Annotated in this window: 47 protein-coding genes and 2 pseudogenes (2 of these 49 cut by a window edge); 43 read left to right on the top strand and 6 right to left on the bottom strand. The window is 50.6% G+C overall.

Features of this window, described 5'->3' with window-relative positions; translation table 11 throughout:
• The 25 genes from ACTNCH_RS09945 to ACTNCH_RS10065 form a co-directional block, all read left to right on the top strand.
• Positions 1–1,016, top strand: partial view of an ABC transporter ATP-binding protein gene (locus ACTNCH_RS09945; RefSeq protein ID WP_441019313.1) — the 3' portion only. 730 nt of this gene lie to the left of the window's left edge; only the last 1,016 of its 1,746 coding nucleotides appear in the window; its start codon lies off the left edge, out of view; it ends in the stop codon at positions 1,014–1,016.
• Positions 1,013–2,932: an ABC transporter ATP-binding protein gene (locus ACTNCH_RS09950; protein WP_441019314.1), complete on the top strand. Its 1,920-nt coding sequence runs from the start codon at positions 1,013–1,015 to the stop codon at positions 2,930–2,932. The genes ACTNCH_RS09945 and ACTNCH_RS09950 overlap by 4 nt, the downstream gene beginning before the upstream one ends.
• Before the next feature lie 10 nt (positions 2,933–2,942).
• On the top strand, positions 2,943–3,338 hold the full coding sequence (locus ACTNCH_RS09955) for a hypothetical protein (RefSeq protein WP_441019315.1): 396 nt from the start codon (positions 2,943–2,945) through the stop codon (positions 3,336–3,338).
• Between the two features lie 104 nt (positions 3,339–3,442).
• On the top strand, positions 3,443–3,805 hold the full coding sequence (locus ACTNCH_RS09960) for a hypothetical protein (protein ID WP_441019316.1): 363 nt from the start codon (positions 3,443–3,445) through the stop codon (positions 3,803–3,805).
• A 198-nt stretch (positions 3,806–4,003) separates the two neighbouring features.
• A complete protein-coding gene (asnS, locus tag ACTNCH_RS09965; protein WP_441019317.1) occupies positions 4,004–5,395 on the top strand; it encodes an asparagine--tRNA ligase in 1,392 nt (463 codons plus the stop codon).
• Positions 5,396–5,497: 102 nt separating this feature from the next.
• Positions 5,498–6,745 carry a VWA-like domain-containing protein gene (locus tag ACTNCH_RS09970; RefSeq protein ID WP_441019318.1) on the top strand — a complete coding sequence of 416 codons (1,248 nt, stop codon included), beginning with the start codon at positions 5,498–5,500 and terminating at the stop codon, positions 6,743–6,745.
• Positions 6,742–8,214, top strand: coding sequence for an ATP-binding protein (locus ACTNCH_RS09975; RefSeq protein ID WP_441019319.1), 1,473 nt, complete (start codon positions 6,742–6,744; stop codon positions 8,212–8,214). The genes ACTNCH_RS09970 and ACTNCH_RS09975 overlap by 4 nt, the downstream gene beginning before the upstream one ends.
• A 98-nt stretch (positions 8,215–8,312) precedes the next feature.
• Positions 8,313–8,738, top strand: a complete 426-nt coding sequence (locus ACTNCH_RS09980; protein WP_441019320.1) for a metal-sensing transcriptional repressor — start codon at positions 8,313–8,315, stop codon at positions 8,736–8,738.
• Positions 8,739–8,816: 78 nt separating this feature from the next.
• On the top strand, positions 8,817–9,581 hold the full coding sequence (locus ACTNCH_RS09985; RefSeq protein WP_441019321.1) for a hypothetical protein: 765 nt from the start codon (positions 8,817–8,819) through the stop codon (positions 9,579–9,581).
• Positions 9,582–9,846: 265 nt separating this feature from the next.
• Positions 9,847–10,386, top strand: coding sequence for a Uma2 family endonuclease (locus tag ACTNCH_RS09990; protein WP_441019322.1), 540 nt, complete (start codon positions 9,847–9,849; stop codon positions 10,384–10,386).
• A 78-nt stretch (positions 10,387–10,464) separates the two neighbouring features.
• Positions 10,465–11,214, top strand: coding sequence for a MurR/RpiR family transcriptional regulator (locus ACTNCH_RS09995; protein WP_441019323.1), 750 nt, complete (start codon positions 10,465–10,467; stop codon positions 11,212–11,214).
• Positions 11,215–11,357: 143 nt separating this feature from the next.
• Positions 11,358–12,914 (top strand): PTS transporter subunit EIIC, encoded by a 1,557-nt coding sequence (locus tag ACTNCH_RS10000; RefSeq protein ID WP_441019324.1) that lies wholly within the window; start codon positions 11,358–11,360, stop codon positions 12,912–12,914.
• Positions 12,883–14,253, top strand: coding sequence for a family 4 glycosyl hydrolase (locus ACTNCH_RS10005; protein WP_441019325.1), 1,371 nt, complete (start codon positions 12,883–12,885; stop codon positions 14,251–14,253). The genes ACTNCH_RS10000 and ACTNCH_RS10005 overlap by 32 nt, the downstream gene beginning before the upstream one ends.
• 94 nt (positions 14,254–14,347) lie before the next feature.
• Positions 14,348–15,610, top strand: a complete 1,263-nt coding sequence (locus ACTNCH_RS10010; protein WP_441019326.1) for a peptidoglycan-binding protein — start codon at positions 14,348–14,350, stop codon at positions 15,608–15,610.
• Positions 15,611–15,685: 75 nt separating this feature from the next.
• The gene (gene hisA / locus ACTNCH_RS10015; protein WP_441019327.1) at positions 15,686–16,456 is read left to right on the top strand and encodes a phosphoribosylformimino-5-aminoimidazole carboxamide ribotide isomerase; all 771 of its coding nucleotides are present in this window, start codon (positions 15,686–15,688) and stop codon (positions 16,454–16,456) included.
• Positions 16,457–16,529: 73 nt separating this feature from the next.
• Positions 16,530–17,054, top strand: a complete 525-nt coding sequence (gene hpf, locus ACTNCH_RS10020) for a ribosome hibernation-promoting factor, HPF/YfiA family (RefSeq protein WP_441019328.1) — start codon at positions 16,530–16,532, stop codon at positions 17,052–17,054.
• Positions 17,055–17,197: 143 nt separating this feature from the next.
• Complete coding sequence (gene secA / locus ACTNCH_RS10025) at positions 17,198–19,771, top strand: preprotein translocase subunit SecA (RefSeq protein WP_441019329.1); 2,574 nt, start codon at positions 17,198–17,200, stop codon at positions 19,769–19,771.
• 65 nt (positions 19,772–19,836) lie between these two features.
• Positions 19,837–20,034 (top strand): small, acid-soluble spore protein, alpha/beta type, encoded by a 198-nt coding sequence (locus tag ACTNCH_RS10030; RefSeq protein ID WP_441019330.1) that lies wholly within the window; start codon positions 19,837–19,839, stop codon positions 20,032–20,034.
• A gap of 41 nt (positions 20,035–20,075) precedes the next feature.
• Complete coding sequence (locus tag ACTNCH_RS10035; protein WP_441019331.1) at positions 20,076–21,341, top strand: saccharopine dehydrogenase family protein; 1,266 nt, start codon at positions 20,076–20,078, stop codon at positions 21,339–21,341.
• A gap of 83 nt (positions 21,342–21,424) precedes the next feature.
• Positions 21,425–21,868: a GNAT family N-acetyltransferase gene (locus tag ACTNCH_RS10040; protein WP_441019332.1), complete on the top strand. Its 444-nt coding sequence runs from the start codon at positions 21,425–21,427 to the stop codon at positions 21,866–21,868.
• A 12-nt stretch (positions 21,869–21,880) separates the two neighbouring features.
• Entirely contained in the window at positions 21,881–23,926 is a 2,046-nt protein-coding gene (locus ACTNCH_RS10045) for a hypothetical protein (protein WP_441019333.1), read from the top strand.
• A 176-nt stretch (positions 23,927–24,102) separates the two neighbouring features.
• Entirely contained in the window at positions 24,103–24,777 is a 675-nt protein-coding gene (locus tag ACTNCH_RS10050) for a transaldolase family protein (RefSeq protein WP_441019334.1), read from the top strand.
• A gap of 17 nt (positions 24,778–24,794) precedes the next feature.
• Entirely contained in the window at positions 24,795–25,781 is a 987-nt protein-coding gene (add, locus tag ACTNCH_RS10055) for an adenosine deaminase (RefSeq protein ID WP_441019335.1), read from the top strand.
• Positions 25,782–25,874: 93 nt separating this feature from the next.
• Positions 25,875–26,465 (top strand): TetR/AcrR family transcriptional regulator, encoded by a 591-nt coding sequence (locus tag ACTNCH_RS10060; RefSeq protein WP_441019336.1) that lies wholly within the window; start codon positions 25,875–25,877, stop codon positions 26,463–26,465.
• Between the two features lie 219 nt (positions 26,466–26,684).
• Positions 26,685–28,217 carry a sodium/proline symporter gene (locus ACTNCH_RS10065; RefSeq protein WP_441019337.1) on the top strand — a complete coding sequence of 511 codons (1,533 nt, stop codon included), beginning with the start codon at positions 26,685–26,687 and terminating at the stop codon, positions 28,215–28,217.
• 54 nt (positions 28,218–28,271) lie between these two features.
• Here the strand turns inward: ACTNCH_RS10065 and ACTNCH_RS10070 are convergent, their stop codons facing one another.
• Positions 28,272–28,976, bottom strand: a complete 705-nt coding sequence (locus ACTNCH_RS10070; RefSeq protein WP_441019338.1) for a S1 RNA-binding domain-containing protein — start codon at positions 28,974–28,976, stop codon at positions 28,272–28,274.
• Between the two features lie 123 nt (positions 28,977–29,099).
• On the opposite strand from ACTNCH_RS10070, the gene aroD reads away from it, so the two are divergent.
• The 6 genes from aroD (at position 29,100) to ACTNCH_RS10100 (ending at position 41,952) form a co-directional block, all read left to right on the top strand.
• Positions 29,100–29,858: a type I 3-dehydroquinate dehydratase gene (gene aroD / locus ACTNCH_RS10075; RefSeq protein WP_441019339.1), complete on the top strand. Its 759-nt coding sequence runs from the start codon at positions 29,100–29,102 to the stop codon at positions 29,856–29,858.
• Between the two features lie 70 nt (positions 29,859–29,928).
• Entirely contained in the window at positions 29,929–31,659 is a 1,731-nt protein-coding gene (locus ACTNCH_RS10080) for a S8 family peptidase (protein WP_441019340.1), read from the top strand.
• Positions 31,660–31,878: 219 nt separating this feature from the next.
• On the top strand, positions 31,879–39,273 hold the full coding sequence (locus ACTNCH_RS10085; protein ID WP_441019341.1) for a SpaA isopeptide-forming pilin-related protein: 7,395 nt from the start codon (positions 31,879–31,881) through the stop codon (positions 39,271–39,273).
• A gap of 104 nt (positions 39,274–39,377) precedes the next feature.
• A complete protein-coding gene (locus ACTNCH_RS10090) occupies positions 39,378–40,319 on the top strand; it encodes a carbohydrate kinase family protein (RefSeq protein WP_441019342.1) in 942 nt (313 codons plus the stop codon).
• 35 nt (positions 40,320–40,354) lie between these two features.
• The gene (locus ACTNCH_RS10095) at positions 40,355–40,780 is read left to right on the top strand and encodes a VOC family protein (RefSeq protein WP_441019343.1); all 426 of its coding nucleotides are present in this window, start codon (positions 40,355–40,357) and stop codon (positions 40,778–40,780) included.
• A 278-nt stretch (positions 40,781–41,058) separates the two neighbouring features.
• Complete coding sequence (locus ACTNCH_RS10100; protein ID WP_441019344.1) at positions 41,059–41,952, top strand: ribokinase; 894 nt, start codon at positions 41,059–41,061, stop codon at positions 41,950–41,952.
• 91 nt (positions 41,953–42,043) lie between these two features.
• Here the strand turns inward: ACTNCH_RS10100 and asnA are convergent, their stop codons facing one another.
• Positions 42,044–43,054, bottom strand: coding sequence for an aspartate--ammonia ligase (asnA, locus tag ACTNCH_RS10105; protein ID WP_441019345.1), 1,011 nt, complete (start codon positions 43,052–43,054; stop codon positions 42,044–42,046).
• Between the two features lie 250 nt (positions 43,055–43,304).
• On the opposite strand from asnA, the gene ACTNCH_RS10110 reads away from it, so the two are divergent.
• The 5 genes from ACTNCH_RS10110 to gatB all read left to right on the top strand — a co-directional run bounded on the left by ACTNCH_RS10110 (position 43,305) and on the right by gatB (position 48,207).
• Entirely contained in the window at positions 43,305–43,439 is a 135-nt protein-coding gene (locus ACTNCH_RS10110) for a hypothetical protein (protein ID WP_441019346.1), read from the top strand.
• A gap of 185 nt (positions 43,440–43,624) precedes the next feature.
• Positions 43,625–44,956, top strand: coding sequence for an aspartate--tRNA(Asn) ligase (gene aspS, locus ACTNCH_RS10115; protein ID WP_441019347.1), 1,332 nt, complete (start codon positions 43,625–43,627; stop codon positions 44,954–44,956).
• A 30-nt stretch (positions 44,957–44,986) separates the two neighbouring features.
• Positions 44,987–45,280 carry an Asp-tRNA(Asn)/Glu-tRNA(Gln) amidotransferase subunit GatC gene (gatC, locus tag ACTNCH_RS10120; RefSeq protein ID WP_441019348.1) on the top strand — a complete coding sequence of 98 codons (294 nt, stop codon included), beginning with the start codon at positions 44,987–44,989 and terminating at the stop codon, positions 45,278–45,280.
• Positions 45,281–45,292: 12 nt separating this feature from the next.
• Positions 45,293–46,777: an Asp-tRNA(Asn)/Glu-tRNA(Gln) amidotransferase subunit GatA gene (gene gatA, locus ACTNCH_RS10125; protein ID WP_441019349.1), complete on the top strand. Its 1,485-nt coding sequence runs from the start codon at positions 45,293–45,295 to the stop codon at positions 46,775–46,777.
• Positions 46,774–48,207 carry an Asp-tRNA(Asn)/Glu-tRNA(Gln) amidotransferase subunit GatB gene (gatB, locus tag ACTNCH_RS10130; RefSeq protein ID WP_441019350.1) on the top strand — a complete coding sequence of 478 codons (1,434 nt, stop codon included), beginning with the start codon at positions 46,774–46,776 and terminating at the stop codon, positions 48,205–48,207. Before gatA ends, gatB begins: the two co-directional genes overlap by 4 nt.
• A gap of 145 nt (positions 48,208–48,352) precedes the next feature.
• Here the strand turns inward: gatB and ACTNCH_RS10135 are convergent, their stop codons facing one another.
• The gene (locus tag ACTNCH_RS10135; RefSeq protein WP_178039583.1) at positions 48,353–48,553 is read right to left on the bottom strand and encodes a cold shock domain-containing protein; all 201 of its coding nucleotides are present in this window, start codon (positions 48,551–48,553) and stop codon (positions 48,353–48,355) included.
• Positions 48,554–48,740: 187 nt separating this feature from the next.
• Between ACTNCH_RS10135 and ACTNCH_RS10140 the strand changes: the two genes are divergently transcribed.
• Complete coding sequence (locus ACTNCH_RS10140; protein WP_441019351.1) at positions 48,741–49,616, top strand: amidohydrolase family protein; 876 nt, start codon at positions 48,741–48,743, stop codon at positions 49,614–49,616.
• 49 nt (positions 49,617–49,665) lie between these two features.
• Here ACTNCH_RS10140 and ACTNCH_RS10145 read toward each other — a convergent pair whose 3' ends face one another.
• Entirely contained in the window at positions 49,666–50,121 is a 456-nt protein-coding gene (locus ACTNCH_RS10145; protein ID WP_441019352.1) for a hypothetical protein, read from the bottom strand.
• Between the two features lie 91 nt (positions 50,122–50,212).
• Between ACTNCH_RS10145 and truA the strand changes: the two genes are divergently transcribed.
• Positions 50,213–50,956 carry a tRNA pseudouridine(38-40) synthase TruA gene (truA, locus tag ACTNCH_RS10150; RefSeq protein ID WP_441019353.1) on the top strand — a complete coding sequence of 248 codons (744 nt, stop codon included), beginning with the start codon at positions 50,213–50,215 and terminating at the stop codon, positions 50,954–50,956.
• An 8-nt stretch (positions 50,957–50,964) separates the two neighbouring features.
• Here truA and ACTNCH_RS10155 read toward each other — a convergent pair whose 3' ends face one another.
• Positions 50,965–51,675: a phosphatase gene (locus ACTNCH_RS10155; protein ID WP_441019354.1), complete on the bottom strand. Its 711-nt coding sequence runs from the start codon at positions 51,673–51,675 to the stop codon at positions 50,965–50,967.
• A gap of 263 nt (positions 51,676–51,938) precedes the next feature.
• Between ACTNCH_RS10155 and ACTNCH_RS10160 the strand changes: the two genes are divergently transcribed.
• The 3 genes and pseudogenes from ACTNCH_RS10160 to ACTNCH_RS10170 all read left to right on the top strand — a co-directional run.
• Positions 51,939–52,220 (top strand): DUF6110 family protein, encoded by a 282-nt coding sequence (locus ACTNCH_RS10160; RefSeq protein WP_441019355.1) that lies wholly within the window; start codon positions 51,939–51,941, stop codon positions 52,218–52,220.
• A 3-nt stretch (positions 52,221–52,223) separates the two neighbouring features.
• Positions 52,224–54,321: pseudogene (locus ACTNCH_RS10165) on the top strand (heavy metal translocating P-type ATPase).
• A gap of 112 nt (positions 54,322–54,433) precedes the next feature.
• Positions 54,434–54,892 (top strand): annotated as a pseudogene (locus tag ACTNCH_RS10170) (ABC transporter substrate-binding protein); the annotation flags it as partial.
• A gap of 298 nt (positions 54,893–55,190) precedes the next feature.
• Here the strand turns inward: ACTNCH_RS10170 and ACTNCH_RS10175 are convergent.
• On the bottom strand, positions 55,191–55,808 hold the full coding sequence (locus ACTNCH_RS10175; protein ID WP_441019356.1) for a type II toxin-antitoxin system PemK/MazF family toxin: 618 nt from the start codon (positions 55,806–55,808) through the stop codon (positions 55,191–55,193).
• A gap of 898 nt (positions 55,809–56,706) precedes the next feature.
• On the opposite strand from ACTNCH_RS10175, the gene ACTNCH_RS10180 reads away from it, so the two are divergent.
• Both ACTNCH_RS10180 and ACTNCH_RS10185 read left to right on the top strand, forming a co-directional pair.
• Positions 56,707–56,955, top strand: a complete 249-nt coding sequence (locus tag ACTNCH_RS10180) for a helix-turn-helix domain-containing protein (RefSeq protein ID WP_441019357.1) — start codon at positions 56,707–56,709, stop codon at positions 56,953–56,955.
• Between the two features lie 91 nt (positions 56,956–57,046).
• Positions 57,047–57,671 carry the 5' portion of a Druantia anti-phage system protein DruA gene (locus ACTNCH_RS10185; RefSeq protein WP_441019358.1) on the top strand. 2,966 nt of this gene lie beyond the right edge of the window, so 625 of the gene's 3,591 nt are visible here — the first part of the coding sequence; its start codon is at positions 57,047–57,049; its stop codon lies beyond the right edge, outside the window.

Genomic DNA, 57,671 nt, shown 5'->3' on the forward strand with positions numbered 1-57,671 from the left:
TGCAGTTTACGGTTTACGCCTGTATCATCGCGGTGTCCTGGCTGGGCGCCAGAACCATCGTGGCGGGCAATATGACCACCGGTCAGCTGATGAGTCTCTTTACTTATACGATGAATATCATGATGAGCCTGATGTTCATCGCCATGGTAGCCGTTATGCTGACCATGGCCAAATCCTCCGCAGAGCGTATCTGCGAGGTCTTAAATGAAAAGAGCAGCCTGACCAATAAGGAGCAGGCTGTCACAGAGGTTCCCGATGGCTCCATTACCTTTGATAATGTATCCTTCAGCTACCGGAACGACGAGGGGAACCTGAATCTGGATCATATCAATCTGGAAATCAAATCCGGCGAGACTGTAGGGATCCTGGGCGGCACCGGAAGCGCCAAGTCTACGCTGGTACAGCTGATCCCAAGATTGTATGACGTAACAGGAGGAAGCGTCCGGGTAGGCGGTATCGACGTCCGGGATTATGACCTGGATTCCCTCCGGAATCAGGTGTCCATGGTGCTTCAGAAGAACGTGCTGTTTTCCGGCACCATCAAGGAAAACCTGCGCTGGGGCGATAAGGACGCCAGCGATGAGGAGCTGATCCGCGTCTGTAAGCTGGCCTGCGCCGATGAATTTATCCAGCGCTTCCCGGAGCAGTATGACACCTGGATTGAGCAGGGCGGCAGCAATGTGTCCGGCGGACAGAAGCAGCGTCTCTGTATCGCCAGAGCCCTGTTAAAGAAGCCGAGAATCCTGATTCTGGACGATTCCACCAGCGCAGTGGATACCCATACGGACGCCATGATCCGGAAGGCCTTCCGGGAGGAGATTCCCGATACCACCAAGATCATCATTGCCCAGCGTATCTCTTCCGTACAGGATTCGGATAAGATTATCGTGCTGGACGACGGTGCGATCAATGGTGTCGGAACCCATGCGGAATTATTGAAAAATAACGCAATCTACCGGGAAGTATACGAATCCCAGCAGAAGCCCACAGACAGCGAAGGAGGTGACGCAGAATGAGCAACAGCAAAAGACCGGGAGGTCCCGGAGGACCCAGAGGCATGAGAAAAGGCCCCAAGGCGAAAAACCCCATGAAGACGCTGAAGCGGATCTTTGCGATCATCGTAAAGGGCTATCCGATTCAGTGTGTACTGGTTATCATCGGTATCGTAGTCGGAGTACTGGCCAACGTATACGGCAGCTTATTCCTGCAGTCCCTGATCGATGACTATATTACACCCCTGGTGGGAAGCTCCGCGCCGGATTTCACGCCGCTTTTGAAGGCACTGGCCACCATGGCAGTGATTTATCTGGTGGGCGTAGTCTCCAACTACATGTACAACCGCCTGATGATTTACATTTCCGAGGGCAGTCTGAAAAAAGTAAGGGACGGCCTGTTCGACCACATGGAGACCCTGGCGATTCCGTATTTTGACACCCATACCCACGGAGACCTGATGAGTATCTATACCAATGATACAGATACCCTGCGGCAGATGATCAGTCAGAGTATCCCGCAGCTATTGTCCTCTGCCATTACCATCGTCAGCGTCTTCGCGTCTATGATATACCTAAGCCCGATTCTGACCCTGATGATCATTGCGATGGTATTCGTCATGACAAATGTTATCAAGAAAATCGGCGGCCAGTCCGGCCGGTACTTCATGGCGCAGCAGCAGGATCTGGGTAAAGTCAACGGCTACATCGAGGAAATGATGGACGGCCAGAAGGTGGTAAAGGTCTTCTGCCATGAGGAAGAAGCCAAGGCAAAATTCAAGGAGCTGAACGACAAGCTCTTCGACAGCGCCAGCAACGCGAACGTCTATGCTAATGTGCTGATGCCGATAATGGGAAATATTGGAAACATCAATTATGTGCTGACCACCATTGTAGGATCTCTGCTGGCCATCGGCGGGATCGGCGGCCTGACTCTGGGCGGTCTTGCATCCTTCCTGCAGCTGACAAGAAGCTTCAATCAGCCGATTGCGCAGATTGCCCAGCAGTTCAACTCTATCATTATGGCCCTGGCAGGCGCGGAGCGAATCTTCAACCTGATGGATGAACCCTCTGAGCAGGACGGCGGTTATGTAACCCTGGTCAATGCCCGCTATGAGGGTGATAAGCTGGTAGAGGTGCCGGAGCGTACCGGTATCTGGGCCTGGAAGCATCCTCATCATGACGGTACCATCACATACACGGAGCTGAAGGGCGACGTAGTCATGGACGGGGTAGACTTCGGTTATACACCGGAAAAAACCGTACTTCACGACATTAAGCTCTACGCGAAGCCCGGACAGAAGGTGGCCTTTGTAGGCGCTACCGGAGCCGGAAAAACGACCATTACCAACCTGATTAACCGATTTTACGATATTCAGGACGGAAAGATCCGTTACGACGGTATCAACATCAATAAGATTAAGAAGCAGGATCTGCGCCGTTCCCTGGGTATGGTACTTCAGGACAGCCACCTGTTCACCGGCACCGTAGCCGACAATATCCGGTACGGCAAGCTGGACGCCACCGACAGCGAAGTCAAGGGCGCAGCCATGCTGGCAGGAGCAGACAGCTTTATCAGGCATCTGCCCCAGGGCTATGATACCATGCTCACCGGAGACGGCGGCAACCTGTCCCAGGGACAGCGTCAGCTTCTGACGATAGCCCGGGCAGCCATTGCAGATCCGCCCGTTCTGATTCTGGACGAGGCGACCTCCAGTATCGATACCCGTACAGAGGCCATCGTACAGCGGGGTATGGACAGCCTGATGGAAGGCCGTACCGTATTTGTCATTGCCCATCGTCTGTCTACGGTCCAGAATTCTGACGTCATCATGGTGCTGGATCAGGGCCGGATTATCGAGCGGGGCAGCCACGAGGAGCTGATTGCCCAGAAGGGTAAATATTATCAGCTCTATACCGGAGCCTTTGAGTTGTCATAAAGGAGAATGTATGCGAGAGAAATTAAGACGTTTTATGCAGGGACGCTACGGTGCCGACCAGCTGTCCCGGTTTCTGACTGCCATCGGCCTGGTTCTGATTATTCTGAACCTGTTTGTCCACAGCAATGCGATCGTCTATCTGGTAATGGCTCTGCTTGTTTACTGCTATTACCGGATGTTTTCCAGGGATTATAACCGCCGTTACGCGGAAAATCAGAAATTCCTGACCTGGCAGAACAAAATAAAATACAAAGTAAATAACTGGAAAAGAAACCTGGCCGACCGAAAAACCCACCATATCTACAAGTGTCCCAACTGTGGTCAAAAGATCCGTGTTCCCAGGGGCAAAGGAAGAATTGTGGTAACTTGCCCCAAATGCCGGACGGAATTCCAGAAGAGAAGTTAAAGTGGAAAAATAACATTTCCCTGTGTATAAAAACAACAGGAACCGCTCATAATGTGGATAGAAACGGATACCGTCCAGCGACGGCAGAAAGGAGATTCTATATTATGAAGAGGTTCAGAAAATACACAGCAGGACTGTTGTTGCTTGTACTGGTCCTGGGCGTAAGCGCCTGTGGCAATTCCGACAACAACGGAGGCACCGGAAATGGAACAACACCGGGGACAGAGAATACCACGGATAAAAATCCTGGCACCAATGAAACCACAAAGCCCGGCAGCAACAGCACCGGAAATGACGGAAACATTGTGGACGACGCAGTGGACGGAGCCGGAGACGCCATAGAGGACGTGGGCGACGGTATCATGAACGGCGTGGACGATGTGGTGGACGGCACAGAAAATGTGGTGGACGATATGACCGGCACCACCAACCAGACCAACAGCAATACCGGACAGATGGCCCGGTAGAAAATACACTTAAATCAGAATGCCCTGCAGATCGAGATGGATTTGCAGGGCAATTTTATGGGAAAACCCGGTTTGACGGTGAGATTCTTTGAGATTCCCGTCTTGCAGACCAGGCCAAAATGCGCTATACTATAAGCTAAATCGGCGCGCGGGAAAGGCGCCGGAAGCAAGAGAAAGAAAAGGATAGGGATAAAGAACATGAAGTGCATTACTGTAAAAGAATTATATCGCAACACCGAAAGTTATCTGGATAAGGAAATCACCGTAGCGGGCTGGATCCGCAGTAACCGTGGATCCAAGGCCTTCGGCTTCCTGGTTATGGGAGACGGAAGCTGCTTCCAGACACTGCAGATCGTATACCATGATAACATGGAGAATTTTAAAGAGGTTTCCAAGCTGAACGTGGGCGCGGCTGTGATTGTAAAGGGAACTCTGGTTGCTACACCGGAGGCAAAGCAGCCCTTCGAGATTCAGGCAGAAGAGGTTGTGGTAGAGGGCGATTCCGCGCCGGATTATCCGCTGCAGAAGAAGCGCCACTCCTTCGAGTATCTGAGAACCATTCCCCATCTGCGCGCCAGAACCAATACCTTCCAGGCTGTATTCCGGGTTCGCTCCCTGATTGCCTACGCGATTCATCAGTTCTTCCAGGAGAGAGGCTTTGTATATGTACATACGCCGCTGATTACCGGAAGCGACTGCGAGGGCGCAGGCGAGATGTTCCAGGTGACGACATTGGATCTGAACAATGTACCGAAGACCGAAGAGGGACAGATCGATTACAGTCAGGACTTCTTCGGAAAAGAGACGAATCTGACCGTAAGCGGACAGCTGAACGGCGAGACCTACGCTATGGCGTTCCGTGACATCTATACCTTTGGACCGACCTTCCGCGCGGAGAATTCCAATACCACCCGTCATGCGGCTGAGTTCTGGATGATCGAGCCGGAGATGGCCTTTGCGGATTTGGAAGACAATATGGAAGTAGCCGAGGCGATGCTGAAATACGTCATCAGCTACGTGCTGGAGAACGCTCCGGAGGAGATGAATTTCTTCAATCAGTTTGTGGACAAGGGACTTCTGGACAGACTGCACGGCGTGCTGAACTCCGAGTTCGGCCATGTGACCTACACCGAGGCCATTGAGATTCTGGAGAAGAACAACGACAACTTTGATTATAAGGTAAGCTGGGGTTGTGATCTGCAGACCGAGCATGAGCGTTATCTGACCGAGCAGGTCTTCAAGCGCCCGATTTTCGTAACAGATTATCCGAAGGACATCAAGGCCTTCTATATGAAGCTGAACGAGGACGGCAAGACCGTAGCCGCTATGGACTGTCTGGTACCGGGTATCGGTGAGATCATCGGCGGAAGCCAGAGAGAGGACGACCTGAAGAAGCTGACCGATCGTATGCAGGAGCTGGGTCTGAAGGAAGAGGATTACGGTTTCTACCTTGACCTGCGGAAATACGGCTCTGTTCGTCATTCCGGCTTTGGACTGGGCTTCGAGCGCTGCGTGATGTATCTGACCGGTATGGGCAATATCCGTGACGTGATTCCGTTCCCGAGAACCGTAAATAACTGCGAGCTGTAAGATTGCAGTTTACAGAAAATTCCAAATATCTGTATCATTCCCCCAGGGGGCGTGGTACAGATATTTTTTGTGGTCTTTATAAAGCGGGGGCGGCGTGTTAAAATGATAGACAAGAAGAAAGGCGAAAGGAAGCGGAGCGGGGATATGGAAAATCAGGCCGGCCAGTACACAACCGAATACGAAATCCTTGAACTGCTGAAGCTGAAGCTTTATCAGCGGCTTCACGGCCTGGCTCCGGTGCTGGGCGCGGTGAAGTTCCGGATCGAAGAGCCGAAGCAGCCGGAACCTAATGGGGGAGTGGAACAGGAAAGCGCGGACAGGGCCTGCGCGGGCTTTCGGACTGACGGCCACGTCTTTTATCTCTCCCCGTCTCGGCTCAGGTCAGATTTCCTAAAAGACAGCGATTTCCTCTGCCGGGAGCTGCTGCACATGCTCAGCCACTGCCTCCTGGGGCATCCTTTCGAGGCCTGGCGTATAGAGCTGGAGGAGCGAAAGGCCTGGGAGTCTGACTGCGACGAAAAGGCCTGGGCGCTGACGGAAGAGCTTTTGGGAAAAGCTATCCCGGAAAAGCCCCCGGTAGACGACCACAGCCTCTGGGGACAGAAGCCTGACGAGCGGGAAAAGGCCTTCTGGCAGGGGCAGGGGGAGAAGCTGCTTCGAAGCGGCAATCCCAGAGGAAAACGGAAAGCGGGGACGGCGAAGCGGCACCGCACCCGGCAGCTGGTTCCGGCAGCCGGTCAGCGGGGCGATTATCGGAGTATTTTAAGAGGCCTGTCCTCCTACCGGGAAGACAGCCGCCTGAATCTGGACGAGTTTCAGTATTCCTGGTACACTTACGGACTGGAAATATATGGAAATATGCCGCTGATAGAACCGCTGGAATACAGCGAGGAACGGAAAATCGCTGACCTGGTCATTGTTATCGATACCTCCGGTTCCTGTGAAAAAGAACTGGTGCGGGTATTCCTGGAGGAGACCAGGGGAATTCTGGAGCAGGATCGCCTGTTTTTCCGAAGCTTTTGTCTGCACCTGATCCAGTGCGACAATCAGATCCAGCGGGACGACTGCATTCACAGCCGGGAAGAATTCGAAAAATATCTGGAGCACCTGGAGATCCGGGGCGGGGGCGGGACAGATTTCCGTCCGGCCTTTGAACGGATCGAGGAGCTGAGGCAGCGGGGAGAGCTGCGGGATTTACAGGGAATTCTGTATTTTACGGACGGCTGCGGCTGGTATCCGAAGAAGGAGCCGGACTATCAGGTCTGGTTTGTAATGCTGCAGAGGCATTTTGACAGTATCGATATGCCGGACTGGGTGCACAGACTGGTATTGGAGGAGAAAAGGGCATGAATATACAGGAAGCAAAAGAAGAAATCAAAAAGACAGTCCGGGCTTACACAGCCAGAACGGCGGCGGGAACCTTCCGAATTCCGGTGCCGAGACAGCGGCCGGTGCTGCTGATTGGCCCGCCGGGTATCGGCAAGACCGCCATCATGGAGCAGATTGCCGGAGAATGCGGCGTCGGCCTGGTGTCTTACACCATGACCCACCATACCCGTCAGAGCGCCATCGGCCTGCCGGTATTGACAGAAAAGCAGTTTGCGGGAAAAGCGTATACTGTGACTTCTTATACGATGAGTGAAATCATTGCGTCGGTCTACGAGCAGATGGAAAAAACCGGATGCAGGGACGGCATTTTATTTCTGGACGAGATCAACTGTGTGTCAGAGACGTTGATGCCAGCCATGCTGCAGTTCCTCCAGTATAAGACCTTCGGAAGCCATGCGCTGCCCGAGGGCTGGGTCATCGTGGCGGCCGGTAATCCGCCTGCCTACAACCGTTCGGTGCGGGAATTCGATATGGTTATCCTGGATCGGGTGCGCTATATGAAGGTGGAACCGGATTTTCCCATCTGGAAGCATTATGCAGTGGAGCGCGGCCTGCACCCGGCGGTATTGTCCTTCCTGGAGCTGCGTCCGGAACGCTTTTATGTGATGGAGCCTGGCGAGAAGGGCTTTGTAACCGGCCGGGCCTGGGAAGATTTGTCAGAGATACTGCTGACCATGGAGGAATTGGAGCTTGGCGTTGAGGAGGCGCTGTTCGGCCAGTATCTTCAGGACGAGGACACGGCGACGGAATTTACCTTTTATTACCGTCTTTATGAAAAATGGAAGAAGGAGCTGAAGCCGGAAGAAATTCTGGCAGGAGCCGGAGCGGATAACGCAAAGCTTCCGAAGCTGCCCTTTGATGAACGGCTATGTATTGTATGGCTTCTGTTACAGCGCATTTACACCATGGGAAGGGCGTATGAAGAGCAGCAGAAGCTGTCCGACAGTTTGCGCTTCTTTGCGGACGGCCTGGGACAGGGAACCGCAGAGCAGCTGACAGCGCTTGTGGACGAGCGCCTGGACCGTCGGAGAAAGAGCCTGGCGGTGCGAAAAGAAAACGGCCTGCTGGATGCAGGGGAAGAAGAACGGGAGCAGCGGCTTTTCAACGTGATCCGGGACTGCAGGGAGGCAGTCAGGACAGGCGGAGCTACGGACGTATTTTCGGAGAGAAGCGGGCAGGAACAGATCCGGGCAGAGCGGCAGCGGAAAGAGCTGACTGCAGCCATGAAAAATGGCGTGGCCTTCGTCTGTGAAGCCTTCAGGAAAAAGCAGGAGCTGGTGATCCTCCTGACCGGTCTTCGGGAGCAGCCGGTCTGCAGCAGGGTATTGCAAGAGGAGCTGGGGGAGCTTTCCGGGGAGGCGGAAGACTTTCTGAATGCCGGAGGAAAAGAGGAGGAGCTTCGCCGGAAATTGACGGAACAGCAGGCGTAAAAGCCCAAAAAAGTGGGAAAAACATCCCCTCACCCCGGATTGTATTTTGAATATGCGTGTGCTATACTGGACAAAACCCAAGAAAGAGAACGATGATCATGAAGGAACAGATACATACCCATACACATATAGCGCCGGACGGCACCGTCTATGAGCATACGCACACAGATGGGGAACACAGCCATTTGGAACCGCACACACATGAGCACAGCCATGAGCATAGTCATGAGGACGATCACGCCCATGGTCACGGGCATACCCATACCCATCAGAATACCAAGGCTGTGCTGAACCGCCTCTCCAGGGCCATCGGCCACATGGAGTCCATCAAACGCATGGTGGAAGATGGCCGCGACTGCAGCGAAGTACTGGTTCAGCTTTCCGCCGTAAAGGCAGCTATCAATAATACGGCAAAGGTGATCTTAAAAGATCACATCGAGCACTGTATGGTAGACGCGGTGGAGAGCGGCGATCACGAAGCCATCGAGGAGTTGACGGCAGCCATCGACCGGTTTATCAAATAAATAAAAAAATATTCATAAAAACTTAAACGAAGCTACGGAAAAATGCGCTAAGATAACAGAAACAGGAGGCGCAAGAATATGAAGAGAAAAAAGATATTGCTATGCATATTGCTGACCGCAGCCCTGCTGGTCGGCTGCAATGCCAGAAGCGTCACCCCACTGGCCGTCAATATCCCGACCGAGATAAACGGAACAGAATTTACCATTACCACAGAGCAGGCCTACCCGGATGACGACGAATTCTTAGCTGTCAGCGTCGTATACGGCGACCAGACCCTGAAGCTGGATGAAAGTCTGGGGGTAAAAGGTATCTACGAGGTAGTTCAGAAGGACGGTACCTATGTGCTGACAGAAACCGGCACCTTCAATGACTGGCGGGTGGTTTATCTGCTTCGGGCAGATGAGAAGGGAATCACCGAGACAGACGTGATAGATGGTTCCCTGGGTGATATGCCAAAGAATCCCGAGGACGGATTTTCTATTACCTCCAAGATAGACGTGCTGGGCAGCTATGGCGGCACCAGGACTTACACCATTGAAAACGGCCGCTTTACCACAGACAGCACGCTGTATGAATTCCGGGGCACTCCGGACGGATACAGGCCTGTGCTAACCGTAACAGGCAAGATCAGCTGCCGGATCGAAGGCGGCAGTACGGAGCTGAAGCCTGGCGATATCATCACCCCGACGGCATATTCGGAGGACGGAGTATTTTATTTTGAAAGGGAGGACGGCACTCCGGGCAGCTTCCAGGTGGATCTGGACGGGGAAGGAAATTACGCATATACAATTGGCGGCGTAGATGAGAATGAGCTGTTTGAATCGCTGCCCTATGCAGGTTAAAGACAGGTGTGACACCCGGTCGGAAGGAATCCTTCCGCCGGGTGTTTTTGCACGAATTTAAAAGGATTATTTTGGAGTGAAAAAATCATGTGATTCTTCGTACTTTTCACGGCAATCACACCTCTCGCAGAAGCGTGGAGTGAAATCAGGGAGTGAATCACTCCAAATATTCCAGAGATTGTGAGCCCACAAAAGATAGCGACGCCTTTACTTTGGCAGAAAAAATAAATATAATGAAGAAAGGAGAAAAGAAGGAGGTATGATTATGCCGCTTTTGAAAAAGGATTACTATACGATAAAGGACATCGAAGAACTGCCGGAAGGAGAAAGGGCAGAACTGATAGATGGACAAATATACATGTTGGCGACACCCAGTACGAGACACCAGAGATTATCACATTTCTTGCTTAAAAAGATAGATTCCTATATTGAATCGAAAAAGGGAAAGTGCGAGGTGTTTTATGCACCGTTTGGTGTGTTCCTGAAAAATGAAAAATGGGGAGAGGATTTCGTAGAGCCAGATCTTATGGTAATATGCGATCCGAATAAGGTAGATGAAAAAGGCTGTCATGGCGCACCCGATTGGGTGATAGAGATAGTCTCCCCTTCCAGCAAAATGAGGGATTACCTGCAAAAAGCAAACCTGTACATGAACAATGGTGTCCGGGAATACTGGATTGTGGATCCGGTGCGCGAGGTGACCGTAGTTTATAAGCGCGAGGAAGAAGGATTCCCGGTAATATACAAATTCGGTGAGCCGGTAAAGGCAGGGATATACGAGGACCTTGAGATTACGATAGAGTAGGAGAGATTCGACGCCTTTACTTTCACTCAGAGATCAAATATAATGGAGAAAGAAACGGAAGCGTGCAGGGGGATACATGTGGAGAAGTTTATCGGTGAGTATGAAAATTTAACAGACAGTGAAAGAAATGTTTTTACGTATGTATTTCAGAACCAGGAAAAAGTTTCTGTTATGAAGATAAATGATCTGGCTGAAGAGACGGCGGTTTCGAAAACAGTCGTGATTAATATGTGTCAGAAATTGGGATTTGATGGCTTTGGAGATCTGAAATATTATTTAAAAGGCAGGCAGGAAGAACGGAGCCAAAGAACCTATGAGGATATACAATTTCAGTGTCTTGATCAGATAAAGAAGACGATGGCAGTGGTAGATCGGCAGTGTCTGAAAAGGGTGGCGTCTGCTATTATCAAGACAAAAACAGTATATATTGTTGCCAGAGGAACAAGTAAAGCTGCGGCAGATTATCTGGAACATTTACTTTTACTGATAGGAATTAAGTGTATTAATTTACGGGATTACAATCTGAATTCTACAGTTATCAAAAAAATTAATATGAACGAATCTGTAATTTTAATTTCTTTATCAGGCGAAACAAGAAAAATAGTCGAAGTGGCAAGAATTGCAAAAGCCAGATCTGCAACGGTAATTGCCCTGACTGGCTTTTTTTCCAGTACGATTGGACGATTGGCGGATTATACCTTATATTGTTCCGCAGAAAATGCAGATACCAGAGAAAATGATATTAATTCAAGGCTGGGAATGTTTGTCGTGATTGATATGCTGGTAACAATTGTAAAGGAAATGTACGAAGAAAATATATTTAAATGAAAATGGCAGAAATGACATAAGTCAGAAGTTGTGACATTAGTATTGAAAAACAATCTATGTCACAGCTTTTTTATTGTATGGCAGGAAATATCTTTTTATAATTAGTTCATGGTTAACCAAAAAATAAGTATAGGAGAAGAAGAATGTTAAAGAAATATAATCAGGCAATACAGAAATTCGGAAGAACATTGTTATTGCCAATTGGTGTTATGGCGCCAGTAGGTATGGTATTGGGAATTACGGGAGCTCTTGTACAAAGCTATATGATAGCAAGATTTCCATTTTTAGGGACTCCGGTTGTCAACACGATCTTAGTAAGTATCAGAACAATTGCGAGTATTATCTTTGATAATATCCCGTTGCTGTTTGCGATGGGCGTCGCATATGGAATGAGTAAGAAAGACAAGGGAATTGCAACATTTGCCTCTGTTATTGGTTATCTGGTTATGCTGATTGCCATGAATGTGTGGTTGAAGGTAACGGGCAATCTGGCAGATCCGGAAACGATGAGTCAGGTAGGACAGATTCAAATCCTTGGAATTCAGACGTTAAATATAAACGCGCTGGGCGGAATCGTCGCAGGTCTGATAGCGGCATGGGCTACCGACAAGTTTTATAATCTTGAGTTACCGGTTGCATTCGCATTTTTTGCGGGTAAAAAATCAGTCTCTATTATCTGTATTCTGCTGATGTCAGCATTTGGTCTGACGGTTCCGTTTGTGTGGCAGTTCTTTGTAAAGGGACTTACTAAATTATCCGTTATATTTCTGTCTCCGGTAGGACCATTTTTTACAGCAGCAGGGGAAAGAGTATTTATTCCCTTTGGCCTTCATCATTTATGGAATTCTCTGTTCCGTTTCACGGAAGCTGGAGGAAGTTATGTGATTAATGGTGAAACATATGTAGGCGTGGTTCCGGCCATGAATGAGATTTTGTTTAATCTTGGACCGTCCAGTGAATATTGGTCCATGATGCCAAAACTGACCAGATTTATGGCACAGCAGCAGATGCTGTGTACAATGTTTGCATTTCCGGCGATTGCGCTTGCTATGTATCAGACAGCCTATAAGAAAAATAAACCGCTGGTAAAATCATTGATGATCACCTGTGTAGTTACTGCGCTGTTGGGAAATGTTACGGAACCGTTGGAGTTCTCTTTTGTATTCATTTCTCCAATTCTGTATGTTATTTATGCTTGTATCATAGGAATCGGAGCAGTTGCTTTGAGCTTTGCCCATGTTGCAATTGGATATATCCGTGGCACCATTTTTGACTTTGCAATTTTTGGTTTATTGTATGAAAAAACAAACTGGATATTCTTTGTCCTGATCGGTCTTGCCGTGTCAGTTGTAACCTATCTGGTATTTAAATGGTTTATCTTGAAATTCGACATAAAAACGCCGGGACGTGAGGACGCTCCATCTTTGGACAATACGCTGATTAAAGAAAAGAAGTATGACAAAATTGCGGAGATAGTTATTGAAGCGCTCGGTGGAAAAGAAAATATCAAAAATGTAGAGAATTGTATCACCCGATTGAGAATTGACGTGGAAGATATTAAGAAAATTGATAAGAAAAAGCTGAGTGAATCAGGCTGCTCAGGCGTATTTTTCCCGGCTCCGCAGCATATTCATATTGTGTTTGGTCCATTGGTTGAGTTTGTAAGAAATGCAGTGGATGACAGATTGGAGAGGAGATAAGATAGAAATGACAATGAACAGAAAAAAACATATCATTACGATTGCGGGAGCAGGCAGCGCCAGAGTGCCGGCTTTGGTAGGCAATCTGATTGAGATGAAAGAACGTTTTCCGCTTACAAAAATCATATTTTACGATATTGATAATGAACGTATGGGAAAAATGCAGGCATATGACGAACTGGTTCTCAAAACTTATTATCCGGAAGCAGAGGTTGTATTTACTACAGATATGGATGTTGCGTATTGTCATACCGACTTTGTGTTTTGTCAGATGAGGGTCGGAAAAGGCGAAATGAGAAGCTATGATGAAAAAATGCCTTTAAAATACGGACTGGTAGGACAGGAAACCTGTGGGCCGGGAGGGTTTTCCTACGGGATGCGCTCTCTGGGAGCCATGAAGGAAATGGTGGAAAAGGTTCGTTCTTATTCGAAAGATACCTGGATTCTGAATTATACAAATCCGGCAGCTATTGTAGCGCTTGGATTGGATCGGTTATTTCCGGATGATAAACGAATTTTAAATTTATGTGATCAGCCATTTTCTCTGATGAAGTCTTTTGCAAAAATCCTGGAGATTCCGCAGGAAACATTAAGGGCAAGATATTTTGGATTGAATCATTTTGGCTGGTTTACAGATTTGTTTGATACAGCAGGAAATAATTATTTTGATCAGTTGAGGGATTATCTGAAAAATCATGATTTTAAGCCCTTTAATGCGGAGCAGAGATCAAAATCCTGGCTGGATACATATGTAAGAGTTAACAAGTATATGCAGTACTTTGATGAGTACATTCCGACCACATATTTACAGTATTATTTCTTCCCGGATGAAATTGTGCAGGAAAGCAATCCACATTATACCAGAGTGGATGAAGCGCGGGACAGCCGAGAGAAAGAAGTGTTTGAGGTTTGCGGACAGGCCGTCGGACGGGATACAATGGACGGAATTACCATGCTTACCAATGGGGTCTTTGGTAAATTGATGGTAGAAGTGGCGGAATCCATAGCATACGATCTCCATAACGAGTTTATTGTTCTGGTAAAAAATAACGGCATTATTCCTAATTTTGAAAAGGACGCAATTGTAGAAGTTGCAGGAACAATTGGGAAAAATGGAGCAGAAGGTTATTATTTTGGAAACATCGATATGTTTTACAAAGGTCTGATGGAAAATCAATACGCATATGAGAGCTTGACGGTAGACGCGTTTATTGAGCAGGACTATAAAAAGGCGCTGGAAGCTCTGACGTTAAACAGAACAGTTATTGATCCGGAAAAAGCAAAAGCCATCTTAGATGATTTTCAGTTGGTTTCAAAAGATTATTGGGTATTAAAGTAGAATCATGAAAAGCCATGATGAGAAAATAGTTTCATCATGGCTTTTTTACGCATCTTCGCATATATTGTAGAAAGAATCCATACAGGAAACCACCATGCAAAATTTTAGAGTAAGAGCCATGCAGTCCGCCATGCCGGACTATGGCAAGCTTCAGATTCATATCACCTCTGCCCGGGGATTCCGGCCCGTGGACGGGGCAAAGGTAGCCATTTCCTATACAGGGGAGCCGGAAAAGACCGTGGAGGAGCTGATCACTGACGGCTCCGGGCAGACAGACGAGGTCGAGCTGGCAGCGCCGCCTCTGGAGTACAGCGTGCGGCCGGGAGAGGCCCAGCCCTATTCCGAGTATACCCTGTCGGTTACCGCGCCGGGTTTTGAACCGGTGGAGATAGCCGGGACAGAGATTCTGCCGGAGGTAACGGCGCTCCAGGAGATTCGTCTGGAGCCGGAACAGGGAGACGCCTTTGAGCGCTATGTAATTGAGGCGCATACGCTGTTTGGAAACTATCCGCCGAAGATTGCGGAGGCTGAGATTAAGCCGGTAAATGAAACGGGTGAGATTGTATTGAGCCGGGTGGTGGTGCCGGAGTATGTCATTGTCCATGACGGCGCGCCCACAGACAGCAGCGCTTCGAATTATTGGGTCCGCTACCGGGATTATATCAAAAATGTGGCCAGCAGTGAAATTTATGCCACATGGACAGATGCGGCTATCCGCGCCAATGTGCTTGCGATCATGTCCTTTACCCTGAACCGGGTATATACCGAATGGTATAGATCTCGCGGCTATGATTTTACCATTACTTCCTCTACTGCCTTCGATCATAAATGGATTCGGAATCGGAATATATACGAGAATATTTCTCTGATTGTAGATGAGCTGTTTGCGGATTATCTGTCCCGGCCCAATGTAAAGCAGCCTATTCTGACCCAGTACTGCGACGGGAGGCGGGTGAGCTGTCCCAACTGGATGAGTCAGTGGGGAAGCCAGGCGCTGGGAGAGCAGGGCTATACCGCTATTGAAATCCTGCGGAATTATTATGGGGAATCCATGTATATCAATACAGCCGAGGAGATCTCCGGCGTACCATATTCCTGGCCCGGCTACGAGCTGACGGAGGGCGCTTCCGGGCAGAAGGTGCTGCAGCTCCAGGAGCAGTTAAACCGGATTGCGCGGAACTATCCGGCGATTCCGCTTGTCGCCGAGGACGGGGTCTACGGGCCGGCTACCGCAGAGAGCGTGCGGACGTTCCAGTCTATCTTCGGACTGCCCCAGACGGGGGTAGTAGATTATCGGACCTGGTATAAGATCTCGGAAATCTATGTGGGAGTGTCCAGGATTGCGGAGCTGAATTAGAATTCATAAAAAGTAGACAAAGAAGGAAGAAAACACTATAATAACAAAAAACACGAGAATAGGGAGGAACGGAGGATGCGGTTTCGTCCATGTATCGATATCCATAACGGACAGGTGAAGCAGATTGTCGGCGGCAGCCTGACCGATGAAAATGATTTTGCCAGGGAAAATTTTGTGTCGGAGCAGGACGCGGCCTGGTACGCGAAGCTTTATCGGGAGGAGGACTTAAGGGGCGGTCATGTGATATTGTTGAACGGCGCGGATTCGCTCTACTACGAGGCCACAAAAGCCCAGGCGCTGAAAGCGCTTCGCGCGTATCCGGGAGGGCTCCAGATTGGCGGCGGCATCTGCCCGGAGAATGCGGCGGAATATCTGGACGCGGGAGCAAGTCAGGTTATCGTGACCTCTTATGTCTTCCAGAACGGACAGATTCACTATGAGAAGCTGGAGAAAATGCGCTCGGCGGTAGGCCGTGAACGTCTGGTGCTGGATTTAAGCTGCCGCAAAAAGGACGGCGCGTATTATATTGTCACCGATCGCTGGCAGAAATTTACCGAGGTGCAGGTGACGCCGGCGCTTCTGGATGCATTGTCCGGAAAATGCAGTGAATTCCTGATTCATGCGGTGGACGTGGAGGGCAGGGCTTCCGGTATTGAGCGGGAGCTGGCGGCCATGCTGGGAGACTGGGCCGGAATCCCCATTACTTACGCAGGCGGCGTGGGCAGTATGGAGGACGTGGAGACTTTACGCACGCTTGGAAAGGGTCGGCTTGACGTGACCATCGGAAGCGCATTAGATCTTTTTGGCGGTTGTATCCCGTACCGAAATGTGGTATACTTGCAGTAGATGAATGATAGTAACTGTGAAGGTAGCGAACAGTTACAGCATTCGTTGAAATAACCGTAAAGGAGTTGATTTTATGCGTTTTGTAATCAGCGGCAAAAATATCGATGTGACAGAGGGGCTTCGTTCAGCGGTAACGGATAAGCTCGGAAAGTTAGGGCGCTATTTTACTCCGGACACGGAAGTACATGTTACTTTAAGTGTCGAAAAAGAAAGACAGAAGATTGAGGTTACCATTCCTGTAAAGGGAACCGTGATTCGTTCCGAGCAGGTAAGCAATGATATGTATGTATCCATTGATTTGGTGGAAGAGGTCATTGAGCGTCAGCTTCGTAAGTACAAGAACAAGATCGTACAGAGAGAGCAGGGAGGCGGAAGCTTCCGGCAGGAATTCATCGACAAAGAGGTGGAGGACGAGGAGGTTCGTATCATCCGTACCAAGCAGTTCGATATGAAGCCCATGTATCCGGAGGATGCCTGCGTACAGATGGAGATGCTGGGTCACAGCTTCTACGTATTTGTGAATGCGGAGACCGAACAGATCAATGTGGTTTACAAGAGAAAGGGCAATACCTACGGACTGATTGAGCCGGAACATTAAGACAGAGAATAACAGGGGGCTGCGCGCAGGCGCAGCCCCTTTTCAGATCCGGCAAAATTGCTTGAATATTCCGCCGTATAGTGTTAAAATGTGAAACAGAGTATGGTCTGAAATATTTGAGACATGAAGATTGGAGTTAGCAGATGAGTTTATTTACAAAAATGTTTGGTACTCACAGTGAAAGGGAACTGAAGCTGATTTACCCGCTGGTAGATCGGATCGAAGCGCTCCGCCCGGAGATGCAGAAGCTTTCTGATGAAGAGCTGAAGGGAAAGACAAAAGAATTTAAGCAGCGTCTGGCCGATGGCGAGACCCTGGATGATTTACTGGTAGAGGCTTTCGCGACCGTCCGCGAGGCTGCGAAGCGTGTGCTGGGTATGGAGCATTACCGGGTACAGCTGATTGGTGGTATTATCCTGCATCAGGGACGTATCGCCGAGATGAAGACAGGTGAAGGAAAGACCCTGGTGTCCACCCTTCCGGCTTACCTGAACGCATTGGAGGGTAAGGGCGTCCATATCGTTACGGTCAATGATTATCTGGCTCACCGTGACGCGTCCTGGATGGGCAAGGTACATGAGGCTCTGGGACTGACCGTCGGCGTGGTCCTGAACAGCAGCACAGGAGATGAGCGGCGCGCCGCTTATAACTGTGATATTACTTATGTAACCAACAATGAGCTGGGCTTTGATTATCTGCGTGATAACATGGTTATCTACAAGGAGCAGCTGGTACAGAGAGAGCTGCATTACGCGATCATCGACGAGATTGACTCCATTCTGATCGACGAGGCCCGTACCCCGCTGATTATCTCCGGACAGAGCGGCAAGTCCACCAAGCTTTACGAGATCTGCGACGCGCTGGCGAAGACCATGAAGCGCGGTGAGGCCAGTGGTGAGTTCAGCAAGATGAACGCCATCATGGGCGAAGAGATCGAGGAGACCGGCGAGTTTATCGTCAATGAGAAGGATAAGATCGTCAACCTGACGGCAGACGGCGTGAAGCGGGTGGAGGATTATTTCCACATCGAGAACCTGGCAGATCCGGAGAACCTGGAGATCCAGCACAATATGATTCTGGCCCTGCGCGCCAACTATCTGATGTTCCGGGATCAGGATTACGTGGTAAAGGATGATCAGGTTCTGATCGTCGATGAGTTTACCGGACGTATTATGCCGGGACGCCGTTACTCCGACGGACTTCATCAGGCTATCGAGGCGAAGGAGCATGTAAAGGTGAAGCGCGAGAGCAAGACGCTGGCGAATATTACCTTCCAGAACTTCTTCAATAAATACGCAAAGAAGGCCGGTATGACCGGTACCGCTCTGACAGAGGAGAAGGAGTTCCGCGAGATCTACGGTATGGACGTTATCGAGATTCCGACTAACCGTCCGGTTATCCGAAAGGATCTGGACGACGCGGTATACAAGACCAAGAAAGAGAAATTCCATGCAGTTGTGGAGGAGATCGAGCGTGCTCACGCCAAGGGTCAGCCGGTTCTGGTAGGTACCATTACCATTGAGACCTCTGAGTACTTAAGCGGACTGCTTCGCAAGAAGGGCATTCCGCATGAGGTATTGAACGCGAAGTTCCATGAGCGTGAGGCAGAGATCGTAGCCCTTGCCGGACAGCATGGAGCAGTTACCATCGCTACCAACATGGCGGGCCGTGGTACGGATATTAAGCTGGACGAGGATGCGAAGGAAGCAGGCGGACTGAAGATTATCGGTACCGAGCGCCATGAGTCCCGTCGTATTGACAATCAGCTGCGAGGACGTTCCGGACGTCAGGGAGATCCGGGAGAATCCCGTTTCTATATTTCTCTGGAGGACGATCTGATGCGTCTCTTCGGATCCGAGCGTCTGATGAGCGTGTTCAACGCCCTGGGTGTGCCGGAAAATGAGCAGATTGAGCATAAGATGCTTTCCGACGCTATCGAGAAGGCCCAGAAGAAGATCGAGAGCAACAACTTCGGTATTCGTAAGAACCTGCTGGAGTATGACCAGGTTATGAATGAGCAGCGTGAGATCATCTATGCGGAGCGTCGCCGGGTACTGAACGGCGAGAGCATGCGCGACGCCATCTATAAGATGCTCACCGATACCGTTGAGAATGTGGTAGACAGCCTGATTGGCGACGATCAGGATAAGGACGACTGGGATCTCATCGGCCTGAATGAGTCCCTGCTCCGCACGATTCCGCTGAAGACCATTACACCGGAGCGGATCGCCGACAAGAAGAACAAGGCAGAACTGAAGCATATGCTGAAGGAAGAGGCTGTGAAGCTCTATGAGCTGAAGGAGTCTGAGTTCCCGAATCCGGAGATGCTTCGTGAGCTGGAGCGCGTGTTCCTGCTGAAGGTGATTGACCGGAAGTGGATGGATCACATCGACGATATGGAGCAGCTGCGTCAGGGTATCGGCCTGCAGGCATTCGCCCAGCGTGATCCGCTGGTAGAGTATAAGCTCAGCGGTTATGAGATGTTCTCTGCCATGACAGCCAGCATTCAGGAGGAAACCGTCCGGATTTTGCTTCATGTCCGCGTGGAGGAGAAAGCAGAGCGTGAACAGGTAGCCAAGGTAACGGGAACGAACAAGGATACCTCTCTGGCAGCAGCGCCTAAGAAGCGCGAGGCCGCCAAAGTATATCCCAACGATCCATGTCCCTGCGGAAGCGGCAAGAAGTATAAGCAGTGCTGCGGAAGAAAGGGCCTGTAGGGCGAATAAGGATTGAGAAAATGGCCATACTTCTTTTAGAAAACAGAAAGGGGTATGGTCTTTTTATGGGAAAAACAAAAAAGCCGGATTTGCGGAAGCTGGAGCCGGAGGAGCAACTGAAATATGAGATTGCCGAGGAACTGGGACTTCTGGATCAGGTACTGGAAAAGGGCTGGAAATCACTTTCCGCCAAGGAAACCGGAAGAATCGGCGGGCTGATGACCCGGCGGAAAAAAGCGATGAAGGAGCAGCTGCGAAAGTAAAGCTAGAGAAACAGACACCAGAGAAAAGGAGTGTATAAGATATGAGAATGATGCTGACAGGCGCAGGCGCCGTAGGAGAATGTATTTTAAAAATGCTGGAAAAGCGGGATCCCAAGGGAGAGTGGCTTTCTTATGTGCTGCTGGCGGATTTTGATTTAAAGCGGGCAGACGAGGTAAAGAGCCATCTGGAGCAGGAGCGGAAATACCGGGAAGGAACGCAGTATGAGACGGCGCAGGTGGACGCCAGAGACCGGGAAGCGCTGACGGCGCTTATGCGGGAGTACCGGATTGATTTTGTGATGGACGCGGCCTCTCCCTTTGTGAGCAATTTTATATTTGACGCGGCCTTTGAGGCGGGAGCTGATTATGCCAGCATGGGCACCTGGTCGGTGCCGAAGGATCATCCGGAATTCGGAAAGGGCTTTGAGGGGGCTTACCTGGAGCCCATGACCAAATACAATTTTGACCGGCACGAGGCCTGGAAGGAAAAGGGTCAGATGGCCTGTATCTGTCTGGGCATCGATCCGGGCGTGGTAAATGTATTTGCCAAATACGCGGCAGAATACCTGTTTGATGAGCTGCTGGAGGTGCATGTGAAGGACGGCGGCAATCTGACGCCGCCGGAGAGTGAGAAGGACGAGATTATCTTTGGTTTCAATGTATGGACGGTGTTGGACGAAGTAATGAATCCCAACGCGGAATGGAGCCGGGAGGGCGGCTTCCTCATCGAGGATGCCTTTGCGGGAGAGGAGGACTTCCGGATGCCGGAGCCCTTCGGTGTCAATCATCTGGTAAAGGTGGAGCACGAGGAGGTAGTCACCATGCCGCGGTACCTGGAAAAATATGGATTACAGAAGGCCAGCTTCAAGATTGCCCTGGACGATAACCTGCTGAACGCTCTGAAGGTTCTGGATAAGCTGGGACTCCGGAATATCCATCCGGTTCAGGTGGGAGATGTGAAGGTGGTGCCCCGGGATGTGGTAGCGGCCTGCGCGCCCCAGCCCAAGGATATCGGAGAGGACATGACAGGCGGTATGTGCGTGGGCGTGGACTGTATCGGTATCAAGGACGGAGAGAAGAAGGAATATTTTATCTATCAGCCCTTTGACAATCAGGAGGCGCTGCGGGATTTCGGACTGCAGGCAGTGGTAGCCCAGACCGGCTTTGGAGCGGCTCTGGCCATCGAGCTTATAGGCCGGGGAATCTGGAAGGAGGCCGGCGTATTCTCGCCGGAGTACTTCCCCTCCCGTCCCTACATGGATCTGATGGAGGAGGCAGGACTGGCCTATCAGATCCAGGAACGCTAAGGCGTCCGGGCAAGCATGGTTGACGGAAAGCCGGATTCAAGGTACACTGTAAATACCAATGCGTAATAAGGAGAAAAGTTACCATGTTTGCACTGAAAAAAATGACAAAAGAGATGCACGATGAAGTACTGGCGATGGTGGAGGAGTTTTATCACAGCGACGCCGTCTGCCACCCGGTACCCCATGAGAAGCTGGAACAGACCTTTGCGGACGCTGTCAGCGACGATCCGATTCTGGAAGGAATTGTACTGACGGAGGACGACCGTATCCTGGGCTTCGGCTATATTACAGAATACTACGCCTGTGAGGTGGGCGGACGCTGCCTGATGTTTGAGGAGCTTTACCTGAAGGAGGAGACCCGGGGAAAGGGCTACGGAACCCGCTTTTTTGAGGAAGTTATGAAATCAAAGCCCCAGGTACGCCGGTTCCGTCTGGAGGTTACCCGCAGCAATGAGAAGGCGGTGCGCCTGTACGAGCGTCTGGGCTTTGAGTTCCTGACATACGATCAGATGATACTGGATCGATAAGGAGAGACTTTCATGAATTTCCGGAAAAATCTATCAACTGGAAAAAAGGAGCTGTGCTTCTTTCTGATCCTGGTGCTTCTGGGAGCAGGAAAGCAGTTTCTGGTTTATAACCTGCCGATTATGGCGGTGCCCAGAGGCATCCATGACGACTGGATTATGGTACATATGGCAGACGCCCTGCGAAACGGACAGTGGCTGGGAGAATACAACGACCTGACCCTGACCAAGGGTATGTTTTTCCCGCTGTATCTGGCGGTTATTAACTTTTTACATCTGTCCTATCTGAATGTGACGGCGCTTCTGTATACCGTCAGCTGCATGCTTTTTGTGTATGCCCTGCGGCCGCTTTTGAAGAAAGACTGGGCGTGCCTTGTGCTGTATCTGGTGCTTCTGTGGAATCCGGTATCCTATTCGGTACAGGCCTTTCAGAGAGTGTACCGCAACAGCATTTCCTATATCCAGGTGCTGTTGATTTTCGGAGGACTGCTGGCTCTGTGGCTGCGCCGGAGAGAACCGGTGCGAAAGCAGCTTCTGTGGCTTCTGACTGCAGCGGCAGGCATGGTGTCATTTTTTTATACCAGAGAGGACGCCATCTGGGTGGAGCCCTTCCTCATTGTATTTGTACTGGTTTATCTGGGAACTATGTTCTTCCTCTGGCGTAAGGAACACGCCAAAGCATACGCGGTGAAGGCCGTGCTGGTGCTTCTGCCCTTCCTCTGCGTCTGGGGCGCGGGACAGCTGATTGCCCAGGAAAATTATAATCATTATAACATTCGCCTGACCAACGAATTGCAAAAGGGCGGCTTTGCGGAAATGTATAAAAGCATGATGGCGGTGAAGCCGGAGGAGGATATTCCGGGTGTTACCATGACCCGGGAAAAGGTGGCGCGTATGTGCGACGAGTGTCCTACTTTAAAGGAACTGGAGCCTTATATCCACAGCAGCCGTCTCTACTGGGCCGGCTCTGAGGAAAATGAAAAGGACTGGGAGGTACGGGACGGCTGGGTATTCTGGATCTTCCGTACGGCGCTTATGCAGGCCGGATATTATACAGACGGGGAAACGGTGAACCGGGTCTGTCTGCAGATCCGCGACGAGCTGGAAACGGCCATGGACGAGGGACGCCTCACACGGCAGGCGACCATGCCATCCACCTATATGTCCCCCTGGCGGGAAGGGTATCTCGGAGATCTGTTCGGCGCGTTAGGCAAGGCTATTGCTTATACCACCACCTATGATGAGATGGAGACGCTGGTGTATCTTTACAGTGAGCCCGACGATAACGGCGGAATTCCACTGTTTGAGCGTATTACCGGAGACAAGGCTGTCTGGTATGAGTCCGATCTGGTGGAAATGGCAGGTTGGTACGCTTCCTATGAAGGCATGGACGGCGTGACCCTGCAGGCGGAGACGGCGGACGGGGCTGTGCTCGGCACGGCAGAGTTTACGGAAAGCGCTGATATCGCGGCCTATCTGGCGGGACAGGGGATCGAAGCGCCCGGCAGTGAAAAATGCCGGTTCTCCCTGAAGCTGTCGGTGGAGGACAAGCCTCAGACCCTTTATCTGAAGGCCTACCGGAATGGAACGCTTCTGGATTCCTACGAGCTTTCGGAGGATCTGACCCGTGTGGAGAGCGGGACTTCCTGCCTGAATCTGGACTGGTACTGGGATGTGCCGGAGCAGCATGGTTTCCTGGCAAAAATCAACTATAAAGGCGTCCTTTTAAATGGCATCCGTCAGGTGTACCATGTTACCGGAGCCGTGGCGGCAGCGGCAGGAGTTCTAGCTTATCTGGCGCTTTGCGTGCGGATGCTGAAGCGCCGCCTGCAGAAGGTGAAAGATGAAGATGGACGGGATCTGTCCGTATGGCTGACCCTTTCCGCCCTGCTGGCCAGCTATTTTGTACTGCTGGGTGGAATCTCTTACTCGGAGATCTCCGGCTGGAACGCGATTCTGTACTGGTATCTGTCAGGAGCCTATCCGGTGATGATTGCCTTTGAGGGAATGGCGGTACTGTTCCTGGTGCAGGATTATCGGGAGAGTAAACAAGATCACTGAATTACGGAAAAATTCCAACGGAATTTTATATATCTTATGCATTGCATTCTTTCCCCGTTGTATTATAATAAAGATATAACAAAATAAAACAAAATATAACATTATAGCACAACATATCACAACATATCCCGAAAACCCCAGAAGGGGAAGAGGTATGGAAAAGGAGACGATGTAGTATGAAGCTGATTATCGACAATGCCAACATTGATGACATTCGTTCCATGTATGAGTATTTTCCCATGGACGGCGTAACCTGTAACCCCACAATTCTGGCGAAGGAGAAGCGCCCACCCTATGAGGTGCTGAAGGAGATCCGGGATTTTATTGAGGAAGGCGAGCTTCATGTACAGGTTCTGAGCGATCATGCCGACGGCATGGTGGAGGAAGCCTACAAGATCCGCAAGGAGCTGGGAGACGATACCTATATTAAGATTCCGACCACCAAGGAGGGATTGAAGGCTATCCGGATTCTGGCAGCGGCAGGCATCCATGTGACGGCCACAGCGATTTATACCCAGATGCAGGCGTTCCTGGCGGCCAAATCCGGCGCGCTCTATGTGGCGCCCTATATCAACCGTATTGATAACCTGGGATCCGACGGCGTGCGTACCGCCAAGGAGATTCACGATATGTTCCGCAACTACGGCTTTAAGACCGAGGTGCTGGCAGCCAGCTTTAAAAATTCCCGCCAGGTTATTACACTGTGCGAGTATGGAATCGGCGCGACTACCATTTCCCCGGACGTACTGGATCTGCTGATTAAAAATGATTCCGTAACAGCGGCCCTGAACGTATTCCGCAGTGACTTTGAGCGTGTCTGCGGCAAGGGCAAAACCATGCTGGATTGTTAAAAATAAGAGGATTTCCTATGATAGATTTGCATTTGCATTTTGATGGTTCCCTGCTTCCGCGCACCGTACTGGAGCTTGCGCAGGAGCAGGGAATCCTGCTTCCGGCGAAAGAGCCGGATGAATTAAAATTATTTCTGACAGCTCCGGAGAGCTGCGAGAGCCTGAATGAATATCTGGAGAAGTTTGATCTGCCCCTTAAGGTGCTGCAGACCAGGGAGGCTGTCCGGAAGGCTATGTATATCCTGGTCAGCTCTTTGAAGGAGCAGGGAATGCTTTACGCGGAAATCCGGTTTGCGCCCCAGCTTCATACGAAAAAGGGGCTGACCCAGGGGCGGGTGGTACAGGCTGCCCTTCTGGGGATGCAGGAGGCGCTGGCGGGTTCCTTTTTCCGGTGTAAGTTGATTCTGTGCTGTATGCGCGGAGCGGACAACCGGGAGGAAAACCTTCTGACGGTGCGGACAGCGGCGGCCTTTCTGGGCCGGGGCGTGGCAGCACTGGATCTGGCCGGGGCGGAAGCCCTGTATCCGACAGAGGAATTTGCGGAGGTATTTTCCCTTGCCCGGGAGCTGGGCGTGCCCTTTACGATTCACGCAGGCGAGGCCGACGGGCCGGAAAGCATCGAGGCAGCGCTTTCCTTCGGCGCCAGCCGTATCGGACACGGCGTGCGGGCGGCGGAGAAGCCGGAGCTTCTCGAGCGGCTGCGGGAACAGCGGATTCCACTGGAAATATGTCCCAGCAGCAATGTGCAGACGAAGGCGATTCCCTCTCTTTCGCAGCATCCGGTTCTGGAGTTCCTGCGGCAGGGCCTGTGCGTGACAGTCAATACAGACAATATGACGGTGTCGGATACAACCATAGAAAAGGAATTCGGCCTGCTGTCCCGGGAACTGGGAATGACAGCAGAGGAACGGAAAAAATTGCTCCTCAACGCAGCGGACGCGGCCTTTCTGACGTCGGAGGAGCGCTGGCGGCTGAAAGACGTAATAGAAAAGACATGTTGCTGAATCTATGGAGTCTGAAATGAATTCAGGAACGTAAAAGCTATAGATAATAGAATGAATAAGCCCGGGAAACGGGCAGCAGACAGGGAGAAGAGAATGGCGAAGAAAAACGCGAGAAATACAAGAGGAAAAATTGTCAGCGCGGCCTGGAAGCTTTTTTACGAGCAGGGCTATGAGGACACGACGGTGGAGGAGATCATAGCCCTCTCCGGCACCTCCAAGGGTTCCTTTTATCACTATTTTGACGGAAAGGACGCGCTTCTCTCTACCTTAAGTTCTCTTTTCGATGAGAAGTATGAGGAGCTGATGGAGGAGCTGACGCCGGAGATGACGGCGATGGAGCAGCTGTTGTTTCTGAATCAGGAGCTGTTTAAAATGATTGAGGACAGTATTTCCCTGGATCTGCTGGCGCGGCTTTATTCCACCCAGCTGACGACCAGCGGCGAGAAGCATCTGCTGGATCACAACCGGATTTATTATAAGCTGCTCCGGAAAATCATTGCCAGAGGCCGGGAAAGCGGCGAGCTGAGCCGGATCTCCGGTGTCAGCGAGATGGTGAAGCTCTATGCCCTCTGCGAACGGGCGCTGCTGTATGACTGGTGTCTCTGTGCCGGGGAATATTCCCTGGTGGAGTACAGCGGGCGTGTGCTTCCGGTATTCCTGAGCAGCTTTCTGCCTCAAAAGTAGAAAATTTATTTTTCGTATTTTGTATCTTCTAAAATATCGTCTAGTATAAAAATACTGTAAATTCAATGAAAATCCTGTATTTTCGAAATGAAAGTACAGGATTTGTTCTATACATTATTCTGTATTGTAGTCTAATTTTCGTTGTGCTATAATAAGCCTCATGTGCGGGAGACGCCTGAACGGATCCCGCGATTGTAAAGGTATGAGGAGGAAATAACTATGGCAGGACAAGTTGGAATTCTCGCGGCGATCGTGATTTATCTGGCAGCGATGGTCTACGTGGGATTCTATTTCAGTAAGAAGGGCAGCGGAGATTCCGCAGATGAATTTTATCTGGGCGGCCGTAAGCTGGGACCGCTGGTAACGGCAATGAGCGCGGAGGCGTCGGACATGAGCAGCTGGCTTCTGATGGGATTGCCGGGCGTCGCTTATCTGACCGGTATCTCTGACGCAGGTTGGACCGCTATCGGCCTGGGCCTGGGAACCTACCTGAACTGGCTGATTGTGGCAAAGCGTCTGCGCCGCTATTCTGTAAAATGCAACGCGATTACCATTCCGGATTTCTTTTCCAGACGTTTCCGGGACGAGAAGAACATTCTGATGTGTATCGCGGCAATTGTGATTCTGATTTTCTTTATTCCCTATACGGCGTCTGGCTTTAAGGCGATCGGAACACTGTTCTCCAGTCTCTTCGGAGTCGAGTATCATGTGGCGATGATTGTCGGAGCAGTAGTCATCGTAGGTTACACCGTCATGGGCGGTTTTATGGCCGTATCTACTACAGACCTGATTCAGAGTATTGTTATGAGTATTTCTCTGGTGGTTATCGTATTTTACGGAATCCATCTGGCAGGCGGCTGGGACGCGGTTATGGCAAATGCGAACTCACTGGCCGGATATCTTTCCATGACGCAGATGCATGATGGTGCCACCAATACGGCTAGCCCCTACAGTCTGCTGACGATTGTATCTACCATGGCGTGGGGACTGGGCTATTTCGGAATGCCTCATATCCTGCTTCGTTTTATGGCTATCGAAGACGAGAATAAGCTGACGCTTTCCCGCCGGATTGCCAGTATCTGGGTTGTAATTTCCATGGCAGTGGCTATCCTGATCGGTGTGATTGGCTGCGCGGCTTCTGTACAGGGGGCGATTCCGACCTTCGCGACCAGCGCAGAGTCTGAGACCGTCATTATCCGTTTCGCACATCTGCTGGGACAGCATAATTTCCTGCTCTCTCTGATTGCAGGCGTGGTTCTGGCCGGTATCCTGGCCTGCACCATGTCTACGGCAGACTCTCAGCTTCTGACGGCGGCTTCTGGCGTATCCCAGAACCTGCTGCAGGATTTCCTGAAGATTAAGATGAGCGCAAAGGCTTCCATGATGGCAGCGCGTCTGACCGTAATTGGCATTGCCGTTGTGGCGATTTTCCTGGCATGGAATCCGGACAGCTCCGTATTCTATATCGTATCCTTTGCATGGGCAGGCTTCGGCGCAGCCTTCGGACCGCTGGTTCTCTTTGCACTGTTCTGGAAGCGTACCAATATGCAGGGCGCACTGGCCGGCATGATCGCAGGCGGCGTGATGGTATTCGTATGGAAGTATCTGGTTCGTCCCATGGGCGGCGTCTGGAACATCTACGAGCTGCTTCCGGCGTTCATCGTATCCGCTCTGGCAATTGTCATTGTTTCTCTGCTGACAGCGGCTCCCTCCAAGGAGATCTGCGAAGAGTTTGATTCCGTAGGAAAATAAAGAAGAAAGAGATAAAAAATGCCCCGGCAGCCAGACTGCCGGGGCAATGTTATTTTACAGCTTGATATTCCTGAAAAGGTCTCCCAGGGTGGTGGTCAGCTCCTCCGCCTTCGGGATTTCGATTTTTTCTTCCGGAAGATCTTCCGCAGCGGCTTCGTTCAGCGCCTTCATGCTCAGGGACAGCTTGCCGTCCTTGATAGCGATAACCTTTACCTTTACGGTATCGCCGACCTTCAGAACCACGTCCGGGCTCTTGATACGCTTTTCAGAAATCTGGGATACGTGTACCAGTCCGGAGAGACCGTCGCCCAGATCGATGAATGCGCCGTAGGGCTGAATGCTCTCGACCTTTCCTTCCGTTACCAGACCGACCTGTACGCTGGCCAGTTTTGACCGACGCTCCTCGGCAGCCTTCTCGCGAAGCAGCTCTCTTGCGGAGAGAACCAGCTTCTGGTTCTCCGGATCTGCAGTGATAACCTGTACCTGGATCTTCTTATTCAGCCAGTCCTCCAGGTTCTCCACATAGCCCAGAGAAAGCTTGGAAGCCGGGATAAAGCCGCGGATTCCTTCTACGTAAGCGACTACGCCGGACTTGACAATGCCGCTGATTTTTACGGTGAGAACGGTCTTGTCCTCCAGATACTGTACCAGAGTCTGCCATGCCGGATCTGTGATGTCAGCCACATCATTCTCCTGTGTATCCTGGAAGGAAGCCTCCAGCTCTTCCTTGAAATCGTCCATTGTTGTTTTTTCTTCCATTTCCCAATACCTCGTTTCATATAGAATTCAGATTACAGACAGATTTCTGAGAAATCTGCTGTCCAATAGTTCTATTATATGGTAAAATGGTGCAAAAAGCAAACGGAATCAGGAGAAAAATAGATGAATCGAGTGAAAATAAAAAAACTTGTTTTTGGAGAAGGAAGACCGAAGATCTGCGTTCCGATAACGGGCCGCACCAGAGAAGAGATTGCGCTGCGGACTGCAGAGCTGAAAGCGGCGAAGCCGGATCTGGCGGAATGGCGGGCCGACTGGTATGAGAAAGTATTTGACAGGGAAAAACTGGAAGCTACGCTGGCGTGGCTGCGTGAAGAGCTGGGCGAGCTGCCGCTTCTGGTGACATTCCGGACCAGAGAGGAGGGCGGCGAGCAGAGCGTAAGCCCTAAGGATTATGCGGCATTTTTAAGGACGGCCCTTATGTCCGGACAGGCGGATCTCATCGACGTGGAGCTGTTCCGGGGAGAGAAGCTGCTTCGGGATATCTGCAAAGAGGCAAAGGCGCAGGGGGTAAAGGTGATTGCCTCCAGCCATGATTTCGAAAAGACTCCGGCAAAAGAGGAGATCCTTGCCCGTCTAATCCGGATGCAGGACTGCGGAGCGGATCTTCTGAAGCTTGCGGTCATGCCTCAGGACGCGGGGGACGTGCTGACGCTTCTTTCGGCTACCTGGGAAATGCAGGAGCAGTACGCGAAGCAGCCCGTGGTAACCATGTCCATGGGTCCGAAGGGGGCGGTGAGCCGTCTGGCCGGTGAGGTCTTCGGCTCCGCCATGACCTTTGGAAGCGCAGGCGTGGCCTCCGCGCCGGGGCAGGTGAGCGTACCGGAGCTTAAGATGGCGCTGGAGGTACTCAGACAGGGATAGGCTGGAAACGGAACCATTTCCGGCAGAAAACGCATACTGTATCAGTGAGAAGAACAGAGAGGGTATGCGAATGAATAATCCGGTTATGGAAAATCTTCTGAACCTGGCGCTTCTGGCCACCCCGGAGGAGCGGGCGCGTTCCGGCAACCTGGAGGTGGGCTATGACAGGCAGGAAAAAATCTGGGAAGTGATCGTGAAGTATTCCGGCTCGCTTGCTTTTCTGGAGCAGGAAGGCATACAGACAACCGAGCTTCTGAATGGATATGCAATCATACAGATACCGGAATCCGGGCTTGGACGCCTGGCCCAGGCACCGGAAATCGAATATATCGAAAAACCAAAGAGGCTGTTTTTCTCTGTGAATCAGGGAAAGACAGCCTCCTGTATTCCTGCGGTCCAGAATGCCCGGTATGATTTGTATGGGGATGGGGTACTGGTGGCGCTGTTGGATTCCGGGGTGGATTACGCCCACCCGGATTTTCGCATGGAGGACGGAAGCACCCGGATTCTGGCTCTGTGGGATCAGACCATTCCCGGCAGGCCTCCGGAGGGCTACCGCATTGGAACGGAATATACGCAGCAGGAGATCAACGAGGCATTGAAGGCGGGGACGCCGGAAGAGCGGTATGGTAGGGTGCCAAGCCGCGATGTCAGCGGACATGGAACCCGTGTTTTGGGAATCGCGGCGGGAAATGGCCGGGCCAGCGGTGGAGAATATCGGGGAATTGCCGGTCGAAGTCCGATTCTGGCGGTAAAGCTGGGGACGCCCCGGGAAAACTCCTTTCCCCGGACTACAGAGCTGATGCAGGGGCTGGATTACTGTATCCGGAAGGCCTTGGAACTTCGTCTGCCCGTGGCCGTCAACATCAGTCTTGGGAACAGCTATGGAGATCACGCCGGTTCGTCGCTTCTGGAGACTTATATTGCGGACGCGGCCCGGGTCTGGAAATCGGTTATCTGTATCGGTACGGGAAATGAAGGCTACGCCTCCGGTCATGCGGCAGGGACGCTGCGGGCTTTTGTGACTGAGAGCATCGAATTGGCTGTAGGAGAGTATGAAACGGCTTTCAGCATTCAAATCTGGAAATCCTACCTGGATGAAGTTGGCATAACATTGATAAGTCCGGGTGGGAGACGGGCGGGGCCGATACAGCAGCTTCTGGGGGCGCAGCGCTTTGTATTGGAAGAAACGGAGCTTCTCTTATATTACGGGGAGCCTTCGCCTTACAGTCAGTCGCAGGAGCTTTATCTGGAGCTGTTGCCCCGTGAAACCTATGTAGATAGCGGAATCTGGACAGTGGAGCTGACAGCAGGTGAAGTCCGGGACGGCCGCTACAACTTATGGCTTCCCGGCACTTCCGTCCTGAACGGAGCGACCCGGTTTCTGCGTCCGTCTTCGGATACGACGCTTACGATTCCCTCCACAGCAGAGCATATCCTTTCAGTAGGCGCCTACGACAGCAGAACCCTGACCTATGCGGATTTTTCCGGCAGAGGAGATACCCGCGACGGGCGGAGAAAGCCGGATCTGACAGCTCCGGGCGTCCGTATCATGACGACGGATCCCGGAGGCGGTTATACGGAGGCTACGGGAACCTCCTTTGCCACTCCCTTTGCCACAGGAGCCGCCGCTCTTTTATTGCAGTGGGGGATCACCGACGGCAACGATCCCTATCTCTATGGAGAAAAGGCGATCGCCTATCTGAAAAAGGGAACCCGTCCGCTTCCGGCGTATGCAGAGTATCCGAATCCGGAGGTGGGGTGGGGAAGTCTCTGCCTTCGTGACAGCCTTCCCCTTTAAATTCTTCACTTGACTTATTTTCCAAAATCTGGTATTCTGCGTATATCAGAGATTCTTACTGATTCAGAGAGGAACATCTCCTCATAATTCCACGAAGAAGAAAACATGCAGACGAAAAGGCAGGAAGGGCAGGTAGTCCGATGTAGATCAGAGGATTGTTGGATAGTGGCTTTTTACAAAGGAGGATGATACGAAACAGAAAGAAAGGATAGATTTTGAATGAAAAGGAGAGAGTGGTCCGGAAAGAGACTGCTGACTTTGATTCTGGCATTGGCGCTTGCAATGTCTTCTTTTAATGTTCCGGTCAGAGCTTCCGAAGCACAGACAGAAACGGTATGGGAAGAGAAAAAGGAAGAGCAGACGGAACCCGTGGAGCAGGAAGAACCGGAAAAAGAAGAACCGGAAAAAGAAGAGCCGACAGAACCTGCGAATCCGGAAGAACCGGAAAAGGAACTTCGAAAGCTTACGATTCACTGTGAGGATCCGGAGGGTCAGCCCTCCCAGACCTTATCTGCATCAGCGGATCCGGAAGAAGTGTATGAGGGGACTGAGGTAAAAATTACGGTAAGAAACAGCGGTTCCAATATCTGGGCAGCAGAGGTTACTGCGGAAGGGCGGGAGTTGGAAGTACGGGAAGGGGAAGATAGTCTGGTTTTTGAAATGCCGGCTGTGGATGTGGACGTCCGGATTTATGAGCTGAAAAGTCAGAATCGGGAGGAACTTTCCGGAGAGGACAGCAGCATTCCGGGAGATTTCCAGGGAAATCAGGCGCTGACAAAGAAAGAAAATGAGCCGGATATGGAGCTGGAAAAATCTGTCAGATGGACCGATATTGAGGACGGTTATGCAGAGCTTACCATTACGGAAAAAGATACCTCGGATTATTCTAATCTTCCCGCCGATTATATCATTATTCTGGATCGGACGCGGACCATGTCCCTCAGCGATATCGATCATGAGGATAGCGCGGGAAGCCATAATTATATGGGGTATCATTCGCCCTGTATCAATCCGGCACATGATTATTATAAAGGTGGAATCTACCTTCATATGCTGGACTACGATACCGGATTTGACTACAGGCATGATGTGTGGATCGATGATTTGAGAAATATGGAGTTCTGGAACCGTCATTATGATCAGAATGGGGCAAAAATTATGCCGACGGCAGAAAATGGCTGTTATGATCGTCTCTCTATGGCGAAACAGGGAATCCGGGAGCTGGTCGATATGATTGAAGCGCAAAATGCGCAGGTATCCGGCGGCGCGCTGCGATCCCGCGTGGCTTTCTGGAGCTTTGCAGATGAATACCGGAGAATCACCGGAGATAAGCGGGATCAGGGATTGTATAATTATACGCCACTGACTGAAAATTATGATCAGGTCAGGCAGGCGGTCAATGCGGTTAAAACCTATTCGGGGACCTATTACCTGGCTTCTTTGAAGGAAGCCTATGATATCATTACTACCCGGAACGCCACAGACAGCCGGAGAAAAAATGTGTATACCAAAGTGATTTTTATCTCCGATGGAGAGTGTGAGACCGATCTGGCCAAAGTGAAAGCCACCGCGGCCCAGATCCGGAGCCTGCCCAACACGGAGTTGTTTACTTTGGCTATCGGCATGACAGCAGAGTCCGGCGGGGCAAGGCTGTTGAGGGAAATTGCGGGAAGCGCGGATCATACGGCCAATTTCTGGCAGACCCTTTCCTTTGACGGGGGAAACGGATCTGCTTTTGCGAAAACACTTTTGAATATTGAGAAGAAGGCTTCGGAGGTAAAAGCGGTACAGAAGACATTGACGGATCAGATTGAGACAAAATACTGGGAGCCGGTGGAAGTGCTGAGCGCAGACGGCGGACAGGCCACTTTGGATAAAAACAGCGGGAAGCTGATCTGGAACGTGCCGGAGGGAGCCGGAAAAACCTATCGCTGTACGGTAAAACTGCGGCTTAAGGACGCCTATCGTTATGCGCTGTCCGAAGCGCTTTATCCGACGAACCGGGATCAGAGCCGTACCGATCCGGATAAAGCGGGAGCGATTCTGGATTACAGCATTGACGGTGGTATGTATCATCAGCAGACGCGGAAGACAGGCGTTCTGACGCCGACACTGAAATACGGAACGGTACATTTCAAAGGGCAGAAATACTGGACGGTAACAGGCTCCCAGGCGGCAAGCCTGAATGTACGCTTAATGCGGACGCTTCCGGGACAGACGACAGCCATTCAGGTCAATCATGTGCTGACCAATGGAAGCCGGGGCTGGCGTTACAGCTTTACCAGGAGGGCAATGCCGGACGGAAGTGAAAAGCCGCTGATTCGATATGACGAAAGAGGAAGAAAGATTACCTATCAGGTAACGGAGCGGACGCCGGATTATTTCACGCAGCTTCCTTCGGTGGAAACGGAAGGCGCGGAGGTGGAAACCCGGCTGTACAATGAACCCTTTAAGATCAAGGCGCAGTTAAAAAAGGTGGATCGGGAAACGGGAAATCCCTTAAGCGGTGCGGAATTTTCTGTTTACTGTTGGAGCCGGAAAGCCGGGTCCTACCAGCCTTATCAGGGAACCACCGATGGAACCGGTCAACCCTATGAGACGGGAAGCATGCACGACAGTCCGGCAATGATGAAACTAAAGGAGACGGAACCGGGCGTATACCAGACGCCCTCCTGGCTCTATTACGCCCCGGATAATCAGGGAAAATTCCGGATTGTGGAGACGCAGGCGCCGAAGGGATATTACGGTGATTGGAAGACAGAGACGGAAAAACAGAGCTACGATGTCGTGATTTCCGCAAACCATGAAGACAATAAAAAAACGGTGCAGATAACAAATAATCAGTCTGGAACCTTTGAAAATCAGAGGGTTCTGGGGCGGGTTTTATTCTGTAAGAATGACGCGGAAGGAAAGAGCGCCATTTCCCAGGGAGACGCGTCCTTAAGCGGAGCTACCTACAAGCTTTGCGCCGGGGAGGAGCTGCGCCATGGGGACGGAACCACCGGCGTACTGTATCGGAAGGACGAAGAGATTCCGCTGCGCCTGATAGGAAGCAGGGATGGCGTCCGGCAGTATCGGCAGGATCCGTCCGGGACGGACACTCTTATCATAGGGACAGGATGTCAGGTCAGCATTGAGAATCTGGAGCTGGGAAGCTATTATCTCCGGGAACAGACGGCGGGAGAAGGATATCTGGTGAACCCGGAGCCCTGTCCCTTTACCCTGGAATGGCAGGGGGAAGCGGTGCAGACGGTAGAAATCCGGGATATCCGATCGGACGAACCAGTGAAGAAGCAGAAGCTGACCTTTTATAAGGTGGCGGGTACCGACAGGACGGATCGGCTGGATCCGCTGGAGGGAGCAGGTTTTTCGGTTTATCTGTTGTCGGAATTTGCGGGCGGCAGATATAAGGAACTATCGGATGCAGATGTGGTACAGGCAGTGATAGACGATTTCAGGGACGGACAGGCTCTGGATTACCGGGCGGTCCGGGCTTTCTGTCCGGCCAGGGTGTTCGCGGAGGCGGAAAGTGCGGAAGTAAAAGCTGGAAAACTGGTAAAACAGGCAGATTACGGGGCGGGCTGTCATTATGAGACAGAACATGACCGGGAATATCTGGTGGGCGAGCTGTTCAGCGACAGCCGGGGACAGGTAACGACTCCGGGGCTGCCCTACGGCCGGTATCTGGTAGTTGAAACGACTGTTCCGAAGAACCGGATTGCCACCAGGCCCTTTGTCATACAGGTGACCGGAGATGACGAGGACGGAGTAAGCGCAGGGGACGGCCTGGGAAAGAAGCTGGAGGATCTGGTGATTCTGCAGGATCGTCCGGTCAGTGCGTTGGTGCGTGTGGAAAAAGTCGATGCATGGAGCGGCAGAACCATACAGAAGGAAGGGGCGGCTTATGTGATCCATGATACGGAAGGAGCATGGTTTTCTTATTATACGGCAGAATGGAGTACCGCGCGGAAGAAGGATTATAAGAAGAAATACGGGGATCTGGTGGTGCAGTATAGTCAGGGAAACCAGCTGGGAACCGAAGCAAATCCCTTTGTTACGAGAAAAAGAGGGACGCCAGACGGAACAGAAAGTTTCTGGGTGGATACGCCGTCGCCGCTCCCGGCCGGAGTCTACGAGCTACAGGAGGTGTCCGCTCCGGACGGATATATTTTACAGGGACATGAGGGCGTGATTGCCAAAAAGGAAACAGGGACTACCGGAAATCATACCTTTTACGAAACGGAGAAAACAGGAACATGGAAGCCGGTTCCGGAGGGCAGGGTGAAATTCCTGATTTCCTCGGGAGAAGCTGTGTACGACGCTGAAGCGGGAGCTTTTGTGGTAAAGGTGCGGCAGAAAAATACGCCTGCCATCGGAAAAATCGCAGTGTACGCAGAAGGCGAACAGCTTGTATCGGCAAAATCCGGCCGGGAGGGCTGGAGCTTTGTCTATGGGAAAAAGCCTGTCAGCGGGGCGGTATTTGAAATCCGGGCGGCAGAAGCTATTTATTCCCAGGAAGGAGCGGCGGGAGAATTACTTTATCCGGCAGGGGAACGGGTCGTTACGTTGACCACAGATGAAAACGGGCAGACCTGGACCGGACAGGAGGACTGGGCCGGGACAGAGATCGCCAGGGGACTTCCGTTGGGCGTGTATACAGTAACCCAGGTGAAAGCGGGAGAGGGTTTTGCCCTGAGTCCGGAAAACGCAAAGCCGCGGAGAATCGAAATTGCCTACGCAGGACAGGAGGTGCCGGTCATTTACCGGGATACCGTCTATGAGAATCCCCGTCAGAGAGTACGGCTGACGATCGAAAAGCAGGATACAGAGAATGGAAAGCAGGTGGTGGGGGCCGTATTTGGCCTGTATGCGGCGAAGGATATCCTGGATTACCGGGGACGGCTGCTGGTAAAAAAGGATACACTTCTTGGACAGGCGCAGACGGCGCAAAATTCAGAAGGTAAGATAGAGCAGGCAGTCTTTTCCCAGGATCTTCCTCTGGGCAGCTATTATGTGAAGGAGGTTCAGGCTCCGGACGGGTATGCAGGCAGCGCCATAAGAGTCAACGCAGATGCTTCCTATCGGGAGGATCAGAGAGAAGAGATTCACTTAAAGGGTGTGGTGAAAAATACGCCCATCCGGGTGCAGATTAACCTGATGGACTGGTTTACGGAGGCAGAATTATCCGGATCTACCCTGCAGGTAACCGATGAAGCGGGGCGCGTTGTAGAGACATTTGTGACAAGGGCGGATCAGAATCCGGTTATCCGGAGACTGGAGATTGGGAAAAAATACCTGGTCAAAGAGTTAGTAAAGCCGGCCGGTTACGGAGAGGGACTCCTGCTGAAAGCAGCTTATGAGACAGAGAAAGAGGATAGTGTAGAACTGGACAAAAGGTATCCTGCCGGAAAGGAAGAGCGGGAAATCAGGTTTACAGTCCGGGATGAGACGAAGCTTCAGGTGGTAAGTATTTTTGCAAAGCCGGGTATGGGTACACTGGAGATTACCAAGGAAGGACCGGTACCGGTGCGGACAGAAGGCAGTGTGGACGCGGCGGGCAATCGGCTTGAGACGCCGGTTTATGAGGTTCAGGGTCTCCCGGGGGCAGAGTATGTCCTGCAGGCGCAAAAAGAGATTCCGTATCCGGACGGCAGGGGTGAAATCCTTTTTGCCAAACAGGATTTGGTTCTGGAGTGTTACGAGGCACAGAAGGAAACCGGCTCCATGCAGTATTTTACGATAGAGGTGACGGAAGGAAAAATGGTACAGGCGGAACGGACCCTGCCGGACGGCGCAAAAGCGCAATGGGTGCTGCGGACCGGGGAGAACGGAAAGGCAGAGGTGACAGGCCTGCCGGACGGAAGCTACCGGGTGGTGGAGGTAAAAGCTCCCACAGGATATTACCGGGATCCGGCTAACTGTACGCAGATGGCGGATGTCCGGGGAGCGACAGCGCTTCGTTTTGAAAACCCGAAGCAGGAGATTGAAAAGCCGGGAATTGTTCCGGATCCGAATCCGGAAGCGCCCCGTCACATCGGAATGCTGGTGCAGAAATACGGCGTAGAGGACGAGAAACAGATGGGAGTGTCCGGCGCAGCCTTTACCCTTTATGCGGCAGAGGATATCCAAAATATCTTCGGACAGGTGATTTATCCGGAGGGAACGGAGATAGAGACAGCCTTTTCCGGAACGGACGGTCTTACCCGTTTCGTGACAGACGTGCCGATTGGCCTGTACCGGATCCGGGAGACAAAAGCCCCGGAGGGGTATTACAGCAGTACGAAGGAGATTTGGTATGATGTGGCAAAGGATAAGGAGAATGATTCCGTTCATTATCTGAACTTCTGGGACTTTGTGGAAAATACGCCGGTCATCGTGAATGTCCGGCTGGAGGACGATTTGACTCATAAGGAGCTGGCAGGCGCGGCTCTGGAAATTACAGATGAAGCAGGACAAAGTGTGGATGCATGGATTACCAGAGTGGATAATGGTTATACCATTCGGGGGTTATCGGTGGATAAGTCTTACACAATCACCGAACATATGCCCCGGGACGGCTATCTGATGAAGTTTACCGGAGCAAGACTGGAGTCTGCGAACGCGGAATTGTCTAAGCCGGAGGGAGCGCAGGTAACCTTCCGGATACAGGATGTGCCGGGAGAGACGATGGCAGACGGAAAGATTGACAGGGAGGCAGTACCCGAACCGACGCGGATCATTCTGGAAAGCCCCTTCGTGACAGGCCGGATCCGGCTGAATAAGGAAGGTGAAATTCTGGATGGACTGACTATGACGGAGCGAATTGGCAATCTGCTTGCCGGAGTCTTCCATTATCGGAGAACGGGATTGGAGGGCGTAAGCTTTGCCGTTTACGCTGCAGAGGATATCGAGCATCCGGACGGGGTAACAGGAATCTGTTTCCGGAAGGGGGAACAGGTGATGACCGGCGTCCGTTCAGAGTTAAAGGAGGCAGCCGGAAAAACAGACAGCCTTGGTCAGCTGAGCTTCGAAGAACTCTATCTGGGGCAGTATGAGATCCGGGAGCAGGAAACAGTGGAGGGCTATGTGCGAGAGGAAAATCCGCTGTTCCTTACGCTGGCTTACCGGGACGGCTTTACCAGTCCGGTGGAGCCGCAGCAGGGGCTGCTTTCCTGGCTGAATCCCAGGCAGAAGGCAGAGGTGACTGTGAATAAACGGGATAAAGATACAGGAGAAGCATTGGAAGGCGCGGAGATAAGCCTTTATCTGAAGGAAACGGACACCCTTCTGGAAACAGTACGGACGAGCGCGGACGGCAGGGCGATCTTTATAGCGGATCTTCCCTTTGGCAGCTATTATATAAAAGAGACGAAGGCGCCGGAGGGCTATCAGCTCTCGGAGGACAAACAGGAATTTACGTTTGCTTACGCAGGAGAGGACAGAAAGCTGGTTCAGGTGGAAAAAACACTTTTGAATGAGAAAAAGCCGGAGCAGAGAGCCAGTCATGGAAAATCGCGGCAGGTGGCTGCGGCGCCCATGGGAGACAGGGCACAGATGGAAGCCTGGGGAATGCTTTTGGTTTTGGCGGCGGGGCTTTTACTGCTTATTACTGTGAGAAGGAGAAATCGGAACTGATAAAACAGGGATTGACTTTTCTGCGTTTATTGTTATGATTTTAGTATCAGATGATTGAAGTGGAGTACACTTTAAAATACAAGAGTGATGAGACAGGAGGGTATATGGAGTTTATTACAATTGGCGAAATGGTGATTGATTTCCTTCCGGGACAGGAGAATGCAAGCTACGTCAGAAACGCGGGAGGGGCACCGGCAAACGTGGCCATCAGCGCAGCGAGAAACGGTCTGAAGGCAGGCATGTACTGCAAGGTGGGAAATGATGATTTTGGAAAGTTTCTGCTGGAAACCCTGAGAGAGAACCAGGTGGAACCGCTGGCGCCGGAGATGACAGACGAGGCGACCACAACCATGGCGTTCGTATCTCTGAATGAGCACAATGACAGAAGCTTTACCTTCGCGAGAAAGCCCGGCGCGGATATGCTGCTGGACAAGAGCGAGATCCGGGACGAGGATCTGAAGGACTGCCGTATCGTACAGGCGGGTTCCTGCAGTCTCTCTGCCGGACCGGCGGTGGAAGCGACAGAGTATGCCATGGCCAGGGCAAAGGAGCTGGGCAGGCTGGTAGGCTTTGATATCAATTACCGCGACGTGATGTGGAAAAATGACAAGAAGGCCTGCACGGAGAAGGTGCTGTCCATTCTGAAATATGTGGATTTCCTGAAGCTCTCTGACGAGGAGATTGATATGGTAGGAGGACATGACAACCTTTTGAACGTCATGAAGGAATATGATATTGCTGCGGCAGTTCTGACGCTGGGCGGCGATGGCGCTGAGCTCTTCTACGATGGAAAATCCTATGTGGTTCCGGGCTTTCCGGTATCCCACGTGGCAGACACCACCGGAGCCGGGGACGCATTCTGGGGCGGTTTCCTTTCCTGCGTGCTGAATCACGGTGTATCTTCCGTGGAGCAGCTGAATGCGGAGCTTCTTAAGGAAGCGGTAAAATATGGAAATGTGAGCGGTTCTCTTTCTGTACAGGAGAAGGGCGCAATTTCGTCTCTGCCGACCAGAGAAAAGGTTGAGCAGTTTCTTGCGGAGAATTGAAAAAATACCTGGGTGATGAAGGAAAGGAGATTATTATGCTTACAAATTATGTAGAGGGTTATCAGCACATTGGAATTCCTACAGACGATATCAAAAAGACAGAGGAATTCTATCTGGGTCTTGGTTTTAAGCTGAAATGGGAGACCACCTATGGCGGGCAGCCGGTGAAGTTCTTTGAGCATGGCAGCATTATCATCGAGACCTATGAGAAGGACGGAGGCGCAACGAATGTCACCGGCGCTATCGATCATGTGGCTCTGAACTGTACGGATATCGTAGCCTGTGTAAAGGAAGTCAGGGAAGCAGGTTATCATATCAATGAGGGTCCGGCATTTTTGCCGTATTGGGAACATGGCGTGGAGTACGTAACAATTCTCGGACCAAATCATGAGGTGATAGAATTTATCCAGAAATTTGCCTCCGAAGAGGAAAAGGAAAAGGCAGTGAAGGCCCTTGGCTGAGATTTTAACAGAAAGATGAGAAAAGCTTTCGGTTCTTTTTGTTAAAGCCAAAGAAACAGGTGTTCTTGCCGCATCGCGGGCAATTACAGGAAATGACGAATTGAAGTGGAGCGTCTGGGCGATTACCCGTTGGAGCTTATGGACAATCCGAACGTATAGGCGGTATAGGAAACCAAGATAGAGAAGCCGATCCATTTATGAATATGGAGCGGCTTCTCTGTGTAAAAGAAAAAGAGGCAGCAATGGTCAAATAAGTGAGAAGAGAGGTAATGTGGGAGATGGAAAAGGTATTATGCTTTGGTTCGCTGAATATTGATTATACTTATAAAGTGGATCATTTTGTGCAGAAGGGAGAAACGATTTCTTCTCAGGGACTTCAGGTATTTAGCGGTGGAAAAGGGCTAAATCAATCTACAGCATTAGCTAAGGCAGGCGTAGAAATCTATCATGCCGGAGCTGTTGGAAGAGATGGCGAATTTTTGTTGGAACAGTTGAGAGATGTGGGGGTTCACACAGAGAATGTGGCAATTTTAACAGAGGTTCGTTCTGGAAATGCTATTATTCAGAATGATGCAGAGGGTGACAATTGTATTATTTTGTATGGAGGCGCAAATCAGGCTGTTACCAGAGAACAGGCGGATGCTGTGATTGGGAAATTTTCGGCAGGAGATTACATTATTTTACAGAATGAGATTAGCGAACTAGCTTATATCATGAAAACAGCGCATAAAAAAGGAATGAGGATAGTATTAAATCCTTCTCCAATGAATGATAAGATTTTGGCATTACCTTTGGAAAAAGTAGATTTGCTTATATTGAACGAAGTAGAAGCGGGACAGATTTTAGATACAGATGAGATGGATGGGGATGTACTGATGGAAAAGCTCTTGAAACGCTTTCCGGAAATGAAGTTTGTTTTGACACTGGGAAGTCAGGGCTCCATATATGGAGATAAGAGGCAGAAAATTAAGCAGTCAGCATATCGGGTAAAAGCGGTGGATACAACGGCGGCAGGAGATACCTTTACTGGATTTTTTATTGGGAGTCTGGTGAGAGGATTATCTGTAGAGCAGGCTATGGATATAGCGTCCAGGGCATCAGCAATTGCAGTAACCAGGTCCGGTGCGGCTCCGTCAATTCCTACCTGGGATGAAGTGGAAGCAAAAAAATAAGCGAGACAAAATGTTAAAATCTGGGAATGACTATAACAAAAAAGAGACCGGTTCACCCGCCGGTCTCTTTTTAAAACTTCAAGTACCTTATTTACAGAAGATTAATGCCATATCTTGCGCATTTTTCCCGAATCTCATCGGGCCAGATGGATACCTGAACCTCTCCGATATGGGCCTTACGGAGATAAAACATACAGATACGGGACTGGCCGATTCCGCCGCCGACGGTATAGGGCAGCTTCTTTTCCAGAATTGCCTTCTGGAAGGGGAGCTTAGCCCGCTCCTGGCAGCCGGAGAGCTCAAGCTGACGGGCCAGGGAATCCTCGTCCACACGGATACCCATGGAGGACAGCTCCAGAGCGTGACCCAGAACCGGATACCATACAAGAATGTCGCCGTTCAGATGCCAGTCATCGTAGTCCGGGGCGCGGCCGTCGTGGGGCTCGCCATTGGCCAGCTTGTCGCCGATTTCCATGAGGAAGACAGCGCCCTTTTCCTGGGTAATGAGATCCTCCCGCTCCTTGGGAGTCTTATCCGGATACCGATCCGCCAGCTCCTGTGTGGTGATAAAAAAGATATCCTTGGGAAGAAGCTCTTCGATGTAGTCATAACGGATGGTCATATAGGTTTCCGTTTTTTTCAGGGCCTTATAAACCTTGCGGACCGTTTCCTTCAGATAGTCGACATTGCGATCTTCCTTGAGAATAATTTTTTCCCAGTCCCACTGATCCACGTAAATGGAGTGAATGTTGTCGGTGTCCTCGTCCCGGCGGATAGCGCTCATGTCGGTGTAGAGGCCCTCTCCGATGTGAAAGCCGTATTGCTTCAGGGCGTTGCGCTTCCATTTGGCCAGAGAGTGGACAATTTCGGCCGGGCGCTCGTTCTGTTCCCGGATGCCGAAGGTAACGGGGCGCTCCACACCGTTCAGGTTGTCGTTGAGACCGGATTCCGGAGTGACGAACAGCGGAGCAGATACGCGCAGCAGATAGAGCTGCTCTGCCAGAGACTGCTGGAAGAAGTCCTTGACTGTTTTGATAGCGACCTGGGTGTCGTAGAGTCCCAGCGCAGGGCTATAATCGGGTGGGATATACAGATGTTCCATAATGTGTTACTCCTCCAATAGACAGAATGTAAAATAGCTGCCGCGAAAAATATTTTGCCAGAACAAAAGGCTGACACAAAAATTTACAAAAATCAGAAATGTCAGAAAAAAGGTCTTGCAATCCAAAATAAACTGTGCTATATTTCTCGCATAAAAAATTTATAACTGTTCACTACGTTACAGTTATAAATGATTATACTATAAGTAAATGCAAAGAACAAGACTCGGATCTTCAGAGGCCGACAGGAATATGGCGTCACCGACTGAGAGCGCCATTGGGAAGAGGAGATTGCGGGAACACTTGGGAGCAGATCGGCTGAACCTGGTAGCAGACGTAGGCCGGTACGGAGCTGTCCACGTTACGGGCATAAAAGAGGAAATGTGAGCCTGACGAAAGAGCGGACACATTTCAATGCGGGTGGTACCGCGGGATTTCTGTTGAATCTGAAACCCCGTCCCGGAATAGAAATATTCCGGGACGGGGTTTTTTATATTCCCTCCCCGGAAAAACAAATGCCCCGGAAGAGTAAAGGCTCCGGAGGGCAAATATTCGAAAGGCAGGAAAACAGAATGGAATTTATGACAGGCGTAAAAGAAAAGGAAACCGTTACTCTGGCTGACGTGACCGCAGAGGGCATGGAAGGCAAGACCGTGAAGATTGAAGGAACCGTCCATACCATCCGTGACATGGGCGAGGTGGCTTTTCTGATTTTGAGACGGAGGGAAGGGCTGCTGCAGTGTGTTTTCGAGGAGGGCGTCACAGAGTTTGACTGGAAGACCCTGAAGGAAGCCTCTGGAATTGTGGCGGAGGGTGTGATTCGTAAGGAGGAGCGCGCGCCCCGGGGCGTGGAGCTTCGGCTGACCGGAATTACGGTAGTATCTGAGCCGGCTGCGCCCATGCCGCTGCCCATAGCCAAGTGGAAGATGAACGCCTCTCTGGAGGCCAGGCTGAACCGAAGATCCATTTCTCTGCGCAACGTCCGGGAACGTGCCAAATTCCGGATTCAGGAGGGCGTGGTGAGAGCCTTCCGTGATTTCCTTTACAGCCAGGGCTTTACAGAGATTCACACGCCGAAGATTGGAGCCAGAGGAGCCGAGGGCGGTTCCAACCTGTTCCGTCTGGATTACTTCCATCACCCGGCAGTGCTGGCACAGAGCCCCCAGTTTTATAAGCAGATGATGGTGGGCGTGTTTGACCGGGTATTTGAGACCGGTCCGGTATTCCGGGCAGAGAAGCACAACACCAAGCGTCACCTGAACGAGTACACCAGCCTGGATTTTGAGATGGGCTTTATCGACAGCTTTGAGGATATCATGGCGATGGAAACCGGATTTCTGCAGTATATGCTGAAAATGCTGGAGACGGATTACGCGCCGGAGCTTCAGCTTCTCGGCATTACGCTTCCGAAGGCAGACCGGATTCCTGCGGTCCGCTTCGACGAAGCTAAGCGTCTGGCTTCTGAAAAATACGGCCACCGGATCCGCAACCCCTACGACCTGGAGCCGGAGGAGGAAGTATTGATTGGACGTTATTTCAAGGAAGAGTACGGATCTGATTTTGTATTTGTGACCCATTACCCCTCGAAGAAGCGCCCCTTCTATGCCATGGACGATCCGGCAGACCCGAAGTTCACCTTAAGCTTTGACCTGCTGTTCGATGGTCTGGAGATTACCACGGGCGGTCAGCGTATCCATGATTACCGGATGCTGCTGGATAAAATCGCGGCCAGAGGAATGACGGAGGAAGGAATGGAGCAGTATCTGGATACCTTCAAATACGGAATGCCGCCCCATGGAGGCCTGGGCATCGGTCTGGAGCGTCTGACTATGAAGCTGGTGGGCGAGGACAACGTGCGGGAGACCACGCTGTTCCCGAGAGATTTAAGCAGGTTAGAGCCTTAGCGCGTGCACTGCGGAGTAAAGGAGAAAAATATGGCAAATATAATTTCCGATGAAACCATCGAATATGTAGGAATTCTGGCCAAACTGGAGCTTTCCCCGAAGGAGAAGGAGGAAGCCAAAAAGGATATGGGCCGGATGCTGGATTATATTGATAAACTGAACGAGCTGGATACAGAAGGCATAGAGCCCATGTCCCATGTATTTTCCATAAGCAACGTGTTCCGGGAGGACCGGGTGGAACATGGCGACGACCATGAGGAAATGCTGGCCAATGCGCCGAAGGTCAAGGATAATATGTACATGGTACCGAAGACGGTAGAATAGGAGGTGACAGAGATGGAATTTCGTGAAATGACGGCGGCGGAGATCGGACGGAAAATCAGGGCCGGAGAAATGACGGCGGTGGATGCGGTAAAGGCGGCGCTGGCGGAGATCCGGGAGCAGGAACCGGTTCTGAACAGCTTTGTCACCGTAGACGAGGAAGGATCTCTGAAAAGAGCGGCTGAAGTACAGAAGGGTATTGAAAGCGGCGAGCTTACAGGCCCGCTGGCAGGCGTTCCGATTGCCGTTAAGGACAATATGTGTACGAAGGGCTTAAAGACCACCTGCTCTTCCAAAATCCTTTATAACTTTGAGCCGACCTATTCCGCAGAGGCCGTTTTGAATCTGGAAAAAGCAGGAATGATTGTGATCGGAAAGACCAATATGGACGAGTTTGCCATGGGAAGCACCACGGAGACCTCAGCCTTTGGCGTTACTCGCAATCCCTGGAATACAGAGCATGTGCCGGGAGGCTCTTCCGGCGGTTCCTGCGCTGCAGTGGCGGCAGGAGAAACGCCCTGTGCCCTGGGCTCCGACACAGGCGGCTCGATCCGTCAGCCCAGCTCCTTCTGCGGCGTGACCGGAATCAAGCCCACCTACGGAACGGTATCCCGTTACGGACTCATTGCCTACGGATCTTCCCTGGATCAGATTGGGCCGGTGGCAAAGGACGTGACGGACTGCGCCCTGCTTCTGGAGGCTCTTGCCTCTTATGATGAAAAAGACAGTACCTCCGTAAAGCGGGAATCCTATGATTTTACTTCCGCACTGCGGGATGATGTAAAAGGCCTGCGTATCGGTATCCCGCGGGATTACTTTGGAGAAGGCCTTAATCCGGAGGTAGCCGCGGCTGTAAAGGCAGCCGCGAAGGTTCTGGAAGAGAAAGGCGCTGTGGTAGAGGAGTTTGATTTAAGTCTGGTGGATTACGCAATCCCGGCTTATTACGTCATCGCCTCTGCAGAGGCCAGCTCCAACCTGGCCCGTTTTGATGGAGTGAAGTACGGTTACCGTACAGAGGAATACGAAGGCCTCCATAATATGTACAAAAAGACCCGCTCCGAGGGCTTCGGCCCCGAGGTAAAGCGACGGATTATGCTGGGATCCTTTGTTTTAAGCTCCGGTTATTATGACGCTTATTACCTGAAGGCACTCCGCACCAAGGCATTGATTCGCCGGGCCTTTGACAGCGCCTTTGAAGCCTATGATGTGATTCTGGGACCGGCGGCGCCCACCACAGCGCCGAAGCTGGGAGCTTCCCTGTCGGATCCGCTTCAGATGTATCTGGGCGATATCTATACGATTTCCGCAAACCTTGCCGGACTTCCGGGAATCTGCCTGCCCTGCGGTCAGGATTCCAAGGGCCTGCCCATTGGCCTTCAGCTTCTGGCAGACTGCTTTAAGGAGGAAGACCTGATCCGGGCAGCTTATGCCTACGAATGCAGCCGGGGCCGCGCGCCCTTTGCAGGCAGAAAAGATAAGGAAGGAGTGGAAGCAAAATGAGCAAACAGTACGAAACCGTCATTGGCCTGGAGGTTCATGTGGAGCTGGCCACCAAAACGAAAATTTTCTGCGCCTGCAGTACGGCCTTCGGAGGAGCGCCCAATACCCATACCTGTCCGGTATGCACCGGTATGCCGGGATCCCTTCCGGTATTGAATAAAAAGGTGGTGGAGTATGCCATGGCCGTAGGTCTGGCCACCAACTGCGCCATTACCCGTCACAGCAAATTTGACCGGAAAAATTATTTTTACCCCGATAACCCTCAGAACTACCAGATTTCCCAGCTCTATGCGCCCATCTGCAGGAACGGCTATGTGGAAATAGAGACGGAGACCGGCGCGAAGAAAATCGGAATCCATGAGATTCATATGGAGGAGGACGCCGGAAAGCTGATCCACGACGAGTGGGAGGACTGCTCCCTGGTGGATTACAACCGAAGCGGCGTGCCGCTGATTGAGATTGTCTCGGAGCCGGATATGCGGAGCGCAGAGGAGGTAATCGCGTATCTGGATAAGCTCCGGCTGATCATCCAGTATCTGGGAGCCTCCGACTGTAAACTTCAGGAGGGATCCATGCGTGCGGACGTGAACCTGTCTGTCCGGGAACTGGGAGCGCAGGAGTTTGGCACCCGTACAGAGATGAAGAACCTGAATTCCTTTAAGGCCATCGGCCGTGCCATTGAGGGCGAGCGCCAGCGTCAGATAGAGCTTCTGGAGGAAGGAAAAAAGGTTGTCCAGGAAACCCGCCGCTGGGACGACAATAAAGAAAGCTCTCACGCCATGCGTTCCAAGGAGGACGCCCAGGATTACCGTTATTTCCCGGAGCCGGATCTGCTGCCCATCGATATCAGCGAGGAATGGCTGGAGGAAATCAAAGCCCGTCAGCCGGAGCTGCGGACGGAGAAGCTTCGGCGTTACCGGGAGGAATTTGAGATCCCGGAATACGACGCGCAGCTTCTGACAGCCTCCAAGCAGATGGCAGATATGTTCGAGGCAGCCACGGCTATCTGTGGCAAGCCGAAAAAGGTATCCAACTGGCTGATGGTGGAGACCATGCGGCTTCTGAAGGAAAATGGACAGGAGCCGGAGGATTTGAAATTTTCCCCGGAACATCTGGCGAAGCTTGTCGAGCTGGCAGATGGAGGAACCATCAACAGTAGCGTGGCTAAGGAAGTATTTGAGCATATCTTCTATGAAAATGTGGATCCGGAGCAATATGTGGAGGAAAAGGGCCTGAAGACGGTCAACGACGAGGGCACTTTGCGGAAGATCATAGAAGACATCGTGGCGGCAAATCCCCAGTCTGTAGCCGATTATAAGGGCGGCAAGGAGAAAGCCCTGGGCTTCCTGGTGGGCCAGACCATGAAGGAGATGAAGGGAAAGGCGAACCCGGGCAGGATCAACGAGATTTTGAGAGAATTGTTACAATAAACGAGAAAAAATATGACAGAAAAACCGCTTTCGTGAACTCACGGAAGCGGTTTTTCCTGTTAAATCTGCTTTTCATTCGATGCTTTATTCTAGTCAGAGGTCAAAAAGTCTGGATATTAGAAAAAGGCACATCATTTACGGCTGATTATAACTTGGTTACGTTGGTAGCCTGCGGTCCCTTAGCTCCGTCGATTACGTCAAACTCTACAGCCTGACCCTCTTCCAGAGACTTGAATCCATCAGACTTAATGCCGGAGAAGTGTACGAAAATATCGTTTCCCTGCTCGTCAGAGATGAATCCGTAACCCTTCTGGTTGTTGAACCACTTAACTGTACCTTTGTTCATTGTGATACCTCCAAAATAATTAAAAAAAGGTTTATTACCGCATTAATACGGCTGGGTTTAGCGTATCACAAACGATAAACGGTGTCAATCAAAAAGAATGTGAATGATTGACTTTTTTCCGGCCTTTGAGTACACTTGACAGAGAAGAAATACAAGAGAGAGAACACAGGCGGGAGGCGGATTTTCAGTGTTTGGAGAATGTCATGCCCATGTGATTATGGATGGGAAAAACTATAAGGCGGCGGTAGCTCTGCATAAAAACGGGCCGGATGAGCAGGCGATCCGGGAGCACCTGGCAGCCTGGCAGCAGTCAGATATTACCTTTGTGCGGGACGGAGGCGACGCCTATGGCGTCTCAGAACGGGCCAGGGAGCTGGCCGGAGCGTATGGGATCGATTACCGGACGCCCATTTTTGCCATTCACAAAAGAGGACATTACGGCGGGATTGTAGGACTGCCCTTTGATGACAGAAAGGGGTACCGGGATCTGGTGGACAGAGCCCGGAAGCGGGGAGCGGACTTCATCAAAATCATGATCAGCGGGATTATGGAATTTGATACCTACGGAAAGCTGACAGAAGAAGGACTGGAGCCGGAACTGATTTCCTATATGATAGAGACGGCCCACGATGCAGGAATGAAGGTCATGGCACACGGAAATGGCGACAGGACAGTGCAGGCGGCTCTGGCAGCCGGTGTGGATACTCTGGAGCATGGCAACTATATGGAGGAGGAGACTCTGTGCCAGCTGGCAGAAAGCCCCACCATCTGGGTGCCTACCTTTGCGCCTACGGGGAATCTCACAGGCTGCGGCCGGTTTCCGGACGAGCAGGTAAAGGCAATCCTGGAGCGGCAGAGCCGGGCCGTGCGTTTTGCTTTTGAGAAGGGAGCACGGATAGGACTTGGCAGTGATTCCGGTGCTTATCTGGTGCCTCACGGACAGGGCCTGTTAGATGAATACGCGTATATGAAGGCGGCTGTAGGCCGGGAAAATGTGGGCGTTCTGGATCGGAGACTGGCGGAGTCAGAGAAGTGGATTCGGAAGGAAATGAAAAAAAGGTAATAAAAAAGAGATGAGGCAGAATGGAAACAGACTGCTTCATCTCTTGGATTTACAGTTCCTCCCTACAGAAATAGCAGGAGTAATTGCTGGGATCCGCGCCCTTGGGAATCAGATTATCTGCGGCGCAGTAGCTGCAGCGGCAGACTTTTTTCCCTTCCGGAACCGGCATCCATTCCTCGTAACGCTCGCCTGCGTTGTGGGGCGCCCGGTAGGGACGGCTGGGTTCTACAAAGGTACGGGCAGAGGTTTCCGCAGAGGCGGCAGTCTTCTCCGGCTTCGGACGGTTGGGCACAGCCGGTTTTGCCTTTTCAGCAGTGGGCTGCCAGCCGTTCTTCTGCTTTTTAGAAGCCGGTTTATTGGGCACCGGAGGCTTGTAAGGACTGGCGGCAGGCTGATTTGGCGTCGCCGGCCGGGAACCCTGTTTCCTCTGTGCGTTCTTTTTAGATGCAACAAATGCGCGAATAATTACGATAAATACAATAATTTCAAAAATAAAACCAAACATTGCAAGACACCTCGATATAAATCAGATCGTACAGAATCCATATTCTAACCATTATGATACACGAAAAAGACAGAAAGGGAAAGCATATTTTATGAGAAATATAAAAATCATCATGCAATACGACGGTACCCGGTACAGCGGCTGGCAGAGCCAGGAGAATGAGGAGCATACCATACAGGGAAAGCTGACGGCAGTGCTGAACCGTCTGCTGGAAGAGTCGGTAGAGATCGCAGGATCCGGCCGCACAGACGCAGGCGTCCACGCCCTGGGGCAGGTGGCGAATTTTAAGACGCGTTCACAGATGTCCTGCGAAGAATTACTGGAAAAGCTGAATCATTATCTTCCGGAGGATATCGGCGTCCGTTCGGTGGAAGAAGTGGACGGACGCTTTCACAGCCGTCTGAGCGCTGTGGGGAAAACCTATCGCTATCATATCTGGAACAGTCCGCTTCACAATGTATTTGACCGCCGTTACAGCTGGACCGTGGAACAGCCGCTGGATGTGCAGGCCATGGGCCGGGCGGCAGAATATCTAACCGGAACCCACGATTTCAGGGCTTTCAGCTCGATGAAGAAGACGAAAAAGTCTACGGTGCGGACCATAGAAGCGATCCATCTGGAGCAGAAGGGAGCGGAACTGATTCTTTCTTTTACGGGAAACGGCTTTCTCTATCATATGGTGAGAATTCTTACCGGCACGCTGGTAGAGGTGGGCTTACATAAAAAGAGCCCCGAGTCGATGCATACGATTCTGGAATCCCTCGACCGGGAGCAGGCCGGAGTCATGGCTCCGGCACAGGGATTGTTTCTGGTTGAGGTGGAATATAAAAAATAGAAGTTGTTTTACGCAAGAAACTGTTTTAATTTTTCAATGTCATTATTCAGAATCAGCTCATCTGGAAATTGCAGTTCCTTCAGAAGCTGCTGCGCATTGCAGAAACGTCCTACGGAATCCGGATCATGCGCATCAGAATTTACGATAATAGGTACCTGATAATGCTTACAGAGTGAAAGCATGGACTTATAGTTTTCCAGATAGTTCAGGCGTTTACCTGGTTTTTTCAGGAAGGAACTGTTATTAACTTCCAGAGCGGCATGATAAGTTTTGGCTGCGGGAACCAGGCGTTCGTAGTTAAGAGGTGTGTGGTCATCATCCGGGTGGGAGATAAAACACACCTTTTTATTTTTTATTCCTTCAATCAGATTGTCTGTATTCTTTTCACGTCCGGCATCGGTATAGCATAGACCATGAATGCCTACGATGGCATAGTCCAGATAGTCGATATATTTTTGCGGAAGCGAGAGGGTTCCGTCGTTCAAAATATTGATTTCAGAACCGTACATGATTTTTACGCCTTTGACAGAATGGGTGGCAAAAGCAAGATTAGAATAATAAATAGGATCTACAGTTCCGGGAATCCCCGGAGCGTGCTCTGTAATTCCGATAAGCAGAAGCTCTTTTTCCCGGGCGGCTTCAGCCATCTCGCGGATAGTTCCATAAGCATGACCGCTTACCAGAGTATGCATGTGCATATCAGCAACTAATTTTTTCATAAAATCCTCCTTTGTGTGATTGTCTGTCCTGTAGGTGGAGCATGTCCGTTTTCTGGGAAATGTTCCGGAAAACAGATGTCCGATCATGGTTCTAGTATAAGAAAAAAAGGCAGGGACTGCAAGAAAACAGAAAGAAAATTTCTGTTCATCTCTTGTAAAATGAAAAAAAGCGTACTATAACATGGTTAGCCAATTCTAACAAAATGCTGTGCGGACATAGATTAGGATTGACTAATAATATTTCATATTAGGAGGAAATGATGATGGACATGAAGAAAATGGGTTTATTTGCTGCAGGCGTGCTGTTTGGCACAGGTGGAATCAAGGTACTGGGAAGTAAGGATGCCAAAAAGGTCTATGTTCAGACCACGGCCGCTGCCCTGCGGGCAAAGGACTGTGTAATGACTGCTGTCACCGCTGTAAGGGAAGGCGCGGACGATATCTACGCGGAGGCTAAGGCAATCAATGACCAGCGTGCCGAGGCGGAGGCTTCTGCTATTGTGGAGGATACTTCCGAGGAAGTGGAGGAAAGCAAGGTGGAGTAACCTATGAAATGTACGATTTTACATAATTTACCGGGACGGCTGCGGGTACATCTCTGCTGCGGGCGAATGACACTGCAGCAGGCAGATGTACTGGAATACTATCTGCTGGCTGTGGACGGTGCGAGGTCGGTCAAGGTCTATGATCGCACCCGGGACGCAGTTGTGGTGTATGAGGCGGAGAGGGAAAAGCTGATCCGCGCTGGCGCGTTTTGCTTTTGATAAAGCAGAAAAGATGGAACTGGTGCCGGAGCATACTTCCCGGGCGCTCAACCGTGAGTTTGAGGATAAGCTGGCCGTCACACTCATGCGGCGGTGTATCTCCAACCTGTTTCTGCCGGTTCCGCTCACATCGGCACTGGCGGCATTCCGCTCTGTGAAGTACATCAAAGAGGGACTTTTGGCCCTGTGGAATCGAAAACTGTTAGTTGCTGTGCTGAATGGCACTGCTGTCGCGGTATCTGTCCTGCGGGGCGATTACGGCACGGCCGGTTCCGTGATGTTCATGCTGCGGCTGGGTGAAATTCTGGAGGAATGGACCCATAAAAAATCTGTGGCCGATCTTGCCTCCGCTATGAGCCTGCGGGTGGAAAAGGTCTGGCTGCAGACAGGTGACACAGAGGTTCTGACAGACATTGGCAGCATCCGCCCCGGCGACCGGATAGTGATCCGCACCGGCGGCATGATCCCCCTGGACGGCAAAGTAGTGGAAGGCGAAGCTATGGTAAACCAGTCTTCCCTTACCGGCGAATCCATGCCGGTTGCCAAGCGTCCCGGCAGTCCCATTTACGCCGGTACGGTGACGGAGGAAGGAGAATGTGTGATCTGCGTGGAAAAGGTGTCCGGCAGCGGACGTTATGACCGGGTAGTCCACATGATCGAGGAATTGGAAAAGCTGAAGTCCACCGCTGAGGATAAAGCCTCCCGGATGGCAGACAAACTGGTCCCCTATACGCTTGGCGGTACGGCGCTGACCTATCTTGCAACCCGGAACGTAACCAAGATGCTGGCGGTGCTGATGGTAGATTTTTCCTGTGCCCTGAAGCTGGCTATTCCCATTGCGGTGCTGTCTGCCATGCGGGAAAGCAGTGGATACCATATTTCCGTTAAGGGCGGGCGTTTTCTGGAGGCCGTGGCCGGGGCGGACACCATTGTGTTCGACAAGACCGGTACGCTGACCAACGCGGAGCCTACCGTAGCACAGATTGTTCCCTTTGGCGGACGGGATGAAAATGAAATGCTGCGGCTTGCCGCCTGTCTGGAGGAGCATTATCCTCATTCCATGGCAAACGCCGTGGTAGAGGAGGCGAAGCGGCGCGGATTGACGCACGAGGAGTACCATTCCCAGGTGCAGTATGTGGCGGCGCATGGTATTTCCAGTATGGTGGAGAATAAAAAGGTTCTCATTGGCAGCGCGCATTTTATCTTTGACGATGAGGGCTGCCATATCCCGGAGGGCGAGCAGCCGAAATATGATGCCCTTCCTGCGGCATATTCCCACCTGTATCTTTGCGTTGACGGAGAGCTGGCGGCGGTTATCTGTATCCACGATCCCCTTCGCCGGGACGCGCGGGCTGCGGTAAAGGAATTACATGACTGTGGCTTCACCAATGTGGTAATGATGACCGGCGACAACCGTCGTACGGCGGAAGCAGTTGCCCGGGAGGTTGGCGTGGACGCAGTGTATGCGGAAGTCCTGCCGGAGGACAAAGCTGCCTTTATCCGTGAGGAAAAGGCAAAAGGCCATACGGTGATTATGGTCGGCGACGGTGTCAACGATTCACCGGCTCTGTCGGAGGCGGACGCCGGCATCGCGATTTCCACCAGAGCTGCCATTGCCCGCGAGATTGCCGATATTACCATTGCTTCGGAGGATCTCTTTGAACTGGTAACGCTGCGTCGGTTAAGCAAGGCTCTGATGAACCGTATCCACGGCAGTTACCGCCTGATTGTGGGCTTTAACCTATCGTTGATTGCACTGGGCGTGGCGGGGGTATTGCCTCCTACCACCTCGGCGTTGCTGCATAATGGCTCCACACTGGGCATCAGTCTGAAAAATAAGACGAATCTGTTAGCAGAGAGAAAAACCGCACAAAAGAAATAAGCAAATGTGAGAGCAGAGAAACGGCCAATGGTTTCTCTGCTTTTTTTATGGAATTCACCTTTTTCCCCAACCCGTATACTATATAGTATTCGGAAAAAGGAGGATTCCCATTATGAAAAAGAAATATTCCCCCCTGCTGACCGCATCCCTGGCAGGTGTGCTTCTGATTGGCTGTCTGGCCGCCGCAGGATGTGGCGGTTCAGACAGCACAGCGTCCGGCGACCTGATCAAGGTTACACTGAACGAGGTAGCCCATTCCATCTTCTACGCGCCCCAGTACGTCGCCATTGAGAAAGGCTACTTTGCGGAAGAGGGTATCGACCTCGATCTGGTAACCGGCTTTGGGGCTGATAAAGTCATGACCGCCGTCCTTTCCGGCGAAGCCGACATCGGCTTCATGGGATCTGAGGCCTCCATCTATGTCTACAATCAGAATCCAGACGATTATATCGTGAACTTCGCCCAGCTCACCCAGCGAGCCGGAAACTTCCTGGTAGCCAGAGAGGCCATGCCGGATTTTGAGTGGGCAGATTTGAAGGGGAAGGACATTCTTGGAGGTCGGAAGGGTGGCGAACATATATTCATGTAAATTTAGAGACGATTGTGGTTTTGTGTAATTGGGTGGAAGGGATGAAGAGCGCAAAGAATCTATAAAAGAAGTGGCGGAAATATCAGTAATGATATTTCCGCCGTTCTACAACTCCGAATATCCTATCCAGAGCTACTTTGTGTTCCTAGTATATGCTTTAGAACCAAGTTTTATGAAATGTAAAAAGGAACTCGTCCAGAGTCCCTTCCCTTTGAATAAATAATAATATCTTTCTCACTCCGGAAAAAGACTTCTTTGTACTTATATAATACAGGTTCAATTATCTCCTGTCAATACTTATTTTTATCTTTGTAATGTGTTCTGTCAAGGAAATATCATCTGACAATTCAAGAATTTTTCTTAGTTCAGCAAGTTTATCCTGTGCCAGATTGCGTTCTTCTTTTATTTTTGAAATATATTGCAATTTATCATCCAATCGCTTGTTTAAATCAGAATAATATCCCATAAGACCGACTGTTTTAGCAATTGCTTCATCAATCTTTTTCATATCTGTTTTTGGCAAAGTGCCTACAAGATCACCTAATCTTGCTTTGCTAACACACATCATGTTGGATGTGTTTGCTTGACCATCGAGAATAATATTACCTGCAGCATCTGTCTGCGGTGTAATATTCGCTACACACGGTAAAATGCTGGTATCATGTGTAATTGGGATTACAATAGTGTTACCAGAATGAGAGTTAGCAACATCGTTTTGAATAATAACAGCAGGTCTCTCTTTTTGCATTTCACTTCCAATTCCACATCCGAAATTACAACGATATACCTGTCCTCTCTTTATGGCTCTGGAACGGGCGTTTGGTGCAATGGAATCTAAATATAATTTGGTTTTTAGCCATTCCAACATTTTTTGAACCTGTCCAAGTTCAATCTTCATTTTCATACCTCCCTTTAGATATATATCTTGCTGAAAAATGTTTCAGATAAAAAAAGGAGGAGCCTCGGCATCCTCCCGCGATCGCAGGCTTCACAAGTCTCTGCAATCTGATCACTAAACACAATATAACTGATATAACTAAGAAAGTCAATCATAAAATATCCTTGCTTTAAAAGCTTTGAAAGGATATTTTTATGCATGATAGGATAGCTATTGTTTATAAGTTGATATATTCCAGGTATTAACCCACCTTTGACGCTTTCAGAACCCAAAAAAAGCTACAAACTCAGCATTTATCAGGGCTTGTGGCAGTTTTGTTTTTCCTGTGAAATGCATAATGCTTCTGAAAAGAAACTTCGTCTCTGGTGAACCTCTGAATTAAAGACCTTGGGAACTTTGGAGAATGCTTGCCATAGATTTTTGTGTGATAAAGTTCATAGTATGTACGGAAACTTACAGACCTTTTCACGCTTAAGAAATTTGCAATACTCGAATTATGTCCTTAATGCAAATATATTTTTTGACAAAGAGACACGCGAATGATATAATGATAACCAGGTATTCAGAAGATTGTGTCCCTTTGCTGATATTCGGTATAGAAAATTGACTACTATGATTGTGGAGGGGTGACACAAAAACAGCAAAGGAGATAAGACGCGTGGAATTTAAGAAATTCTTTTTAATGATGAAAAATTGAATATTTGATGGTGCAGATATCCCTATTTCTGTAAGGCGCTAATTGCAATGATTACAGATGTTTCTGAAGAAGAATGGAATATTCCGAAGGACCCGTCGACCAAACAGACAAAAGAAGATACATTGAGAAGTTATGCAAAATGAGGCGTAAGTAAGAAATTTGCGCAGAAGTTAGCTGATTGGAATAAAGAGGTGAACGAGAATGAAGATGAGCTATAATAAATTGTGGAAATTGCTGATTGATAAGCAGATGAAGAAGTCTGATCTGAGAAAAAAAGCAGGAATAAGTTCTTCCTCATTAGCGAAACTTGGAAAAGACGAAAATGTTACTACTGAAGTTTTGATGAAGATTTGCAACGAACTGAAATGTGACGTTGGCGACATTATGGAATTTGTACCCGATGAAGAAATGGAAAAGGTATTTGATTCTGGGATAGAAAATGATGATTAGAGGCACTTACATAAAATGAAAATGATGCATTTATGGAGAGTTGTACTTGGCAATTCTTTAATAACTATTATAAATAAGGAGGCGGCGGTAAATGATAAATAGAGAGATTCCCTTTCGCCCAAGGTTAGAAGGCGAATTCAGGGTTCGTTTTTATAACGCTGCATCCGAGATTACTGAAAAAACTCCTACATTAACTATTGTGAGGGTTGCTGAGGGAGAAATTGAGTGGGTTGAGAATGAATGTCAGTATAATATCGAACAACGCAAAAAGTACCGAGCTGTTTGGCTTTTATTTCGAGATTTAATTCGTGCTTCATGGAAGGCATGCTATAGAGATGGCGTTTTATATATGAGTTTACCGATGCTTGACGGAGTTGATATACATGATACAACCTCTCCAGAGGTTAAAGCATTACTTCGAAGTTGGATGAGCGAAAGCCGCCACGAAAGGCTTGTAAGTTATACTGACTTTATAAATCGTATGGAAAATCCAGGGGCCAACAAACAGAGTATTGTGACACTCATCGCTGATGGTGCGGAATTGGCAGGAAGAATGGAACTGGCACATACCGGAGCAATAGAGATTGAACAAGCCATCCAGCCATATCTTCAGTTAGTTAGAGAAAATGATAGAGATGAGTTTACAGGTCTGAAAATATCAGAAATATGGAGATACTTTCGTTTGACATGGTCTACGCCTGCTGAGACGACACCAG

The sequence above is a fragment of the Candidatus Merdisoma sp. HCP28S3_D10 genome (genome assembly GCF_052065835.1).
Lineage (GTDB): Bacteria > Bacillota > Clostridia > Lachnospirales > Lachnospiraceae > Laedolimicola.

Excerpts from the sequence above, each read along its gene's own strand:
- ACTNCH_RS09950 (WP_441019314.1), top strand. The coding sequence starts at position 1,013 with ATGAGCAACAGCAAAAGACCGGGAGGTCCCGGAGGACCCAGAGGCATG.
- ACTNCH_RS09955 (WP_441019315.1), top strand. The coding sequence starts at position 2,943 with ATGCGAGAGAAATTAAGACGTTTTATGCAGGGACGCTACGGTGCCGAC.
- ACTNCH_RS09960 (WP_441019316.1), top strand. The coding sequence starts at position 3,443 with ATGAAGAGGTTCAGAAAATACACAGCAGGACTGTTGTTGCTTGTACTG.
- asnS (WP_441019317.1), top strand. The coding sequence starts at position 4,004 with ATGAAGTGCATTACTGTAAAAGAATTATATCGCAACACCGAAAGTTAT.
- ACTNCH_RS09970 (WP_441019318.1), top strand. The coding sequence starts at position 5,498 with ATGATAGACAAGAAGAAAGGCGAAAGGAAGCGGAGCGGGGATATGGAA.
- ACTNCH_RS09975 (WP_441019319.1), top strand. The coding sequence starts at position 6,742 with ATGAATATACAGGAAGCAAAAGAAGAAATCAAAAAGACAGTCCGGGCT.
- ACTNCH_RS09980 (WP_441019320.1), top strand. The coding sequence starts at position 8,313 with ATGAAGGAACAGATACATACCCATACACATATAGCGCCGGACGGCACC.
- ACTNCH_RS09985 (WP_441019321.1), top strand. The coding sequence starts at position 8,817 with ATGAAGAGAAAAAAGATATTGCTATGCATATTGCTGACCGCAGCCCTG.
- ACTNCH_RS09990 (WP_441019322.1), top strand. The coding sequence starts at position 9,847 with ATGCCGCTTTTGAAAAAGGATTACTATACGATAAAGGACATCGAAGAA.
- ACTNCH_RS10000 (WP_441019324.1), top strand. The coding sequence starts at position 11,358 with ATGTTAAAGAAATATAATCAGGCAATACAGAAATTCGGAAGAACATTG.
- ACTNCH_RS10005 (WP_441019325.1), top strand. The coding sequence starts at position 12,883 with ATGCAGTGGATGACAGATTGGAGAGGAGATAAGATAGAAATGACAATG.
- ACTNCH_RS10010 (WP_441019326.1), top strand. The coding sequence starts at position 14,348 with ATGCAAAATTTTAGAGTAAGAGCCATGCAGTCCGCCATGCCGGACTAT.
- hisA (WP_441019327.1), top strand. The coding sequence starts at position 15,686 with ATGCGGTTTCGTCCATGTATCGATATCCATAACGGACAGGTGAAGCAG.
- hpf (WP_441019328.1), top strand. The coding sequence starts at position 16,530 with ATGCGTTTTGTAATCAGCGGCAAAAATATCGATGTGACAGAGGGGCTT.
- secA (WP_441019329.1), top strand. The coding sequence starts at position 17,198 with ATGAGTTTATTTACAAAAATGTTTGGTACTCACAGTGAAAGGGAACTG.
- ACTNCH_RS10030 (WP_441019330.1), top strand. The coding sequence starts at position 19,837 with ATGGGAAAAACAAAAAAGCCGGATTTGCGGAAGCTGGAGCCGGAGGAG.
- ACTNCH_RS10035 (WP_441019331.1), top strand. The coding sequence starts at position 20,076 with ATGAGAATGATGCTGACAGGCGCAGGCGCCGTAGGAGAATGTATTTTA.
- ACTNCH_RS10040 (WP_441019332.1), top strand. The coding sequence starts at position 21,425 with ATGTTTGCACTGAAAAAAATGACAAAAGAGATGCACGATGAAGTACTG.
- ACTNCH_RS10045 (WP_441019333.1), top strand. The coding sequence starts at position 21,881 with ATGAATTTCCGGAAAAATCTATCAACTGGAAAAAAGGAGCTGTGCTTC.
- ACTNCH_RS10050 (WP_441019334.1), top strand. The coding sequence starts at position 24,103 with ATGAAGCTGATTATCGACAATGCCAACATTGATGACATTCGTTCCATG.
- add (WP_441019335.1), top strand. The coding sequence starts at position 24,795 with ATGATAGATTTGCATTTGCATTTTGATGGTTCCCTGCTTCCGCGCACC.
- ACTNCH_RS10060 (WP_441019336.1), top strand. The coding sequence starts at position 25,875 with ATGGCGAAGAAAAACGCGAGAAATACAAGAGGAAAAATTGTCAGCGCG.
- ACTNCH_RS10065 (WP_441019337.1), top strand. The coding sequence starts at position 26,685 with ATGGCAGGACAAGTTGGAATTCTCGCGGCGATCGTGATTTATCTGGCA.
- ACTNCH_RS10070 (WP_441019338.1), bottom strand. The coding sequence starts at position 28,976 with ATGGAAGAAAAAACAACAATGGACGATTTCAAGGAAGAGCTGGAGGCT.
- aroD (WP_441019339.1), top strand. The coding sequence starts at position 29,100 with ATGAATCGAGTGAAAATAAAAAAACTTGTTTTTGGAGAAGGAAGACCG.
- ACTNCH_RS10080 (WP_441019340.1), top strand. The coding sequence starts at position 29,929 with ATGAATAATCCGGTTATGGAAAATCTTCTGAACCTGGCGCTTCTGGCC.
- ACTNCH_RS10085 (WP_441019341.1), top strand. The coding sequence starts at position 31,879 with ATGAAAAGGAGAGAGTGGTCCGGAAAGAGACTGCTGACTTTGATTCTG.
- ACTNCH_RS10090 (WP_441019342.1), top strand. The coding sequence starts at position 39,378 with ATGGAGTTTATTACAATTGGCGAAATGGTGATTGATTTCCTTCCGGGA.
- ACTNCH_RS10095 (WP_441019343.1), top strand. The coding sequence starts at position 40,355 with ATGCTTACAAATTATGTAGAGGGTTATCAGCACATTGGAATTCCTACA.
- ACTNCH_RS10100 (WP_441019344.1), top strand. The coding sequence starts at position 41,059 with ATGGAAAAGGTATTATGCTTTGGTTCGCTGAATATTGATTATACTTAT.
- asnA (WP_441019345.1), bottom strand. The coding sequence starts at position 43,054 with ATGGAACATCTGTATATCCCACCCGATTATAGCCCTGCGCTGGGACTC.
- ACTNCH_RS10110 (WP_441019346.1), top strand. The coding sequence starts at position 43,305 with ATGGCGTCACCGACTGAGAGCGCCATTGGGAAGAGGAGATTGCGGGAA.
- aspS (WP_441019347.1), top strand. The coding sequence starts at position 43,625 with ATGGAATTTATGACAGGCGTAAAAGAAAAGGAAACCGTTACTCTGGCT.
- gatC (WP_441019348.1), top strand. The coding sequence starts at position 44,987 with ATGGCAAATATAATTTCCGATGAAACCATCGAATATGTAGGAATTCTG.
- gatA (WP_441019349.1), top strand. The coding sequence starts at position 45,293 with ATGGAATTTCGTGAAATGACGGCGGCGGAGATCGGACGGAAAATCAGG.
- gatB (WP_441019350.1), top strand. The coding sequence starts at position 46,774 with ATGAGCAAACAGTACGAAACCGTCATTGGCCTGGAGGTTCATGTGGAG.
- ACTNCH_RS10135 (WP_178039583.1), bottom strand. The coding sequence starts at position 48,553 with ATGAACAAAGGTACAGTTAAGTGGTTCAACAACCAGAAGGGTTACGGA.
- ACTNCH_RS10145 (WP_441019352.1), bottom strand. The coding sequence starts at position 50,121 with ATGTTTGGTTTTATTTTTGAAATTATTGTATTTATCGTAATTATTCGC.
- truA (WP_441019353.1), top strand. The coding sequence starts at position 50,213 with ATGAGAAATATAAAAATCATCATGCAATACGACGGTACCCGGTACAGC.
- ACTNCH_RS10155 (WP_441019354.1), bottom strand. The coding sequence starts at position 51,675 with ATGAAAAAATTAGTTGCTGATATGCACATGCATACTCTGGTAAGCGGT.
- ACTNCH_RS10160 (WP_441019355.1), top strand. The coding sequence starts at position 51,939 with ATGGACATGAAGAAAATGGGTTTATTTGCTGCAGGCGTGCTGTTTGGC.
- ACTNCH_RS10175 (WP_441019356.1), bottom strand. The coding sequence starts at position 55,808 with ATGAAGATTGAACTTGGACAGGTTCAAAAAATGTTGGAATGGCTAAAA.
- ACTNCH_RS10180 (WP_441019357.1), top strand. The coding sequence starts at position 56,707 with ATGAAGATGAGCTATAATAAATTGTGGAAATTGCTGATTGATAAGCAG.